Annotated in this window: 43 protein-coding genes and 1 pseudogene; 26 read left to right on the top strand and 18 right to left on the bottom strand. The window is 51.4% G+C overall.

Annotated features, from left to right (window positions below; translation table 11 throughout):
- The 4 genes from AB1L42_RS23000 to AB1L42_RS22985 all read right to left on the bottom strand — a co-directional run.
- Positions 1 to 297: hypothetical protein (locus tag AB1L42_RS23000; protein WP_367062266.1), on the bottom strand; the 297-nt coding region annotated here is incomplete at its 3' end.
- Positions 298 to 1,204: 907 nt separating this feature from the next.
- Complete coding sequence (locus tag AB1L42_RS22995) at positions 1,205 to 3,739, bottom strand: DUF3854 domain-containing protein (protein ID WP_367062263.1); 2,535 nt, start codon at positions 3,737 to 3,739, stop codon at positions 1,205 to 1,207.
- A gap of 101 nt (positions 3,740 to 3,840) precedes the next feature.
- Positions 3,841 to 4,047 carry a helix-turn-helix domain-containing protein gene (locus AB1L42_RS22990; RefSeq protein WP_367062258.1) on the bottom strand — a complete coding sequence of 69 codons (207 nt, stop codon included), beginning with the start codon at positions 4,045 to 4,047 and terminating at the stop codon, positions 3,841 to 3,843.
- A gap of 192 nt (positions 4,048 to 4,239) precedes the next feature.
- Positions 4,240 to 4,704: a hypothetical protein gene (locus tag AB1L42_RS22985; RefSeq protein ID WP_367062255.1), complete on the bottom strand. Its 465-nt coding sequence runs from the start codon at positions 4,702 to 4,704 to the stop codon at positions 4,240 to 4,242.
- A 531-nt stretch (positions 4,705 to 5,235) separates the two neighbouring features.
- Here AB1L42_RS22985 and AB1L42_RS22980 point away from each other — a divergent pair.
- Positions 5,236 to 5,625 (top strand): hypothetical protein, encoded by a 390-nt coding sequence (locus AB1L42_RS22980; protein ID WP_367062252.1) that lies wholly within the window; start codon positions 5,236 to 5,238, stop codon positions 5,623 to 5,625.
- Between the two features lie 53 nt (positions 5,626 to 5,678).
- Here AB1L42_RS22980 and AB1L42_RS22975 read toward each other — a convergent pair whose 3' ends face one another.
- Entirely contained in the window at positions 5,679 to 6,188 is a 510-nt protein-coding gene (locus tag AB1L42_RS22975) for a hypothetical protein (RefSeq protein ID WP_367062249.1), read from the bottom strand.
- A gap of 327 nt (positions 6,189 to 6,515) precedes the next feature.
- Here AB1L42_RS22975 and AB1L42_RS22970 point away from each other — a divergent pair, with 327 nt between their 5' ends.
- From AB1L42_RS22970 to AB1L42_RS22935, 8 genes are read left to right on the top strand one after another with little or no spacing between them, the layout of a single operon-like run.
- Positions 6,516 to 6,680 carry a hypothetical protein gene (locus AB1L42_RS22970; protein ID WP_367062246.1) on the top strand — a complete coding sequence of 55 codons (165 nt, stop codon included), beginning with the start codon at positions 6,516 to 6,518 and terminating at the stop codon, positions 6,678 to 6,680.
- A gap of 37 nt (positions 6,681 to 6,717) precedes the next feature.
- Positions 6,718 to 9,585: an SNF2-related protein gene (locus tag AB1L42_RS22965; protein WP_367062243.1), complete on the top strand. Its 2,868-nt coding sequence runs from the start codon at positions 6,718 to 6,720 to the stop codon at positions 9,583 to 9,585.
- The gene (locus AB1L42_RS22960) at positions 9,585 to 10,916 is read left to right on the top strand and encodes a sigma-70 family RNA polymerase sigma factor (protein ID WP_367062240.1); all 1,332 of its coding nucleotides are present in this window, start codon (positions 9,585 to 9,587) and stop codon (positions 10,914 to 10,916) included. The genes AB1L42_RS22965 and AB1L42_RS22960 overlap by 1 nt, the downstream gene beginning before the upstream one ends.
- Before the next feature lie 47 nt (positions 10,917 to 10,963).
- Positions 10,964 to 14,008: a site-specific DNA-methyltransferase gene (locus AB1L42_RS22955; RefSeq protein WP_367062237.1), complete on the top strand. Its 3,045-nt coding sequence runs from the start codon at positions 10,964 to 10,966 to the stop codon at positions 14,006 to 14,008.
- A 39-nt stretch (positions 14,009 to 14,047) separates the two neighbouring features.
- Positions 14,048 to 15,160, top strand: a complete 1,113-nt coding sequence (locus AB1L42_RS22950; protein ID WP_367062234.1) for an AAA family ATPase — start codon at positions 14,048 to 14,050, stop codon at positions 15,158 to 15,160.
- Positions 15,160 to 15,849 (top strand): DUF4276 family protein, encoded by a 690-nt coding sequence (locus tag AB1L42_RS22945; protein ID WP_367062231.1) that lies wholly within the window; start codon positions 15,160 to 15,162, stop codon positions 15,847 to 15,849. Before AB1L42_RS22950 ends, AB1L42_RS22945 begins: the two co-directional genes overlap by 1 nt.
- Positions 15,849 to 19,040: a DEAD/DEAH box helicase family protein gene (locus AB1L42_RS22940; RefSeq protein WP_367062228.1), complete on the top strand. Its 3,192-nt coding sequence runs from the start codon at positions 15,849 to 15,851 to the stop codon at positions 19,038 to 19,040. The genes AB1L42_RS22945 and AB1L42_RS22940 overlap by 1 nt, the downstream gene beginning before the upstream one ends.
- A gap of 30 nt (positions 19,041 to 19,070) precedes the next feature.
- Entirely contained in the window at positions 19,071 to 19,556 is a 486-nt protein-coding gene (locus tag AB1L42_RS22935; RefSeq protein WP_367062225.1) for a hypothetical protein, read from the top strand.
- A 48-nt stretch (positions 19,557 to 19,604) separates the two neighbouring features.
- Here AB1L42_RS22935 and AB1L42_RS22930 read toward each other — a convergent pair whose 3' ends face one another.
- On the bottom strand, positions 19,605 to 21,587 hold the full coding sequence (locus tag AB1L42_RS22930; RefSeq protein ID WP_367062222.1) for a DUF2779 domain-containing protein: 1,983 nt from the start codon (positions 21,585 to 21,587) through the stop codon (positions 19,605 to 19,607).
- Positions 21,588 to 22,306: 719 nt separating this feature from the next.
- Here AB1L42_RS22930 and AB1L42_RS22925 point away from each other — a divergent pair.
- Together AB1L42_RS22925 and AB1L42_RS22920 are read left to right on the top strand one after the other, a co-directional pair.
- Positions 22,307 to 22,888, top strand: coding sequence for a hypothetical protein (locus tag AB1L42_RS22925; RefSeq protein WP_367062219.1), 582 nt, complete (start codon positions 22,307 to 22,309; stop codon positions 22,886 to 22,888).
- 286 nt (positions 22,889 to 23,174) lie between these two features.
- Positions 23,175 to 23,852, top strand: a complete 678-nt coding sequence (locus AB1L42_RS22920) for a lectin-like protein (protein ID WP_367062216.1) — start codon at positions 23,175 to 23,177, stop codon at positions 23,850 to 23,852.
- Between the two features lie 131 nt (positions 23,853 to 23,983).
- Here AB1L42_RS22920 and AB1L42_RS22915 read toward each other — a convergent pair whose 3' ends face one another.
- Both AB1L42_RS22915 and AB1L42_RS22910 read right to left on the bottom strand, forming a co-directional pair.
- Positions 23,984 to 25,105: an EVE domain-containing protein gene (locus tag AB1L42_RS22915; RefSeq protein ID WP_367062213.1), complete on the bottom strand. Its 1,122-nt coding sequence runs from the start codon at positions 25,103 to 25,105 to the stop codon at positions 23,984 to 23,986.
- Between the two features lie 12 nt (positions 25,106 to 25,117).
- Positions 25,118 to 25,606 (bottom strand): hypothetical protein, encoded by a 489-nt coding sequence (locus tag AB1L42_RS22910; protein ID WP_367062210.1) that lies wholly within the window; start codon positions 25,604 to 25,606, stop codon positions 25,118 to 25,120.
- 2,596 nt (positions 25,607 to 28,202) lie between these two features.
- Between AB1L42_RS22910 and AB1L42_RS22905 the strand changes: the two genes are divergently transcribed.
- From AB1L42_RS22905 to AB1L42_RS22885, 5 genes are all read left to right on the top strand, one after another.
- Complete coding sequence (locus AB1L42_RS22905) at positions 28,203 to 28,787, top strand: TetR/AcrR family transcriptional regulator (RefSeq protein WP_367062207.1); 585 nt, start codon at positions 28,203 to 28,205, stop codon at positions 28,785 to 28,787.
- Positions 28,788 to 28,874: 87 nt separating this feature from the next.
- Positions 28,875 to 29,615 (top strand): cysteine hydrolase, encoded by a 741-nt coding sequence (locus AB1L42_RS22900; RefSeq protein WP_367062204.1) that lies wholly within the window; start codon positions 28,875 to 28,877, stop codon positions 29,613 to 29,615.
- Between the two features lie 55 nt (positions 29,616 to 29,670).
- Positions 29,671 to 30,633, top strand: coding sequence for an alpha/beta hydrolase (locus AB1L42_RS22895; RefSeq protein ID WP_367062201.1), 963 nt, complete (start codon positions 29,671 to 29,673; stop codon positions 30,631 to 30,633).
- A gap of 174 nt (positions 30,634 to 30,807) precedes the next feature.
- Entirely contained in the window at positions 30,808 to 31,269 is a 462-nt protein-coding gene (locus AB1L42_RS22890) for a nuclear transport factor 2 family protein (protein ID WP_367062198.1), read from the top strand.
- Positions 31,270 to 31,343: 74 nt separating this feature from the next.
- Positions 31,344 to 31,886, top strand: coding sequence for a carboxymuconolactone decarboxylase family protein (locus AB1L42_RS22885; protein WP_367062195.1), 543 nt, complete (start codon positions 31,344 to 31,346; stop codon positions 31,884 to 31,886).
- A gap of 176 nt (positions 31,887 to 32,062) precedes the next feature.
- On the opposite strand, the gene AB1L42_RS22880 is transcribed toward AB1L42_RS22885, so the two are convergent.
- Complete coding sequence (locus AB1L42_RS22880) at positions 32,063 to 33,625, bottom strand: sigma 54-interacting transcriptional regulator (protein WP_367062192.1); 1,563 nt, start codon at positions 33,623 to 33,625, stop codon at positions 32,063 to 32,065.
- Between the two features lie 235 nt (positions 33,626 to 33,860).
- Between AB1L42_RS22880 and AB1L42_RS22875 the strand changes: the two genes are divergently transcribed.
- The 5 genes from AB1L42_RS22875 to AB1L42_RS22855 all read left to right on the top strand — a co-directional run bounded on the left by AB1L42_RS22875 (position 33,861) and on the right by AB1L42_RS22855 (position 36,771).
- Complete coding sequence (locus AB1L42_RS22875) at positions 33,861 to 34,478, top strand: cytochrome P460 family protein (protein WP_367062189.1); 618 nt, start codon at positions 33,861 to 33,863, stop codon at positions 34,476 to 34,478.
- A 44-nt stretch (positions 34,479 to 34,522) separates the two neighbouring features.
- A complete protein-coding gene (locus AB1L42_RS22870) occupies positions 34,523 to 34,903 on the top strand; it encodes a YHS domain-containing (seleno)protein (protein ID WP_367062186.1) in 381 nt (126 codons plus the stop codon).
- Positions 34,904 to 34,956: 53 nt separating this feature from the next.
- Positions 34,957 to 35,331, top strand: coding sequence for a hypothetical protein (locus AB1L42_RS22865; RefSeq protein WP_367062183.1), 375 nt, complete (start codon positions 34,957 to 34,959; stop codon positions 35,329 to 35,331).
- 166 nt (positions 35,332 to 35,497) lie between these two features.
- A complete protein-coding gene (locus AB1L42_RS22860) occupies positions 35,498 to 35,710 on the top strand; it encodes an SEC-C metal-binding domain-containing protein (RefSeq protein ID WP_367062180.1) in 213 nt (70 codons plus the stop codon).
- A 167-nt stretch (positions 35,711 to 35,877) separates the two neighbouring features.
- On the top strand, positions 35,878 to 36,771 hold the full coding sequence (locus tag AB1L42_RS22855; RefSeq protein ID WP_367062175.1) for an ADP-ribosylglycohydrolase family protein: 894 nt from the start codon (positions 35,878 to 35,880) through the stop codon (positions 36,769 to 36,771).
- 919 nt (positions 36,772 to 37,690) lie between these two features.
- Here AB1L42_RS22855 and AB1L42_RS22850 read toward each other — a convergent pair.
- The 8 genes from AB1L42_RS22850 to AB1L42_RS22815 all read right to left on the bottom strand — a co-directional run bounded on the left by AB1L42_RS22850 (position 37,691) and on the right by AB1L42_RS22815 (position 44,196).
- Positions 37,691 to 39,811, bottom strand: coding sequence for an ABC transporter permease subunit/CPBP intramembrane protease (locus tag AB1L42_RS22850; protein WP_367062172.1), 2,121 nt, complete (start codon positions 39,809 to 39,811; stop codon positions 37,691 to 37,693).
- On the bottom strand, positions 39,804 to 40,580 hold the full coding sequence (locus AB1L42_RS22845; RefSeq protein WP_367062269.1) for an ATP-binding cassette domain-containing protein: 777 nt from the start codon (positions 40,578 to 40,580) through the stop codon (positions 39,804 to 39,806). Before AB1L42_RS22845 ends, AB1L42_RS22850 begins: the two co-directional genes overlap by 8 nt.
- A gap of 83 nt (positions 40,581 to 40,663) precedes the next feature.
- Entirely contained in the window at positions 40,664 to 40,864 is a 201-nt protein-coding gene (locus tag AB1L42_RS22840) for a hypothetical protein (RefSeq protein WP_367062169.1), read from the bottom strand.
- 308 nt (positions 40,865 to 41,172) lie between these two features.
- The gene (locus AB1L42_RS22835) at positions 41,173 to 41,304 is read right to left on the bottom strand and encodes a hypothetical protein (protein WP_367062164.1); all 132 of its coding nucleotides are present in this window, start codon (positions 41,302 to 41,304) and stop codon (positions 41,173 to 41,175) included.
- 109 nt (positions 41,305 to 41,413) lie between these two features.
- Positions 41,414 to 41,629: a DUF1653 domain-containing protein gene (locus tag AB1L42_RS22830; protein WP_367062160.1), complete on the bottom strand. Its 216-nt coding sequence runs from the start codon at positions 41,627 to 41,629 to the stop codon at positions 41,414 to 41,416.
- On the bottom strand, positions 41,626 to 42,525 hold the full coding sequence (locus AB1L42_RS22825) for a metallophosphoesterase (RefSeq protein WP_367062156.1): 900 nt from the start codon (positions 42,523 to 42,525) through the stop codon (positions 41,626 to 41,628). The genes AB1L42_RS22830 and AB1L42_RS22825 overlap by 4 nt, the downstream gene beginning before the upstream one ends.
- Positions 42,522 to 43,241 carry a hypothetical protein gene (locus tag AB1L42_RS22820; RefSeq protein ID WP_367062150.1) on the bottom strand — a complete coding sequence of 240 codons (720 nt, stop codon included), beginning with the start codon at positions 43,239 to 43,241 and terminating at the stop codon, positions 42,522 to 42,524. Before AB1L42_RS22820 ends, AB1L42_RS22825 begins: the two co-directional genes overlap by 4 nt.
- A 259-nt stretch (positions 43,242 to 43,500) precedes the next feature.
- On the bottom strand, positions 43,501 to 44,196 hold the full coding sequence (locus AB1L42_RS22815) for an MOSC domain-containing protein (RefSeq protein ID WP_367062146.1): 696 nt from the start codon (positions 44,194 to 44,196) through the stop codon (positions 43,501 to 43,503).
- Positions 44,197 to 44,667: 471 nt separating this feature from the next.
- Between AB1L42_RS22815 and AB1L42_RS22810 the strand changes: the two genes are divergently transcribed.
- The 5 genes from AB1L42_RS22810 (at position 44,668) to AB1L42_RS22790 (ending at position 48,454) form a co-directional block, all read left to right on the top strand.
- Positions 44,668 to 45,012, top strand: coding sequence for a hypothetical protein (locus tag AB1L42_RS22810; protein WP_367062141.1), 345 nt, complete (start codon positions 44,668 to 44,670; stop codon positions 45,010 to 45,012).
- Positions 45,013 to 45,632: 620 nt separating this feature from the next.
- Complete coding sequence (locus AB1L42_RS22805; RefSeq protein ID WP_367062137.1) at positions 45,633 to 45,944, top strand: hypothetical protein; 312 nt, start codon at positions 45,633 to 45,635, stop codon at positions 45,942 to 45,944.
- Positions 45,945 to 46,084: 140 nt separating this feature from the next.
- Positions 46,085 to 46,381 carry a hypothetical protein gene (locus AB1L42_RS22800; RefSeq protein ID WP_367062133.1) on the top strand — a complete coding sequence of 99 codons (297 nt, stop codon included), beginning with the start codon at positions 46,085 to 46,087 and terminating at the stop codon, positions 46,379 to 46,381.
- Between the two features lie 207 nt (positions 46,382 to 46,588).
- Positions 46,589 to 46,849, top strand: coding sequence for a hypothetical protein (locus AB1L42_RS22795; protein ID WP_367062111.1), 261 nt, complete (start codon positions 46,589 to 46,591; stop codon positions 46,847 to 46,849).
- Between the two features lie 201 nt (positions 46,850 to 47,050).
- Positions 47,051 to 48,454 (top strand): right-handed parallel beta-helix repeat-containing protein, encoded by a 1,404-nt coding sequence (locus AB1L42_RS22790; protein WP_367062108.1) that lies wholly within the window; start codon positions 47,051 to 47,053, stop codon positions 48,452 to 48,454.
- A 112-nt stretch (positions 48,455 to 48,566) separates the two neighbouring features.
- Here AB1L42_RS22790 and AB1L42_RS22785 read toward each other — a convergent pair.
- Positions 48,567 to 50,452: pseudogene (locus AB1L42_RS22785) on the bottom strand (hypothetical protein); the annotation flags it as partial.

Below are 50,452 nucleotides of genomic sequence, written 5' to 3'. Positions count from 1 at the left end.
CTTCACGTCGGATGGAATGTCGACCGTCTCTTCAGTTTTGGCTTGCTTAGGTTGTACAAGATCGACTTTCACGAGTTTTTCGTGAAAGACATCCCCCAGGTCTCGCACAAACTCTCCAGAAAAACGATCGACACCTCCGGTGATGCGTATTTCGTTCAGCTTTTCAATCGCTGTGTGAAACCTTTCAGCGAATCCTCTATTGACATTCGAAAGTTGGGTCGAGCGACGTCGCCGGTTTCGTTCATAAAATTGAATCCCTGCTTCGCGAGTATCTTTGTCATAGATGAAACTTGCCACAACATACCTCGAAGCCTAGTTGATGAAACAGATTGATCTCCTTGCCGAGCAGCGACACCACGACCTCTGTTAGCATTTTTGAAGGCGGATTGCAGTCAGTGCCATTGTCAATCCAGCGAAGCCCTGCTCGAGACATACAAGTGCGTTCTCTGCGACTCAATCCTCCTTCCGACCACACGCGCCGAAAGTGTTCAGGGAAAGTAGTCGGAGCCAACTTGCGACAGTGTTCGAGTGTTTAAGTGTGCGGAAGTCAGTGCGAAGTTGACCATGTTTTATCTCTTGGCATTGATTCTGTATACCATGTCTCTTAGTGCAAATGACAACGGTGATTCGGCGTGCAGCTTGGCCAGGTTGATGGATAGTCTCTCATAACTTATCTGTCGACTGGAGGTTTGCTCTGGTGGTTCTTGATTTTTGCAATAGCACTTAGTTTCAACTAGGCAGTAGTGTCTGGGTTCTACTCTTGTATGTTGGTCTCAACTTAGAATTTAGTTCCGATATTTCTGTTCGGTTACCAAGCCTGAATCGAGTGCTAAGACTCATTCAAAGAATAGATGAATTCGTCAATCAAGTTCACGACGAGCGAATGAGAAAATGAAAGTGCATTGGAGGTGCTTTTCATACATTCGAAATGGGTCAGACTTGGTGAACGATTCGAGCAACTGATATTCTCTGTCGAGATCCGAAGGGTCTGCGCGAAGTCGCGGAGAGACACGGATTACGTCATTTATCGGAGAACCGGAGTTTCGGAGGTGGATTTCTACCCTCTGGCAGTGCTGGACCCACTCTGTGTCCGCTATTGCCGTTCTATCGCGCTTGGTTGAAACAACTCCGGTATCTCCGTGACTCCGGAGTTTTTGGTGAGAACTGTCTACTTGGGTTCAACCGCTTTCGATCCGCCATGGTCTTACGAACCCAATATCTCGAGTTTCCAGACTGTGACATTCATTCTCGGGTCCACATAACTGATCAACCTGCATCCATCGATGACTCGACCCTTGAATCGTTTCAGTCGTTTACTGATCAGTGTCGCAGTCGCCGACCGCAGGTTATCAACGCAGCACAACTCACACAGAGCGTTTGCCATTCCAGTGTGTGAATCAGAGTCTGCGCAGTCGATCAGTTCTCGTGCGGAATAGACCAATCGTTCTGGTTCGATTTGTAACCAATTGGTAAACAAGTTCTTCAGCGCCACTGCGTCAGAGTCTGCTTCATCCCTGAGGTGGTCTCGACCGAGTATAGGGTCAGGGAGCTTTGTCCAGACGACGAGTTGGCGAATCGTTGCTGTCCAGCCTTCGAAGCTTCCCCAGGGTTTCAGCTCTTCAGTCGGTTGTCCTGCCCGAAACCAAGCCTGAATGATCGTGAGTGCATCTGTGAGCAAGTGCTGCTGGTTTTCGATCACATGCTGCCGCAGATTATTGACTTGGAAGTCTTTTCGGTCCTCTGGATGTTCTTCAAGGGACTCCAGGCGAATCGGACAGACTCGTCGGGAAGTATCCGCTTGAAGCGTGACGTTGTTGCCGGTCGCTAGCCACGTGGTTCGATTCGGGATCTCCGAAATCTGAGACTTTCCGAGAATGCGGTCCCTCCAGGTGTCGCTTGTCAACAGAGCATCGAGCGATGGGGTTCCGAGCGTCCCGCCGATATTGTCCAGCAGAACGATTTCATCGCCATGCATGAGATGGGCAGTGATCCGCTTGCGGAACTCGTTGTCATCACTTGGGGCCGTCGAAACACAGGCTGATTTCCCGATGGAGATAAGCCCGAGCAGGTCAGCGAGTAGTGTCTTTCCAGATCCGTGAGTATTCGCGTCAACCAAGAACAAAGGTGCTGGCCCTTCAAACGTATCGCGGCCGACAATCGTGAGGAGCGCAGCCAACCACGCAGAACGGTCGTGCGGTTCGCGGATTGGAAAATCTGCGACAAGATTCAGCAGTCTGTCTCGTGCCGCCAGAGCATCGACTTGAGTTGGATTCTCGAGAACCTGAAGTTGTCCGAAGCACTTGTCGAGGTAAAGTCGCGAATCTGCGTCATATCCGTGTTGGTTAACAATCCCACCATCGCGGCGCAAAATAGGGCGGGAAACGATTCCTTTCAGGATTGGTACCCCAGGCCATTCCCCCCGATCAAAGACTGCATCCACGCACCACTTCGGAGGGGAAATTTGAGTCACTGCACCGTCGGGTGAGGACGCGAAGAAGTAGATCATCCGACACATCAACTCTCTCAGTCGAGGACGCGAGATCGCTACAATTCGAGACCCGCCGTGATCGTCGTGGAGAATTTCAGATAACTGGCCGGATCGAGAGTAGAGGCCATTTGCCTGAGGCAACGTGCTGACCACTTGTTCGTTGACAGAAAATTCATCTTTGTTTACTTCAATGAGAGTACGAGCGGCGGGGTCCATCAGCAACGCTGTCGATGCACTGGGACTTGGCGCTTGTGGATCAATCAACGAGAGCGGAGGATGCAATTCTTTGAGCGTCGCCAGAAACCCGTCGATTTCGGGAAGTGTCGAGAGCAAAGTTGACTGATTCCCGGAGACGACCAGGTCGTCGATCCCCTTGGCAAGTTCGGAATTCCAAGTCTCAATGGCCAGATTCACCCCACGCGATTTTAGGGAATCGACAAACTGGAAAAGTTGCATAGCGACGTTCGAATTCGTCCGAAAGTCGGCATCAAACGCGATAGTCAATTGTTGGGCGTCAAGCTTATCGAGAGCGTTTAGTACTTGCTTCCAGCAACCGACTCCCGGGAGCCCGATCGCGTAGATGTCAGAGAAGTAGGTCGCGATATCAGCCTTCAATGCTCCTTCGGTCACACGGACGACATCGTGACGATTTGCTTCCCTTCGCAGTGGGAAGTGGGTCAGAGCACCAGATTTCACTCCGCCATCCTTTCTTGAGGTGAGATATCGGTATTTCCCATTGCCTTGGTCATCATCACACCGGACCTGCATCGCCGCAATTTCACCCTCGGAGTTTCGGATCGGGATCAACATTCCAGACGGCCCTGCGAGGGTCCAGTAATTTTGCCCGGTTGATGTGCTCTTTCGAATGACACATCCTGGGGTTGCCGCCATCTCTTCCTCAAGACTCACTCGGATCATTTCGGTCAACCTCTTAGCACGCCCACTCTTGGGCAGGCTGCCATATTTGACGTGGTCTAAGAAGCTGTTCAACTCTGAAAGAGGAATACCCCGACTTCCGATCGCCATTCGGTGGTCAGTAGTTGGACCGAAGAGGCGGAGGAGCACTTTGTAGACACGGCTTCGATCTTTAGTTGGACCCACTCTCTGCGCAAGCTTCAATTTCGGCTTCGGAAGCCTGTTGCTCGTTTCCTGTGGCTGCGTACGCCATAAGTAATATTTGCCACCGGACTTGTCGAACTGTTGCTTTCCCGCTCCAAGACTCGGGTGCATCGCTGATCGACGGCAAATCATCGCAGTCTCACTCCGCGCACACCAGTCCGGTTTTCCGCACACTTCACACGGTCTGTCAGGACTGACAGTCTGCCAGTCAGTTGAAGAAGTCCCGAAATTGATCATCCTTCACCTCCGACACGTTGGCGGGCAATCCAGTCCCGCAAGTCTTCGACGGAGTATCGGACAGAGCGCCAGATGCGAATGTGTGGAAGGTCGCAGCGCTTGGTCATTCCCCATAGCGTTCGTTCACTGATTGAGAGCAGGTTCGCTGCTTGCCTTGGGGTAACGAGCAGATCTTCAAGACAGGAGTTTTCACTTTGGTGCATTTGCTAACCGTATGGTTCGTTCTGGAACCGCGGAGTGCGATTCCCTCATCTAAGTCAGCATGTTCACAATTTTGTTTTTGAGCTTGAAAACTCTTGTTAGGAAAAACTCTGCAAGTGGTTGTCAGGTAATAGGATGTGGAAATGTCCGGTTGCTGTTCAGTGTTCAGTGAGTGCACTGAAAACACTGAACACTCAGTCTTCAGCACCCTCAATCTTTTGTTTCAACTCTTGTAAGTGGTCGAAGAATTCCTTGGTCGGAAGTGTGCCGTCAAGAACTTGCAGTTGCACACTTAGTTTCCTTGTCTCTCTGAGACAGAGGGCTTGGTATTCCTTGAATCCGCCAAATTCCTTCTTCAGAAAACTTGAGAGGCTTGCTGAGCTAAAGTGATGCTCTTTCGAGAATTCACGAACGCCTGGAATAGATTCGGTAATTTCGCATCCGAAATGAGTGGGTCGATGATGGTTAACGAGCGCGCTAATGATGAGCAACCTCATGCTCTGTTTCGACGTATGAGGATGATTTTCGGAAGGTTTTTTCTTCTGGACTGAAAGCATACCTCTTTCTAGTTCCGTCAGAAGGTCATTGATTGCCGCAGCCGAAGCACTCCCAACGTCATCGATCCAGTATCGATTTCCTCCAACTGGATTTTCTTTCAATTGCGATAGTCGAGGACCAGTAACCAGAAACCACGCCGAAACATCTTCCGGGTGCCCTGCGTTGACGATACTCGAATAACTCTTAGCTTGGAGCAGTTCAGGATGATTTGAGAGAAGAAGTCCTGCTCGATCGAACAGTCGGAAGAGCTCTAGGTATGCTTGGCGGACATCATTCCCACCGGAAACCATTGCTCCATTTGACAAGTCGGGGTCAATTCCTTTTCCGACAACGAAAGCAAGAAGTCGAGTCGCGTCATACTTCCCCGTGAAGGGCGCGTCGAAACAATAAGCGGCTCTCAGATCCATTTTTTCGAATCCCCGAAACTCTCCTCGTAAGTCGAGCAGTTTCTGGAGGACGGCTTCTTGCTTGCTTGGACTCATCTGATTCCGTTCTAAACGATGTGAGATGAGAGCAGTTACAGAGAGAACGTTACAGGGTACAATATATCTGATAATTCTGTTGAGAGTGACCAGGCCGACTTGAGGAATGATCTCTACAATCGAAGCGATTGCTGAATAATGGATGTACAAATGTCAAACATCGAAACTCTGTCCTGTTCGAACTGCCTGCAGCGAGTGTCTCCTCGCCACTTCTACAGCGGTTATTGTCGGGAATGTAACCGCGTCGCCTCACGTCATCGAATGCGGAAGATGCGTGCCAGACGGAAGAAGACTCACGTTGAGTCACTTTGGTGCACGCTCGATAGCGATAAAAAACTGCCTGCGAAAGAGATTGAGCGGGCGGCCCGTGGACTTCTGAGTGCTTTTGGAGGAATCTCCGGGCTTGCCAGCGCTGCGGCGGAGATGCTCAACAACAAGTCCCTTTCCCCAACTCTCAGATTCAAGCTGATTCGCACAACGCTGTCACTGATTCAATCGGCTGATCGCAGCCAACAGTCTCAAGGGGCGGACGGATTCTAAGTGCACAGGAATTGACTTCGATCCCCAAGTCTTCTGTAGTCAGGTGAAGAGGGTCAGAGCAGTTCTGAAACCTCATTCAAAATAGAGTCTGGCGGCGTCCAGGGATCGAGAGCTCCCCTGCATCGGACAGGTTGGGCAAGCTGTCTCGGTTTGGCGAAAATCCAATACGTTGGCATCCAGTGATCACAGAAAAAATAACCCTGATCGAGAAGTTCTTCATCAGTCAATTCTTCACCGTGTTCGAGTAACACTTTAGCGATACGGTCTGAGATTTCAGACGGACCTCTCACCCGTCCGTCTTCTCGAACCTTGGGGATGACGTCAACAATGTCGACTGCGCCGATGATGTAACTACGGGGCAGACGACTAATCTCGGCGGCAGACTCGCCTCGCTCACGAAGAAATTCGAGTGTTGTGTCAGAAAGCTCTTCGGAAGAAAACGATGAGTGAATCAGAAGCGGTCCCCGATAAGGAGGATTCTCTTCCAGTCCGATAATCCGTTTCGCACCAGTCACGATCCAGTGTGCGTCGGGCTGTTTCACGCTGAGACATTTTACTTTCATGTATTTGCGGACCTGCTGTTTTCTTGGACGCACCACCGGTTGGGATTCGAAGTGTGACAGAGTACAAGTGTGATTCCAGGCTTCCTCTGACATTGGATAATAAAGGGCCTCTGGAAGTCTTACGAGTACATGGGCAATCTATGGTTTGGCTATCGAAAAGTTGACGCATCCGTTCTCGTATTGTCATTCCTTGTCACGGATGAATCACTCCACTGGTTTCGCTGACTCGGATTGAATGGAATCGCGATCTGTGCAGAGCAGCCAAATTTCATTGTTTGTTCTGGTGAGCAACCCCTAACGAAGATGGTACTGCGTTGCGAGAGAAAGATGAATTCCGAAGACAAAGCGCGCAGCAGATTGGGACGTTCTCAAAACGTGGGCGTCATTGAGTTCTTTCCCGAGTTTCTGGAAAAATCGATACTGGTTTCAGACCGTCTGGAACGACGCGGTGAGTTTTCGCGAGGAATTGCATCTCCCGATGGACTGCAGTAGCCTAAAGTATGGCTTGCAAAGAACGACAACGGGCATCATGACAACTCCCTACCACGCCAAATATCTCGCCTACAACTTGACTCGGCAGGCGGACCCAGGATCAGTCGATCGCTTGTCCATGGCATTATTTGACGCCTGTGTCGATCTGAATCCCCATCAGATCGAAGCAGCGATGTTTGCCTTGCGAAGTCCGCTCTCGAAGGGCGTCTTACTGGCCGATGAGGTTGGTCTCGGGAAGACCATCGAAGCTGGACTTGTTCTCTGCCAGCACTGGGCGGAACGAAAACGAAAGCTGCTCATCATCTGCCCAGCCAGCCTTCGGAAGCAATGGGCGCTGGAACTTCAAGAGAAGTTCAATCTGCCATCGATGATCCTCGACTCGAAGACCTACCGGCAGGCTGTCCGAGAGGGGAACGATACGCCCTTCGCCGGCAACAAGGTAATCATCACGTCGTTCCACTATGCCAGCCGGTTTCGTGGAGACATCCGGGCCGTTCCCTATGACCTCGTGGTCATCGACGAAGCCCACAAGCTCCGCAACGCCTACCGTCCCAGCAACAAGATGGGCCAGAACATCAAGTGGGCCATCGAAGACCGGAAGAAGTGCCTGCTAACGGCCACGCCGCTCCAAAACTCGCTGCTCGAACTCTACGGACTCTCCACGATCCTCGACGACCTGATCTTCGGCGACGTGAACTCGTTCCGCACCCAGTACACGAACGCCGGTGCTGATCTCAAAGCCCTTCGCAATCGCATCCAGACCTTCTGCAAACGGACGCTCCGAAGACAAGTCACCGAGTACATTCAGTACACCGAACGCATCCCGTTCACCGTCCGGTTTCGACCGACCGACGGCGAACAGAAGCTCTATGAAGCCGTCTCGGACTTCCTGAACCGGGAAGAGACCTACTCTGTCCCCCATCGTCAGCGTCACCTCACTGCGCTCATACTGCGCAAGTTGCTGGCCTCGTCTTCGCACGCCATTGCCAACACGCTGGACACCATGAAGTCCCGGCTAGAAGAGATGCGAGATACTCCCGAGCGGGACGAAGACGATGAGTTTATGGAGAAACTGATTGAGAACGAGGAACTCGAAAACGACTATCTTGATGAGATCCTCGAAGGGACAGCGGATCGAGAAGAGGAAGAAGGCAACGAAATCGACCTGCCCAAGCTCAAGGGGGAGATCGACGAGTTGTCCCGGTACTCGACATGGGCACGCAGCATCGGTATCGACACCAAGAGCCGGTCGCTACTCAAGGCTCTCGATCTTGGATTCGCCGAGATGGAGAAGATGGGGGCGAACCGGAAAGCTCTCGTCTTTACCGAGTCCCGCCGCACGCAGGACTACCTCAAGAACTTCCTCGAATCGAATGGCTACGGTGGCCAGATCGTCTTGTTCAACGGTACGAACTCCGATCCGGATTCTCGCCGCATTATCGCTAAATGGATTGAGAAAAATGCTGATTCCGGACGAGTCACCGGCTCTCGCCCCATCGACTGTCGCACGGCACTGATCGAGCATTTTCAGAACGACGCCACCGTCATGATTGCCACGGAAGCGGCAGCGGAAGGCGTCAACATGCAATTCTGCTCGTTGGTCGTCAACTACGACCTGCCGTGGAATCCCCAGCGAATCGAGCAGCGAATCGGTCGTTGTCACCGTTACGGCCAGAAGCACGATGTGGTCGTCATCAACTTCCTGAATGAGAGGAACGAAGCCGACCGCCGTGTTCACGAACTGCTGGCCGAGAAGTTCAATCTGTTCAATGGTGTGTTCGGTGCTTCGGACGAAGTGCTGGGACAGATCGAGTCAGGCGTCGATTTCGAGAAACGCATCCTTGCCATCTACCAGCAGTGCCGCACGCCGGAAGAGATTGACACCGCCTTCCAGCAGCTTCAACAGGAGATGGACGAGACCATTCAGTCGAAAATGGACGAGACCCGTCAGATGCTCATGGAGCATTTCGACGAGGATGTTCACGCCCGACTGAAGATGCGGCTCGACGATGCTCGTGCCAACCTCGACCGGATCGGTCGTCAATTCTGGACCCTGACCAAAGTTGTCCTGGATAACCACGCAACCTTCTGTGATGACCAGTTGACCTTCGACCTTCGCCAATCGCCTGTCAGCGAGTGTCGGCTCGGAACGTACCATCTGATCTCCAAGCAGCATCACAATGTCACCGGCGATTTACTGTACCGCTTGTCTCATCCACTCGGCGAATGGAGTGTCGCGCAAGGTAAACAAGTCGAGACGCCGACTGCGAAGGTCGTATTCGACGTGACCAACTATCCGATGAGGGTCTCCGTGGTCGAAGCACTCAAAGGAAAGTCCGGCTGGCTCACGCTCCAGTACCTCACGATTGATTCCTTCGACCGTGAGGAGTACCTCCTCTTCTCAGCGATGGACGACACCGGTAAGTCGCTCGATCAGGAGACCTGCCAGAAACTCTTCAACTGTACGGCTCACGTCGACGACGCCTGCCTTCTCCCGCCGGAACTCAATGAGCGGCTCAAGCAAGAAGCAGGGCGACACGCCGAGGCGACTATCACTCAGTCCCTCGAAGGAAACAATGCCCTGTTCAATGAAGAGCGCGAACGGTTGGAAAAATGGGCCGAGGACATGGTCGTCGCCGCTGAAAAGGAACTCTCAGACACCAAGACGCAGATCAAAGCAGTCCGGCGCCAATCACGCCTGGCAACCACACTCGACGAGCAGAACGAACTCCAGCAGAAACTCCGTGACTTGGAGAAGAAGCAGAGAAAACAACGCCAACAGATTTTCGAGATTGAAGACGAGATCGCTGGGAAGCGTGACGATCTGATCGATACCCTCCAACAGCGAATGACGCAGAAGACACACAGCAACCATCTCTTCACAATCCAGTGGGAGGTCATCTGATGAAGATCGACGCTCAATGTGATCACGAGTCAGATAATGCGAACAGGCGCAACCTGAAAGAGCACGTAGAGATTGTACCGGCGCGACGTAGGCTGCGGAAGCGACGGAACTATTGGGCGAGGATCGACCCCAAAGAACTCGTCACGTTGCCCGATTTTGAGCCGCTGAGCTACCTTCAAGAAGTCCGGCTGATCCAACGCGCACAGCAAGGGGACTTGACCGCTCGCAATGAAATCTGGGTCCGGAACGTTCGGCTGGTCCTCTCTACTGTCAATTCATTCCACGTTCCGCAAATGATCCTTCCCGATGCCATTCAGGTTGGCATCGTCGGACTCGCCCGAGCGATCGAAAAATACGAAGTCGAGCGTTACAACGCCTTTTCGACTTACGCTTGGTATTGGGTCTTTCAGGGGATCGCCCGCTTCCTCCAGGAATCCAAATTCTTTGTACGTATTCCAACCTATAAATGGAAACAGGTGCACTCCTCTCTCCACGGGCCGGACCGTGAACGCATCGAGGAATCAGATCCTGCCCAAGCACGTTTGAATCGGATCGTGCGTCCTGAGCCGCTCCACGAGATTCCCGCTCACCAGGTTCCAACATACTCGGACTCTTCTATTGGCCGCTTCGGAGAAGAGGAAGAAAGGTCTCGTCTAATTACCAGGGTGAGAAAATTGCTCAGCAAACGGGAGTACTTTGTCCTGAAGCACCGCTTCGGACTCGAAGGAGTTCCCGCGAGGACTCTGGAGCAGATTGGCGATCGGTTGGAAGTCACTCGTGAACGGGTCCGACAGATTGAATCGGCAGCGATTCGTAGGCTTCAGAGTGCACTGGTCGATCCAGCTGGACTACCGCAAACCGAATCGACACCAACCCCGGAAAATCAATCGGAAGATCTCAAACAATCGAAAAACTTCGCCCTCGACCCACTGCCTCTCGAGTTTTCAACACTACACAATCTCGACAGGGCAGACGCGCAACTAGTTTCCTTCGATGTCGACAGTGGTTCGGCACATGCGGAATTGTTGTTAATCTTCAAGCCATTCACGTTTCGGCAGGCAAACGCTGTCATCCATTATTATGGTCTGATGGGGCACCAGCCGTTGCCGATTGAAGAAGTTGCTGAACTCTTGGAATTGACCTCCAGGAAAACAAAACTTGCTCTATTGCGAGGGCGCAAACGCCTGCTGTTTACTCTCAGGAATCCGGCATACGAAAAGTTTTGGAAACTTCGCAATCTGCTTGAAAGCGATGTTCCTTCCCGAGACATTCAAGCCAGTCAGGGGAACCGACACGAAGGTTCCTGTATTGTTTCTTTTCACCAGACATGAGTACCTCCGACTCAGCACGACTTACCCACGGAATTCCTTGAATCAGCATGAACAACTTTGAAAAACTTCAGAAGCTCCTTGAGGAACTGTTCCAGTTGGATCAGGCCGATCTGGACTTCGGCATCTACCGGATCATGAACCAGAAGCGAGACGAGGTGGTCCGCTTTCTGGAGAAGGACTTGCTGCCGCAGGTCAAAGAAGCGTTCAGCCACTACCAGTCGGCAGACAAAGCCACACTTCAGAAGGAACTCGACAAGTTGGTCACTCAGATCGAGGGTGCCGGGATGAATCCCGACGAGTCGCCCAAAGTCCAAGAGATCAAGCAACAGATGGCCGACTCCAGCGTCGATGTCACGGCGCTGGAGAACGAGGTCTTCAGCCACCTGTTCAACTTCTTCCGCCGCTACTATCACGAGGGCGACTTCATCTCCCTGCGGCGGTACAAGGAAGGCGTCTACGCAATTCCTTATGAGGGCGAAGAGGTCAAGCTGCACTGGGCCAACCACGACCAGTATTACGTCAAGAGCAGCGAATACTTTCGTGACTACATCTTCACCATGCCCTCGGGTAAGCGGGTGCGTGTGCATCTGGTCGCCGCCTCGTCGGAGCAGGACAACAAAAAAGAGCAGACAGGTAAGGAACGTCGTTTCGTCATCTGCGAAGAAGACCCGATCTACGAAGAGAACGGCGAACTCTACATCCGGTTCGAGTACAAGTCCGACAACGGCAAGAAGAAACAGGATGCTCTGAATCAGGAGGCCATCGAGCGAGTCCTCAAGTCCGAAGGCTTCGAGGAGTGGACTCAGGAGTTGTCCAAGCCTGCCCCCACGAAGGCGAACCCCAAGCGGACGGTGCTGGAGAAGCATCTCACGCAGTACACGGCTCGGAACACGTTCGACTACTTCATCCACAAGGACTTGGGCGGCTTCCTGCGCAGGGAACTCGACTTCTACATCAAGAACGAGGTGATGCACCTCGACGACATCGAACACGACACCGTGCCCCGAGTCGAGCAGTACCTCAGCAAGATCAAGGTGATCCGCAAGATCGCCCACAAGATCATCCAGTTCCTCGAACAACTGGAGAACTTCCAGAAGAAGCTGTGGCTCAAGAAGAAGTTCGTGGTCGAGACGAACTACTGCATTACGCTCGACCGGGTGCCCGAGGAGCTTTACCCGGAGATCGCCGCCAACGATGCCCAGAGGGAAGAATGGGTGCGGCTGTTCGCTATCGACAAGATCGAAAAAGACCTCAACCAGCCGGGGTTTTCTGAGCCACTACAAACGAGCTTTCTCAAAGCACATCCACACCTTTCGATAGACACGCAACATTTCTCAGCGAGCTTTTACCACGACTTGCTTCGTAACATTGACGACATGCAATGTATAAACGGGGCATTGATACACTCCGAGAATTTCCATGCTTTGATTCAGATGCGTCAGCGCTACCACTCGCAGGTACAGTTCATATATATCGACCCGCCATACAACACGGGCGATGACAGCTTTCTGTACAAAGATAATTACCAACACTCAAGCTGGATTTCGCTCCTGCGAGACCGGCTTGAACTCTCCCGCAAATTGCTCGCTGACAATGGCAGCATTGCTATCAGCATCGATCACGAAGAACTTGGCACACTGCGAACACTTTTGGATGAGGTATTCGGTCGAGATAACCTTATTTCCGTCATCACAATCAAGCGTGGAAGCGTCACAGGGCACAAGGCAATCAATCCGGGCGTCGTAAACATTTCGGAGTATGTGTTGTTTTTTGCAAAGAATCGCTCTGCGTGGATCGGAAACAACGTGTACTCGGAACGGGATCGAGACCCCCGGTATGGAATGTTCATTCAGAATGTTGACGAAGAACAAGCCAAATGGACCTTCTGTCCTCTCCTGGAAGAAGTGGCAAGATTCCACGGGGTGAAGAGAGACAAACTGAAAGACAAGTTTGGGGACGATCTTGAAAGTGTGGTTGTTCAGTTTGTTGGAGAGCATGGTGAGAGCGTCGTCAGGCTCGCCGATGTCAACATTTCTGGTGTGGGGCAGGATTTCCAAGAAGCAGTGAAAGCGTCACGGTCTCAGCCTGACGAAGTGGTTCTTCATTGCCGTGAAGAGTTTCCCGATGTTTACTTACTGAATGGTCAAAGAGTCTTGTTCTACAAGAACAAACTTAAGCAGATTGGAGACCGGAGAGTTACTGTCGAGAAGGCATCGGACATCTGGGTAGATGTGCTGCCCAATGATTTACACAACGAAGGGGGAGTGAGTCTAAAAAAAGGAAAGAAGCCAGAAGCGCTCGTTGGCCGTCTGATCGAAATGGCAACCGATGAGGATGATGTTGTATTAGATTTCTTCTGTGGTTCTGGCACGGCGGCGGCAGTCGCTCAGAAGATGCGGCGGAGGTGGTTGGCGGTTGATTGTGCGGACTACTTTTCGGACAAGACTGTTGGCCGATTGAAGCACGTCCTTTTCGGCGAGCAGCGTGGAGTCAGCAAAGCATTCGCATGGAAGGGAGGAGGGGCGATTTCTGTCCTTCGGATGGAATCATACGACGATGCGCTAAATAGCCTTGAAATGAGCCGAACCAATCAGCAGTCATCACTGCTTGAAGAGGACGATGATCTCCGTGAACAGTACATCCTCTCGTACATGCTCGACGTGGAGAGTCGTGGCAGCCAGTCACTCCTGAATGTCGAGTCCTTCCGCAACCCGGACGAGTACAAACTCCGAGTCGAACGCAACGGCGAGACCCAACTGGTCAACGTCGATCTGGTCGAAACCTTCAACTGGCTCTTGGGCCTGAGCGTCAAGCATATCGACGTGATCCGGGGCGTGCGTGTCGTCGAAGGCACGAACCCGGAAGGCGACCGGGCACTTGTTCTGTGGCGCAACCTCGACGAGATCGACAACGATGCCCTCGACGAGTGGTTCAAGAAACAGGATTACAACACCAAGGATCAGGAGTACGACCTGATTTACGCCAACGGCGATAATAACCTCGAAAACCTCCGACGTGGCGACCAGACATGGAAAGTCCGCCTCATCGAAGAAGAGTTCGGACGCCTCATGTTTGACGTCTCTGACATCTAGTTTTCGGTTTGCAGTGTTCAGTTTTCAGTGAGACCATTCATGCAAATGCTCAAACAAATACGCCTCAAGGGCTGGAAGTCAATTAAGGATCAAACCATTGATTTGACGCCGCTCACGGTTGTCATTGGAGCGAACGGGGCCGGGAAGTCAAACTTGCTGTCACTCTTCAGGATGCTGAACGCTATGTTCGCCAACACTCCGGGATTTCGGAACTATGTTGGCTTGAATGGGTTTTCCGACAGCCTGCTGCATTACGGGACAAAGCAGACACCGATTGCTGAAATGGAACTCACATTCCAAACCGATACAGGCGATACCGTCTATTTCGTTCGTTGGGCAGCAGCGTCAGGTGGCACACTGATCTTCACCGACGAACGTGTGACGTTTCACCGAACCGGCGGCACGACACCCGTGGTTGTTGAACTTGGCGCTGGTCACTCGGAATCGAACCTGATGAAAACGGCAGACGATGGCAACCAGACTGCCAGAGTGTGCCTGCATCTGCTTCGTTCGTGTCGCTTGTTTCACTTTCATGACACCTCTGAAAATAGTGGTGCCCGACAACCGTGTTACATCGAAGCGAATCGATTCCTGCAACCCGAAGCAGGTAATCTGGCGGCGATGCTGTATCTGTTCCGAGAGAAGCAACCAACGGCGTTTCGCAGGATCACCGGTACAGTGCGACAAATGGTGCCCGACTTTGATGGTTTTGTGCTTGAACCCAGCAAGCTGAATGAGAAGCAGATTCTGCTGAATTGGACTCACAAAGGAAGAGACTATGAGTTTGGCCCACATCAACTTTCCGATGGTTCACTGAGATTCATTGCGTTGGCAACTTTGCTCCTGCAACCAAGTGACAACCTTCCGCTGCTGATTGCACTGGATGAACCTGAACTCGGTTTGCATCCATCAGCGCTTGAGGTGCTGTCGGGGATGGCACAGGCGGCGAGCGTGAACTCGCAATTGTTGTTTGCAACACAATCGTCAATCTTGCTGGACCATTTTGAGCCGGAGAACGTCGTGGTCGTTAATTGTTCCGATGGGGTTTCTGAATTCAAGCGGTTGAACGCTGCTGATCTTGAAGCATGGCGTGCAGACTACACGCTTGGTGAAATCTGGGAGAAGAATGTCATTGGTGGAGGCCCGTACTAATGAAGCGACTCTACATGACAGTGGAAGGGCAGACAGAGGCAGCGTTCGCAACAAGCGTGCTGATTCCACACTTGGCAAATTTTAACGTGTTTCTCACTCATCCACGATTCACTGGACTGCATCGAAGGCGACGTGGCAGGATTCCCCAAGGTGGATTGCTGCACACCTTTGGGCACGCTTTTGCAGACATGCGAACGTGGCTCAAGGAAGATCAGTCACCTGAAGCACGATTCACCATGATGGTGGACTTATATTCGCTGCCGAACGATTTCCCCGGTTACGACGAAGCAATGGCAAAGTTCACTGGCGGCGAACAGGCAGAAGCACTTGAGCTATCCTTGGCGGACGAAATTGGTGACGATCGTTTTATTCCTTATCTTCAAGTCCATGAATACGAGGCGCTGGTACTTGTCGATCCTCCCCGTATTACGACTCTGTACGATGTTCCCAGTGCAGAGTTGCAGGCGTTGTGTCAGGAATGCGATGCCTTCAACACACCAGAAGACATCAATCACGGCCAGCACTCGCACCCGAAGTACCGTATCGGCCAGCATGTTCCGGGATACGACGAGAATGTTGCTGGCCCGCTGCTCGCCGAAGATATCGGATTGCCAACACTCAGAGAAAAGTGCCAGCACTTCGGGAATTGGCTCACTCGCTTGGAACAACTGGATGCAGGGGGCTTGTGATGGCCAAGAAACGAGCCAAGAAAAACGAAACACCACCGCTGCGATTCGACGAGAAACTCGTCCTGAATCAGTGGATGCTGTCTCTGTTCGATGTCAGCGACTTCGACACGCTCGCCGAGCGATTGAAGCCTCTCCATCTTGAGGGATTGGACGAGAATAACGTCCACACGTTCCACAAAGAGTTGAAGCTGCTTTGGGACTACGAAGAGTTTCCCGGCGACACGCTACTCGGCTACGACCAGAACATCGTCAAGCACACGCTGACGCTCAGCGAGAATCGAGCCGATCCGCTGAAGTGGAAGTATTTCCAATATCTGTCGCTGCTATTCACCGAAGTCTATCTCGATCGTTTCTTCCGTGACCCTGACAAGCTGCTGGCCGACCTGAATCAACATGTCGCCAAGTTCAATGAGGGCGGTGTTCATGGAAAAGTGGCCACAAAGGAACAGCTACCAGCTTACGAAGCAAATGACTTGCGAAAGTTGGCATTCTGGAATGCCACCGGCAGCGGCAAGACGCTGCTGATGCACGTCAACATCCTTCAGTACCAGCATTACCTGAAACTGCACGACAAAGAGAAGGGACTCAACCGGATCATCCTGCTGACGCCCAACGAGGGCTTGTCAAAACAACACCTCGAAGAGTTCCACGCCTCGGGCATGGACGCCGACCTGTTCTCGAAAGAGTCTCGGTCGTTGTTCTCGGGCCGGTCGGTCGAGATCATCGAAGTCACCAAGCTCAAAGAAGAGATGGGCCAGAAGACGGTCGCCATCGACGCCTTCGAGGGGAACAACCTTGTGCTGGTCGATGAAGGACATCGTGGTGCCAGTGCGAGCGTCGAAGGGGCATGGATGAGCGCCCGCAACCGGCTCTGCGAGAACGGTTTCTCCTTCGAGTATTCCGCCACGTTCGGGCAGGCGATGAAGGGGAAGAAGGGACTCGAACCGATCTACGCCAAGAACATCCTGTTCGACTACTCGTACAAGTATTTCTACCGGGACGGATTCGGGAAGGACTACCGCATCCTGAACCTCGCCGACGACTCCGACGAGGAACGCCGCAACCTGTACCTGACGGCCTGCCTCGTTGCCTTCTACCAGCAGCAAAAGCTCTACGCCGACAACCCGAACACGTTCCGCCCCTTCTTGCTGGAGAAACCGCTGTGGGTTTTCGTCGGCGGTAGCGTGAATGCCGTGCGATCAGAGAACAAGCGCAAGGTGTCTGATGTGGTGGATATCCTGCTGACGCTGGCCGAGTTCGTGAAGGAAAAGCGAGATTCGATCACCCTGCTGGAGCGATTGCTGAGCGGCAGGCCCGGTCTACTTGACCAGCGTGGCAACGAAATCTTCGCCACCGCTTTTCCACACCTGATCTCTTCTGGAATGTCCGCTGAGGAGATTTACAACGACATCCTGAAGGTGTTGTTCAACTCGTCCACGCAAGCTGCCCTGCATGTCGAGAATCTGAAAGGCACGGACGGTGAAATCGCCCTACGACTCGGTGAGAACGAACCCTTCGGCCTCATCAACGTCGGTGATGCCTCTAACTTGTGCAAACTCTGCGACGAGCATGACCTGTTGAACGTGGACGAGAAGGAGTTCTCAGGTTCGCTCTTCCGAGGTCTCAATGAAGACGACTCGACGGTCAACGTGCTGATCGGATCGAAGAAGTTCACTGAAGGGTGGAACAGTTGGCGAGTCAGCACGATGGGCCTCATGAACATTGGTCGCACCGAAGGCTCAGAGATCATCCAGTTGTTCGGTCGTGGTGTGCGTCTCAAAGGCCACGGCATGACCTTGAAACGCAGTAGCCAACTTGAAGGTGTCAGTCGGCCTGATCGTATTCATCTGCTGGAAACGCTGAACATCTTTGGTATCCGGGCCGACTACATGCGGCAGTTCAAGGAGTACCTCGAAGAAGAAGGTCTTCCCGGCAATGAAGAGCGGATCGAGTTCATCCTGCCGGTCGTCAAGAACCTCAATGGGAAGAAGCTCACCAGCGTCCGCATCGAGGAAGGCAAAGACTTCAAGCTGCACGGCCCGAAGCCGACACTCGCTGAACCACCAGACCGACTTCTGCGTCATCCGATTTCACTGAACTGGTATCCCAAGATTCAGGCTCAGCAGAGCAAAGGCGTAGCCAAGACCGAAGACTCGGCGGTGAAGCACGAAGGTAAGCTGGAGAAGCATCATCTCGCCTTCATGGACATCGACGCTATCTGGTTTGAGCTACAGCACTTCAAGAACGAGCGGTCGTGGTACAACCTGAACCTGAACCGGGATAGCATCATTCCACTTCTGCTTGACGCCCGGTGGTACAAGCTCTTCATCCCGCCCGAGGAATTGGAGTTCACGCAGTTCGACCGGGTACGACGCTGGCAGGAGATCGCCGTCGCCCTGCTCAAGAAATACGCCGACCGCTACTACAAAAACAAGAAACAGGAGTGGGAGTCGGACTTCTACGAATACCACACTCTGACCGAGGACGACCCTAACCTTCAGGTTGAATACCGGCTGCTGATTGACGAATCGCAGGATCAGATCGTCGATCAACTCAAGGGTATTCAGAGCGATCTCGATGCCGGGGTGCTAAAGGACTGGCCGTTCGGATCGTGCATGGCGTATTCGTTCGGCCAACATCTCTACCAGCCGCTCCTGCACGTCAAGAGCGACTTCGTGGATGTCAGTCCGGTCTCACTCAACGAGGGCGAAAAGGAGTTCGTCACCGATCTTCGCAATTTCTATGACGACAACAACTCGTTCTTCGATGACCGGGAACTCTACCTGCTCCGCAACATGAGCCGTGGCCGAGGCATCGGCTTCTTCGAGGCCGGGAACTTCTACCCGGACTTCCTTCTCTGGCTGCTCGTGGACGGTAAGCAATACGTCACGTTCGTTGATCCCAAGGGCATCCGAAATCTTGAAGGCCCGGACGATCCCAAGATTCGCTTCTATCGGACGATCAAGGAACTGGAGGATCGTCTCGGCGATCCCAACGTGATCCTGAACTCGTTCATCATCTCAAATACACCTTTTCAGCAAGTCCGCTGGTGGACGGATGACCTGACGAAAGAGCAGTTCACGAATTCCCACGTTCTATTCCAGAAGGAAGACAAGAAAACGTACATCGAGCGCCTGCTGACAAAAGCGGCAAGCGCACGGCAAGTGGACCTAAGCGCAAACTTGAGTTGAGGTCCATTTGCCGAGAATTGGGGCGACAAAATGGATGACCGGAAAATTATCAACTTTCAGAACAAACTCAGAACATCGAAGATTGGGTACTGGTACCAACCTGTCTATCACATCGTCTTCGCTCGAGCTGAATATCGTTGCGAGTATTGTCACTTCGATTTGTTGAGCAGTCTGAGTGCCTACCATGGTTTCTGGAATTTTGACCATATCCTACCCCGGAGTCGATACACGAAAATCGGCGGACCGCAGAAATACGGATATATGCAGACGGGGACCAACTATGCGAATTTCGCCTTGGCTTGTGTGTCTTGCAATGGCTTGAAATCGGACTTTGATCCTGGCGTTGGAATTGTCTCTAAAGATTCGCTGGATCTAGATCTAGAGACTCGAAAAATACTCATCGAGCGATCACGGAATTGGCTGAACGATCGAAGAAAAGTGTTGCTGCAGGACTTTCAGGGTGTACAGAGATTGGCTGCGGAAGTCTTCGGAAATGAACGCTTTTCAGACTCTTGATGGAATCACTACCAGTCAGATTGGACGCTCACTCATCTTTTCAAATGCTCACGCGAGCCAGTCTGCCCAAGCTTCATACAACATCACCATTGCCAGGGTATCAAGCTCACAATAACGGAGGAGTCCGCTTTGGAGGGCAGTTCGTTCCCTCGGGTCCATATCTTCAAATTGCATTCGTGCGTATGCAATCATGGCGGCACCACCATCATCCAGCTTTCCTGAAGGATTGAGTCGGTGAAACTCTTCGTTTGGAATGTCGTCAAACAAGTTTGGGAGCTGCTGGTAAGGGTCGATGACTTTTGAATCACTGAATTGGATCCAGACCATGTCCCGAAAGTTTTTACTGGGGATTCCGTTGGATGCGCCGTACACGGGCTGCGAGTATTTGGCTTTGAGGAATGGTGAAGCATTCAGAGTGGCAGGCAACACAGCCTTAAGCGAATTAGACCCATTGGTTTCGGGAGCGTAGTAGTACCGCTTAACCAGTTCCAGAAGATCGACCATCGACCGATGACCGTTCGGATTTTCGGAAGTTCCCTCGGGGCCACGAGAAATAGATTGAATGAAATCCAGCAACTCAACTTTGTCATCAGGCGGACGATTATCACGATTGAGTTGGCGGGCGATTTCAGCGAGACAGGTCGTTTCGTGATGGGAATAGCAGAAGATCGATCCATCATCGTTCTCGAGGTCGCTCTTGAGTGCCCGGACAAATTCGTAGTTCGGAAACTTGCCCGGCTCGACACTCAAGAACTCTCCAACGTGTTTGACGTTCCGATCCTGCGAAATGATGTGATGAGAGAATTGAAAAGCGAGCAGGGCGTAAGGGCGATGTCCCCGGTGAAACGGAATTGCGACCCGAGACGTTTCGAAATCAATCATGTGTAACGGAAAGGTCCAATGTTCCATTTCACGCCGCAGCCCATCATGGTCTATCCAGATTGAGGTGTCCCGAGCCTGTGCTTTCTTGACCTGAAGCCACTGACGTTCAGTCGTTGACAGACCTGGTGCTGTACTTGGAGTTGGATTGATATCATCTTCCGAAAGATCGGAGAGTGATAACTGTCCCGTCTCGATCAGACGATCTTTTCCACGAAAGTTCCACAGAGAGAGAACAGTCGGAGAATTATTAGCTTGATCCGATGCATCTTGGCTGAGTCGCCAGCACTCATGAAATCCACTGAGTAAGCCATTCGTGCGTTCGTCGGCTGTGGCTACGAATTCACAGTTGCTGCACCGACTTCCGATCGGCGTCTCGGTCCGAATATCGTTTCTGTATTGATAGGCGAGCCAGTCAATGCGCTCTTGAAACGTGTTCGGTCCGACGGATTCTCCCAGAGACTCTTGGTAGATCAGTTCGCACAATTCGTCGACGGAAATCTGAAACAACAGTCGGTGATTGCGTTCTCTCTCAGTGAGCGGTTTTCCGAGGACCACTCGCATTCGACCGCTACTGTCACGGGTGATCTGGAATTTTTGGTTCAAACCATCGGAGGGGCACGTTGCAGCTTTGTCGACGACCATGAGAGACGTACGTATTGTGAAATCTGGGAACGCTCTCGCTAAGACCTCTTTTTGAAAGGCGACGTCCCAAAGGTACGGTTTCCATTGTGCAAGTATCTGACCTCGACGACCTACGATACCGTCTTCGTTTCTAGAATCGTGCGACTTGGATTTGACCTCAATAACGTGAAGTTCGTCATCGGTCCGCACCAGGATATCGACTCGGGCAAACAGTGTCTCTGAGCGAACAGCTGCTTCGAAGATCGTGACGTCCCCAGACATCAGGAGTTGATTCGTTTCTAACAGTGCCCGTTCATGATCAAGAGTTTCGACAGTCACTCCTTCTGGAAAGTACTGCTTTGCCAGTTCACCGACTTGAAAACCCCCTTCAGCCAGCGCCTCGAGAAATGAGTCGTCCAGACTTGAGCAGGAGTAAATGCTGTCCTTGCCGTGAAAAAAGAGCTTCGTCGGACACTGCATCCCGAGTCGGAATTTCGATTTCGTGAGGTACCGCGGTTTGGTCTGCATCCGCCCAACACCCGAAAAGACTGCTGATTGTATTACACGATTTTGATGCATTCAGCCTAGAGAAACGGTCAGCTTTTCACCATTCAACGAGATCGATAGCGGAGTCGGTCCACGTCCGTGCACCACTTAGTTGAGAATCGCATCCGAAGTACGACTGGAAGACATCAAATGGGCAAGAATGAACAATCTGTAGAGCCGTTAGGAGGGGACTTCCAATGCTCGACTGAAGCCAAGCAAGACCATTTCGATCCCATTCGAATGTGCTGGAGTTGGATGCTTGCAAAATTTTTCTGAAATATTTTCGAGTCACGACTTCCGAGCACCCTCGACGGGAACCCTCAGCAGAGCTGGCCGACCAAAGATCAGAAGTCGATCGATGTCAATTCATTTGAGACCGTCGACAACAAGTCACTGAATTGCCACAACAGGTTGGTGTCTAGTGCTTTGTGACATGTCGATCGTCGAGTTGGGCTGGTCAGCTGGCGTGCCACATTTTCAAGAACGATAGCTCCCCTTCCCAGGGGGGTTAAGTTAGGTCAAGAATTAGGTCAAGTCAGGTTCATAAGTCCTTTGCTGTAAAGGGTTTATGTTTTGTTTTTGGGTTGACAATTCTTGAGCCTCGGGCATGATGAGAGGCGTCTCGAGTTTGATGTTTCGACATTGGTTTGAGGCACTCGTGAACGTCACTAACGCCAATTCGTTCTGAAAGGTAAGGTCAAATGGTTTCACTGAAATCTGCGAACTGTGACATCGCTCTCATTGACGGTCCAAATATCGATGGTGTCCTTGGCCAGATTCTCCAGCGGCAACCTATTTCGGAGGATCGCCCGCAATGGGACGTCGTCCGTGAGTGCCTCCAGCGGATCTTGGGAATTCAAGTCCCTCCGATGTTCGTGATTGATGGAACACACTCCAATGAGAGAGCGTACAAGTTCTATCGTTTTCTCCGCTCTGCACAATTCCGCCTGGAGAGGCGTTATCCGGATTTATTGTTGGGGCACAACTCCGATCCGGTTGATGATTTCATCCTGGGCGAACTCGATCGTGTCTGTGACTTGGCCCGAGAAGGATCGCGACCGAGAGTGGTCGTCGTCTCCCACGACCACGTCTACGCACCAATTCTGCAAACGATTTTGAAATTCGACGGAAAAGTGTCGATTGTCGGCTTCCACGAAGAACTGTCGCCAGCGCTACTCAATCTCAGATCGTATGGAGCCGAACTATACGACTTGGAGAAAGACTTTCGAGCTTTCCTTAAACCTCTTCCACGCTGGTATCGCGGAGGCTCCCGACGGTGGTAGACGATTGTGCCCCCCCTTCCTCCGACCTGCTTGTAGGTCGGAGGAAGCTTCAGCCGGTTGATTAGATGACTTCAACCGTTAAAAGCGAATCTCATACTTCTACCCAAAAGAGAGAGCCATGAGAGCAGTCATCATCTCGACCATGTCTTGTGACTCGGCCTTCGCAACTGTGGCATCAGGCGAAGTTGAGAAGTGTCGGTGACTTTGACGAAGCTTTCCGCTCCCCTACTAAGCATCAGAACGTGATGCATGTTAGAAAACCCAACTCTTTGCAAGGGCAAAAATCATGAAATATCGATCGCCATATTTGTTCTTCTTCACACTCACACTTCTCGGCAACACAGTACAGGCTGACTTCCTTGTGGACCCGATGAGATGGCAGGTGCGTGATGGTGGCAACGGTCATTACTACGGGCTCTACTTCAGCGAAGACATCACATGGACAGAAGCAGATGCTCTCGCTTCACAATTGCGCTACCGCGGATCTCACGGGCATTTAGTCTCAATCACCAGTGCTGCAGAAAATGCATTCGTCGAGACGACGTTTGGAAGTCTGATTGGAGATCCGAACGCTCCCGGAGGGCTATTTCCGTTTGTCGACGGCATTCGTGCTTGGATTGGTCTGACAGACGTGCTTTCCGAAGGAGATTTTCAGTGGACGACTGGTGAGCCGGCTCCTTTTAGTGATTGGGCAGGGCCGGAGCCAAATAATCTTGGTAACGAAGACTTTGTGCACGTTTGGCGGCGAGATTTTGGTTCGGGGCCGAATTGGAGTTGGAATGACTCCGGGGACGTTTCGGGGCCAGTCGACGGATTTATCGTCGAGTTTGACAAGCCCCCCGGGTTTCCTCGACCGAACTCAGATGTGCATCAGAGTCCGGAACCGTCATCAGGATTGCTGTGCCTACTCTCCGGGTTGGTCTTCACTTCTTATCGAAGAGTCGCCACACGCTCTAAGCGATAATGCCTTCCGACAGCACCGGCGACTGAAACTCATCGAGAAAAGCCAGCTGTTTCGTGTTTCCGACTTCTTGAGGACCTCCGGTCTCAAGGTAAGCAGTCTGAGATGTTGCTTTGGATGATTTGGAGGAGGGGTTAGGTTGATCTGGACTCAATCTCTTGTTTGTATTCTCGGCAGGTTTCAAAACTAAGCGTGCTTTTGAGCCTTTGAACAGCACCGCCGAGATCATGAGGGTCGAGTTTTATGTCGATAGTGGGCTTGCTTTGACCGGGAAACGAAAGGTTGTAGATCCAGATACCCTCCGGGGAGATAACTGCGTAACGTGGACATCGCAGATGTCCGGCATAGGATTCTGCCTGTTGTTGTGCAGAGTCGAGTTCCCTCTTGTTGCGAATCTTGCGTTTCGCTTCGATGACGAAGATTGCATCAGTTGTGAGATCACTCTTGTATCCCACGAAATCCGCTCGAACTTTCTGGGGCCGACCGGAACCGACTTTGATTTGCATCGGAACCTGCTGCACGAGCGTTTTCCCAGATGTCCAACCAAGCTGTGACATGATCGGAATGATCAACTTTTCTTCGACCTCTGCTTCCGACCAGACATCTTCTGACGTCTTGATCTGACGAATGCTGGTTGCTGCCGCACCAAGTCGCTCTAATCGTTCGCCTGCCGCTGGATCCTTTGCTGCGACCATCTGTTTGATCCTGTCCCAGTACTCCTGAGGTACTTCGTGATTGAGCAGACCTTGGAAGTTCGACCGAACCAATCGCCAGTCTTTCATGACCGAATCCGACTTCAATTCGCGAATTTTGATCCACGGCAGAGCGAGTTTCTCACCGATCTCCGCTCGAATCCCATTCCAGCCTCCAAATGGATCACGGTGTGCGTCTTCAAGAACTCTGTAAACTCCAACGAGCGCTGATCGCGGGCTCACGCAATACATCATCGCGAGGTCACCGACTTTGGCTTGTCGGTTGATTGCCCAGGTACCCACAGAATCCTCACCGTGCTGGTCGATCTCCTGAAATGAGTTGACTCTAGGGTCAGTTGCAATGATCCAGACACGTCGCGATTGTTCAAGAACCTGCTTAGTTTGTATGCCAGCAAGCCTGATTCCGAGGTCATAGACAATTGCCCAAATCTGCCAGGGTTCAAAGGAACGCTCATCGCTCCATTTGAGAATAGAGTGATTGAGGCAGTGGTACGCTTCGTGGCTCGTTGGGTCTCCAGGAATGTCGAGATTGATTTTGAGCAAGTCTAAAATTCTTCACAACTTGAGGTAGGAAATCTCAGGATCGACGGGGAAAAACCTCTCGGGGTAGAGTGCGTGCAGCATCCGAGATGCAACCGGTACGCCATAAAACTGGACAAGAATTTCCACACACTCATCGGATCGGAAGTTCGGTTGCAGCAGTGTCATGAAACACTCGTCCACGACAGCCTTGTTCTCAAGAGTGCTGTGATCCCACTTCTCAAGGAGCGGCTTCGAGACGTAGTCACTGAATCTCCAATCGTTGACTGTGTTTCGAAACTCGCGGTCCAGCCATACTTCGTCTGAAGACTTGCCGTTTTTCATTTTCGGATTGATTGAATCTTGGTCTTCAGACGCATTCACTTCGCTCACAATTTGCGGAGAGCGATCAGTGTCTGTGTCCACGTTGTCAGGATCGACTCGTCCAAATAGCTGAAGGTAGCGCCGGTGAACCGACTCTCGGTCTGCTTCAAAGTAAATGGCAGTGATTGCATCAATGTCCAATGTTTCTCCCTTGCATAAGATGAATGCGGAGGTCGCATCCTAAACTCTCGTGAACACAGTCTTCCACTCAGTTCTTTATTAGAGGACTCTGGAGATGATCGGAGTTACGAAGCAACTTGTGATCGCGATGAGTCCGGTTGGACATTCTGAGGACTATTTGGCGTTCCAGATAAACCCATGAAAGAATATTAGTTTATCAGGCGACGCATTGAGCATTCAAAATCTCGGCTCAGGATGTGATATCTTCAACCTCGGCAAATGCCAGAAGTAGCTTGGTTCAATCAATGGTGACTTCAAGCTGCGCTCTACCATCAGGAACCAGCAGCTCGAGGATCGACTTGAATGAAGCGTGACAAACCGCAAGTGGTATCTCGTAGAGCCAGTATCTCGAGCCAAGTTTTCGGCGCTCCATGGTCGAGTTGAGAAGTCCATCCGGCGTACTTGGTAAGCCAGCCAAAGCGGATCAGGCTTGTAACACATTGTACCGAGGAGTCTTGGATGTCGTCCTGCCAATCTTACAGTCAGTGCATGGACATCCACGTAATGGAGCTTCTTCCTATCGCGATGGATTCTGTGAAAGTCGCCCTAATAACCTGTCACGAGGAATGGAAGTCCTTCTGTCTCGGAGTTTCACTGTTTCCAAGAAGTCGGGAGATACAACATCAGGGTAGAATTCAATTCACTGGAACTTCGATGTCAGATGAAATTTGATCACACTTAGCACTGTGGGGGAGAGAGCAACTCTTTCGACGGAGAGAAAGTTTGAATTGACGAGTGAGACTTTCTTCGTCACTCGTGCAGACGTGCTCCGAAAGGTGTATCGAATGGTAGAACGTCCTGCAGGAACCTGTGCAGGTAGGTCCGTTTCAGAGAGAGGACGCCCATCTTCTGACTGACGAGTTTGAAGCTATTGGGCAACTTTGTGAGCCTCGAAATTTTCAGAAAAATTCCACGTAGGGTACCTACATTATTCAAACGAGATCGAGAAAGGGGGGCACTCCCCCTCCCCCGGGGGCGGCATCGAAGGTGTGCATTGCGAGTTTGCTTCGAAATCACAAGAAATGAGCATCGTGGAGTTTCCAGAGGGAGGAACGAACGTTCGATGATTTGGACTGACTGAAGGGCAGTAGGAACTCATCAACGATTGGTGGCTGGGGCGCGGCCGTCCAGGTGTGTCAACTTAAGCCGACGGGTTGTTTGCCGATGAGGTGCTGATCGACGTCAGTGCCAAAATTGATGAGCGAATCCTTTCGAGCACTATCGGTCAGGGATTTCTGTCCGCTGAAAGACTTTCGTTTGTCTACCATGAGAAGGACTGCCAGCGATTCTTTCACTCTCTGGTGGGAGTCCTTCTGCTAAAATTCTTCATCGAGAGGCAGACAATTCACATTCGGCATCTCCAAAGTGCCATGTAGTGAAAAAATGAAAATCCAGCCGAACTCGAAGCGGAATGACAACCAAGAGTCACTGTGTCGCGGTGCAATCCGAAAAATTTTCTGACAAGACGATGAGGCTGGTCAATGCTCCACAAACTGGGAGTTTGAGATCTGATGAACGCGTCGCAGGTGAGTTGGTCGAGATGCGATAGAAAACCACCCTATTCGGGTTCACATGCGGACAATGGAATACATCGCAAAAGCATCGAGCTGAACACCCGCAAAACAGGGCGGAGACGACAAATTAATGGCAGAGGTGCAGGATGTTATTTCCGTATCGAACGTCTCTTTGTCGGAAGCTATCTCTTCCACGGATTGGTAACGCGCACCGACCAGAGATCCATCAACTTCGAAGGGTTCGTCTGATTGGCTTCGAGAGTTGGTGTCTCATTTACATGTCGATGAGACCGATGCGGGCAGTTGATCCGACCGGAGAAGGCGGTTTTCAAGGGTTTCAGGAGATGGCAAGAACAATACGAACCACCGAATGTTGCGGATGAAGGTTTTGATCGAGGATACCTGGTGTCCGTCCACAGTCGATTCTGTTTCGGACACTTGGTGAATCGAGGATCCAGAAGAGGTATATGGGCGGTCTCTCAGCGGACAAATACTGAGGTCCAATTGGGTTTCGGACAATCGCAAGGACGACTGTCTTTGCCTTTGGTGAAGACCGAAATTAGCTTAGCCATGGTCAAACAGAGTCGACGGAGTTCACAATTTTCGAACGAGTTTCCGGTGAGAGTGCTTCCCAAGCATCGACAATCCTCCTGAGTTCAGGAAACTTGCACAACAAACTTTCAATAGCACCAATGGCAGCATCACTCTTTCTAGAAGGATCAGTAGCCGAGTCCGAAGTGCTTTCACGGCGGTCGTTCGCGCAAAGCAATTCGAGTCCCCTATCCTCTACTATCAAGGCACCTTGTGGTTTTCGCACGGTGCCTTTTTTCTCGGGGTTGCGGCAGATTCCGCGTTTTGCGATCGCTTGTTGATTACGGTTCGATCGTACGGGGATTTTGGGTGGTCTTGAGCTAATGAAGCGGGGGTTAATGGATTGCTTGCTCTGAGGGGCTTTGGGAGTGGCTGTGGATTGGTTGCGAAAAAAGATCAAAGAAGCTGTTTTTTGGGCTTGTCGAAAACAGACAGGTCTGTACATTGTTGTCATGAGCAATACGCGAGCGAAAAAATCTGACGCACGACAGCGGATCGTGGAGACCGCCGAGCGACTCTTCTATGCCGAGGGGGTTCGTGCGGTGGGCATTGATCGGATCATCGCTGAGGCGAGCGTTGCAAAAATGACGCTCTACAACCATTTTGCCTCCAAAGACGATTTGATCCTTGCCGTCCTGAAGTACCGAGAAACTCAATTCGACGCGACGTTCGAAAAGTCGATCGAGCGTCATCACCGGAAGGGGATGGATAAGCTGGAAGCGTTCTTCGCTGCCCTCAAGGACTGGTTCAAGAGTTCGGGGTTTCGAGGTTGTTCATTCATTAACGCACGCATTGAACTGGCAGATGCCAGTCATCCAGCTTCAGAGTTCTCGGCTGAGCACAAAGAGAGGTTTCATGAAATGTTGAAAGAAATTGTCATCGAGACCGCCGGAACGCAAGTGGCTGCAACGGTGACGCCGGCCATCTGTTTGATGGTGGAGGGAGCTATCGTTACAGCAGTGATGGAACAATCACCGAAGTCGGCTGACGTGGCGAAGACAGCTGCGTTCGCGTTAGTCGCTGATGTGACGAACTAGGCGTAAGGCCTAAGTCCTTTTATTTCGCCGGAACTGGACAGACCGTTCTGTTCACAATTCTTCTACTCTTACTCGAGGAGACTGTTTATGTCTGATACTCAACAAAGCGACATGTCGTCTACGATTGTCTATGGGAGCACTCGCAGACCTGACGCTGCTCTGCCGAGGCCGGGCGTCAAGCTTCGCAAGGGACATGTTGGAATCGTCGTCACCGATCCACAGAATGACTTTCTGAGCCCGGATGGGGTGACTTGGGGTGTTGTTGGGAAAAACGTGACCGAAAACCACACTGTTGAGAATATCGGTCAGTTGCTGGCAACAGCGAAGGAGTTTGAAATTCCGCTGTTCATCAGCCCGCACTATTACTTTCCGCACGATCATGAGTGGGAGTTCGAAGGGGCACTTGAGCAACTGATGCATGACATCAGGATGTTCGACCGTCCAGGGCCGCTCGACACGGATGGGTTGGAGGAATCGGGAGCCGATTGGCTTGAGCAGTACAAGCCATTCATTAATGACGGAACCACCATCGTCTGCAGCCCTCACAAAGTTTTCGGACCACAGTCGAATGATCTCCTGCTTCAATTGCGGAAGCGGAGAATTGAACAGGTGATTCTTGCGGGTATGTCGGCCAATCTATGTGTCGAATCGCATCTGCGGGAACTGCTCGAGCAGGGATTTGAAGTGGCTGTTGTGGGCGATGCAACAGCTGCAGCGCAGCTTCCCGAGTATGACGGCTACGAAGCTGCCATTACCAATTTCCGTTTTCTTGCCAGCGACTTGTGGAGCACCGGCGAGGCGGTTCAACGACTGTCCGAACTCAAGTAGTTGTTCGAACGAATCTTACTGCTATTTTATCCAGTTCTGTTTAGGAGACTAACCTATGAGCAAGTTAAGAAATTCCGATGCATTGCTAACTCTCGTGGTCCTTTTGTCGTTCGATTCGAGCAGCATTGCTTCGGATAAGCAGCCGTCGAGGTCACAGGTGCTGCATCGATCTGTAGCGATCGATGGACTCGACATCTTTTATCGCGAGGCGGGACGCAAAGAGGATCCAACGGTCTTATTGTTGCACGGATTCCCGACATCTTCTCACATGTTTCGCAACCTGATTCCGGAACTGGCCGACAAGTATCATGTTGTCGCTCCCGACTACCCCGGATTCGGAAACAGCTCAGCTCCCTCTGTGGACGACTTTAAGTACACGTTCGACAACTTAGCGAACGTTGTTGAGAAGTTCACGAACAAGGTTGGGCTCGATAGGTATTCCCTCTATCTGATGGACTATGGTGCTCCCGTCGGTTTTCGCTTGGCTGTCAAGAACCCTGGACGTGTTGAGACCTTGATTGTCCAGAACGGCAATGCCTATGACGAAGGCATTGACAACGAATTCTGGGAACCGATTAAGCAGTACTGGCGAGACGGTACACAGGCCCAGGGGGATCAGCTTCGATCTTTGCTCACGCTCGAGGCAACGAAATGGCAGTATTTGCATGGAGTGAGAAACCGTGAAACAATCAGTCCCGACACGTGGGGACACGTTCAACCACTTTTGGATCGACCAGGCAACCAGGAGATCCAGCTCGCACTCTTTCACAGCTACGGAAGCAATCCACCGCTTTATCCTCAGTGGCAGGCATACCTTCGTAAACACCAACCGCCGACTTTGATCGTGTGGGGTGAGAATGATGCGATTTTTCCCGCTTCGGGAGCATATCCTTACAAGCGTGATTTAAAGAATGTCGATTTTCACTTGCTCGATACGGGTCACTTCGCACTCGAAGAGGACGGAATCAGGATCGCCGAGTTGATTCGAAATTTCCTCAGCAAGAATCTTTTGCGATAGCTACGCCCGAATTATTTTTTTACCTGGATTAGACAGACCGGTACGTTCGGAGCGATGCGGTTCGAAATTGTGTCAGTAAACGCTGAATCGCCCGAAAGTATCAGTCCATGCCTCGGTCTGTTTCCAAGACCCTCTGTCAGTTTCAAAGCAATGAACAAACAAGAAGGAAGAAAGATGACCGCTACAACACCACCCTTCACTCTCGAAACCGCCACGAAGAAAGTTCGTGCTGCCGAGGATGCCTGGAACAGCCGCGACCCGGAACGAGTGTCGCTGGCTTACTCCCCGGACTCAGAATGGCGGAACCGGGGAACGTTCCTCCAAGGGAGGGAAGAAATTCGAAACTTCCTGAGTGAAAAATGGCGAAAGGAACTCGACTATCGACTCGTCAAATCACTGTGGAGTTTCAGCGATCATCACATCGCTGTTCGTTTTCAGTACGAGTATCACAATTCTGATGGACAGTGGTTCAGAGCTTACGGCAATGAACTCTGGGAGTTTGACGATGCTGGCTTAATGCGCCGGCGAGAAGCAAGCATCAACGACGTCCCAATTCAAGAAGGCGAGCGCAAGTTTCACTGGCCCGCGTCCGAACCGCGTCCTGCCGAGCACGATGGCATTCCAAGTGTTGCCTGACTGACAGATATCTATTTTTCGATCCAACAGACAGAACAGTCTGTTTGTCTACCACCTATCCAAGGAGAGCTGAAATGTCGCGTATCAATCCCGTTTCTACAGAAGCTGCAAACGAAAAGACCCAGGAACTGTTCGGTCAGGTCCAGAGCAAGTTGGGCCGAGTACCGAATCTCATGCAGACGCTCGGACACTCAGCTGCTGCATTGGGCGGCTACCTAAGCTTGAACGAAGCTTTGAGCCACGGAACTCTCTCCGCCAAAGACCGGGAGCGGATCGCTCTGATTGTGGCGGAGCAAAATGGTTGTGGTTATTGCCTCGCAGCTCATTCTGCCATCGGGAAAATGATCGGTCTGAGCCAAGAAGAGATCACCGAAGCCCGCGTTGGCAATGCCAGCGAATCGAAACCGGACGCGCTCTTGCGGTTCGTAAAGCGAGTACTCGACACAAACGGTCAAGTCTCTGACGATGACCTCGAGCAGTTTCGTGAAGAAGGTTATTCCGATGGAGACATTGCAGAAGTGGTCGCCCATATCAGTCTCAGTGTCTTGACCAACTTCTTCAACAACGTCGCTCAGACGAAAATCGACTTCCCCAAAGTCGAATCAGTGGCGGCGTAACCTCCGGGTGCTTCATGGGCTGGTGATCCGACGAGTTCGCCAGCCCGTGAATGCATTTTTAGAATCTCGATCGCAAAGACATCAACTCGGAAGTGAGTTCCAACGATCGTTGAATTGAATCCTGTACCGCGTCGCCTAGTTTTTACGGTGCTCGTTTCAGGAGAACGTTTTAGATTCTAACGTCTTGTTTTGATGCCGAGTTTGTCCATGCGGCTTCTTAAAGTATTTGGATTGATGTCAAGAATTTTCGCTGCTCCTTGAGGGCCAGCGATTACACCATTTGTGTGCTCTAATACCGAGCGAATGTGTTCTTCTTCGACTTCAGACATGGGGCGAAGAATGGAATTGCGAGGAGATCTAGACTTCCGGGTCGGCAGGACGCCTGTGGGGAGTAATAATGTGTCTCCGGACGTGAGGATCATCGCCCGCTCGATAACATTCTCAAGTTCCCGAACGTTTCCTGTCCACGTGTAAGCTTGCAAGTCTTGAAGGACCGATTTCGGGACTTTCTCGATTCGTTTCCCGAGACGTTCGGCGTGCTTTTTGAGGAAGAAACGAACCAGAGTTGGAATGTCTTCCGTTCGTTCTCTGAGTGGCGGGACTTGAATCGGAAAGACGTTGAGCCGGTAGTAAAGGTCCTCTCGAAACGTTCCTTCATCGACCATGTCGAGCAAGTTGCGATTGGTGGCAGCGAGCACTCGGGTGTCGATACGAATGGTCTGGCTGCTACCAACTCGTTCGAGCTCGTGTTCTTGCAAGACTCTGAGCAGTCGCGACTGTGCAGGCAGTGGCATCTCGCCGATTTCGTCCAGGAAAATTGTTCCTCCATCTGCCAGTTCGAACCGTCCGGCTCTTTGCTGAGTCGCTCCGGTGAAGGCTCCGTGTTCGTGGCCGAATAGCTCACTCTCCAGAAGTGATTCCGGAAGGGCTGCGCAATTGACCCGCACGAATGAGCCGTTGCTTCGTTTACTGTTCTTGTGAATCGCTCGGGCAACGAGTTCCTTACCAGTTCCTGTTTCTCCCAGGATTAAGACCGTGCTGTCGGTTGGGGCTACCATGTCGATGTTGCGCAGCACTTTCCAAATACCATCGCTCTCACCAACGATTTCTGAGAAGTCGGAACGTGACCGCAACTCTTCGCGAAGGTAAGCGACCTCTGCTTCAATCCGTTGGCGCTCGGCACGCAATCGTTGCTCTCGCTGACGGCTGTCACCGAGTTCGCGTTCAGCTTGACGTCGGACCAATTCGGCAGTCGCTCTCGCGGCGAAGATATGAAAGATCGAGAGCTCTCGTTCATCGGCATCGAGCGGTTTGTTGTCGATAACCGCCAGGTGTCCGACGACTTCACCTGAGTCATCTGTCAGTGGAATTGCAAGGTAGCTGTGTGCGTTCAGTTCTCTAAGGTGGTCGTTCGTCGGGAACAGCTTCTGGACGTCATCGGCGAAGTGCTGGATGCCTCCGGAGAGGACATGTTTGCAGGGCGTTCCTTCGATGTCGAAATCGAAATTGGAGACATGTTTGTCACCCACCCAAACGGCGAGAGTTTGGACGTGGGATCGATCCGCGCTGAACTCGGCGACGAAAGAAGATTTGACCTTCAGTGAAATGGCGAGGTATTGAACCAGCGACCGGAAGAAGTGGTCTCCTCTGGCCCCGGCTGTGCCTTCCATGATCGACCGCAGCGTTGCATCCGTATCAATGGACGCATCCGAAAGTTCAGTGGTCGTGAGCTTGTTCATTGCAGGTTCTCCTCTGTCTGATCTTACGATATTTCGTGGCGTTGTGTGAAATGTCGTATTGCGTGTGAAGTCTCGAGTTCCTGGCTGCGTTTCGTATCCATCTTTGGAGTAATGACTTGCGTGAATTTATTGTGTCGCCAGAGTTCTCTGGCACTTTCGTTGCATGAGCGACCTTCATGCCAACTGTTCCGTGGCGGAGCAGTTCAAAAAACGTTGTTCTATGGAGGTCTCGGAGATGAAGAAAATCTATTTCGCAGCACGTGTTGTAATTTGCACGCTGCCCTTGTTCTCGCTCGGTTGCGGCTCAGCAACGACAGTCGCCACCCAAGCGGAGGCAGCCGATCCACAATCTGCAGCAACACGATACGCTGCCGCATACAACGCCGAGGGGGAATTGATCCGTCCAAGTGATCATCGCGAATGGATTTTTATGGGAGCCCCTGTCACTCCGAACGATATGAACGATGGAATGGCTGCGTTTCCAGAGTTCCACAATGTCTACATCGATCCCGTCAGCTATGCCTCGTATAAGAAGTCTGGCATGTTTTCAGATGGGACGGTGATCCTGAAAGAACTTGTCTCAGTCGGGGGCAAATCGATGGATAGTGGCAATGGATATTTTCAGGGGGAGTTCATCAGTCTCGAAGCGATGGTGAAAGACCGAAAACGATTTGAGGATGAGCCGGGAGGTTGGGCGTTCTTCCGATTTGGTGAAGCACCAAACTACGAGCCGACCGGTGCCCGCATGAAAACCGAATCATGCAACTCTTGCCACTCTGGTGCCAACGAGGACTACGTATTCACAGACACATATCCCGTGCTCCGAGCCGCTAAAGCCGATCTCGCCAAGTAAGTCTTTAACGAAATGTACAACATATTAGCTTGTAAGGATCAACTATGAATACGTCTGAAGTTCCTGAACTGAGCGGGCACTGTCCGGTTGCCTACTTCGCCCTAAACGAACCGATGCCCGGCAATCCTGAATACTCCTCGACTTACCTGGAAAAGGTCTACTACTTAGTCAATGAAGAAGCGAAGCAGGAGTTTGACAAGGATCCAGAGAAGTACATCCCGGCCTTTGACGGGTTGTGTGCTTTTGGGATGTCCATCGAGAAGGAATTCGAAGCTGATCCGACGCACTTCAAAATCATCGATGGCAAACTCCATCTGTTCCTGAAGAACGACGACACGGACGCTCTTGAGCTCTGGAACAAGGAAGACGAAGCCACATGCCTCGCCAATGCCAAACAATATTGGGAATCTCGTTCAATCGTCTAGCACACACTCAATCTCCAACGGAACTCATCAATCAATTACACAGGTGAATCAAAATGGATCCACGATTTATTACTAAGACAATGCATGCTTACCTAGACTATCCTGTTGCTGCGGCGCTGATCGGAATGCCTTTTCTACTGGGACTGGGAGAATCGAATCCACTGGCTGTGTGGCTCTCGGTCGGGACTGGAGTCGCTGCTCTACTCCTCACGATTCTGACCGATCACAAGACCAGTCTGTTTCGTATCCTGCCGTACTCGTTTCATCTGGTCGTCGACGCTCTCGTCGGAGTTACATTCTTGTTCGCTCCGCTTCTTCTCGGATTTACTGGGGTGGACGCAGCGTTCTACTGGCTCAACGCCGCCGCAGTGCTTACTGTCGTCAGTTTGCATAAACCGGAAGATGTACCAACACCAGCATTGGCGTGAGAAGTGGCTGCTGTAGGTTGAGGGATGGTTTCAATGCCCAAGGCCCAGGAATTTCCAGATCTCTTCTTAATCTGCAACTCGGCGTTCGGCGTGCGAACCATTTCGCGTGACGAGTGTCTGCTGAATGAACGTCAAGATCAACAGATGAGGAGGTGCATCATGTCACATGCAAACTATGAACAATTCGACGATCATCCATTTTTTCGAGACGATGAGTAAGCGTCGTCGAGGATTTCCGTCTGAAACACAAGTCAAGCGTGGAGTCCGGGTTGTCCACGGCGGCAAATTGCTGGAAGAAAAACTCGGAAGGAATGATCTCTGCCCGTGTGGTTCTGGAAAACGCTTCCGAAAGTGCTGTCTCAAGAAAGGTTGCTTTTGATGGTGTGAACCGAAATCATTACTCTTAGGGACTGAAGAGTTCTCGATTCAGATTGCTCCGCTCGAAGGCAACAAATTAGAATCTGTTAAGGCCCGTTCATGTCGAAAACACTGAACGGGCCTCTTTTACATTGAGTTTCCGAGCATTTCTACCAACGAGGAAGTTCCATGTCCTCTGATCGTCTGCAGCGAGCGTGTTTATCTTTGGAGGGGCTTTCTATTGGTGATGCTTACGGTCAGCAGTTTTCTCTTCCTCATGTCGCTGCAGAAGCAAAGCGAAATAGTCCGCCTTCGCCACCATGGAATTATACTGATGATACCGAAATGGCGATTGCTTTGACTGAGACTCTTCGGGCGGAGAATTCGGTGGATCAAGACTACTTCGTAGAACAGCTTGTTTCACGTTTTCGAGCGCAGCCCTCTCGCGGTTATGGAGCGGGAGCACGTCAGCTTTTCGAGGACATCGATGAGGGGGGCCACTGGCGGAGCTTAAGCCAAGAAATGTTTGGAGGGAGTGGATCGTTCGGAAATGGGGCGGCAATGCGAGTCGCTCCTCTTGGTGCCTGGTACGCTGATGATCCCGAAAGAACGATTCAAGAAGCGGCACTTTCGGCGGAGGTGACTCATGCTCATCCAGAAGGACAAGTTGGAGCAATCGCGGTCGCACTCGCTGCGGGATGGGCGAGTCAGAACAAGAGTGAACGCTCATCCGAAATGATTCCTTGGGTGATATCCCATCTCGACGAAAGTGAAGTCCGTCGAAGATTGGAGTGGGTGGCGACTTACCCGCTCGATACATGGGCTTATACGATCGCCTCACAAGTGGGATGCGGATATGACATCAGCGCACAGGATACTGTGCCGTTCTGTCTTTGGATGGCGGCAGCCAATATGAATGACTTTCAGGAAGCGTTGTGGACGACGGCAAGAGTTGGAGGCGATATTGACACCACCTGTGCCATCGTTGGAGGAATTATCGCATTAAGTGTAGGTCTAGAGGGCATTCCAGTTGAATGGAAGCGATTTCGCGAACCAATCAATTGGGAGTATCATCAAAGTTGAGCGACTTAGAAGACTTCGCATTGTTTAAAACCAATTTGAAGACGATGAGTTTCGGAATGTACCGACGAGCGATCTCGGAACTTTCTTTGGTCAGGGGCGCTCTTGGCGTTTAGCGTTATGATTGCGATGCAGTGAAATTGTGGTCTAAAGCTTGAGCCGACTGTTAAAGATTTCGTTCAATACGGACTTCGTGCGAAGGGAGCCGATGTTAGGAAACAAGTGGTCGATCGGCAGGAGCAGCACGCAACAAACTGCACGGAGTTGGTCTTTGATTTGTTGGAACTCGTTCGAGTTTTCAAAAGCTGTCCGATGCGTCGTTTCTGGTCACGCTTGAGTATTCAGTCAGAAAGCGGTCTCAGAAGGACGCCTCTCGAACTCATTTCGAGATGTGTCATGAAATGGCATCGGATGTCCGGATTGGATGCGATCGGACCTCAAGTTGAGTTTCGGGTGGTGTGCGGCCGATGACTAATTTTGGTTGTTGCGGTTGTCATCCGTCGAAGTGTTTAACCGCCAATTTGTCTGTCGGAGAATCACATAGCCAACTGAAGCGAAAATGCTCAGAAGCAAGAAGGACAGCATGAAAAGCATCGCCGATTTCAATTTGTTGTGTGGGTGATCGGAGACAACGAGAAGAAATGAACAGATGATCGTGATGGCTGTAGAGATTCCAGCTGTGAGCGCAAGAGAGAGTGGGACATGACCAGCGTTCAAGTCCAGTGAAATCGACGATGATAAGGCACCTAAAGCGGAACCCGAGAATAACAATGTGAGTGTGGTCAAGACGAACTGTGTTTGTGTTGCCTGAATCGCAGTTGTTCGGGCTTCGGCGGTTCTATCGTTGTTGTGAAGCATTGCTCGCTGGCCACGTTTGTCTGTCGTGCGAATTCAGTTCTCCTGCATTATTTTGATCCGACCCTCAACCCTCTTCAACCAGAGGTTGTTTTCTTTGTGAGAATTGAACCAGTGCTGTGCCGATCAGGAAGCAGATGATGGACAGAATCAACCAGGTCTTTGGCAGGCTCTGAGTTGTGCTCTGTCCGATGTTCCATTGAGAGAGAGAGTCACGCGCTTGCACGACGATCATCAGCGTGCTGTTGTGAACAACGTGCAGCAGGATCGACGGAATCAGACTTCCGCTTCGCCATCTCATCCAGCCAAGTAAGATTCCCATCAGTGTGCTGGGCAGCAATCGTTCAGGTGCGGCGCCCCCTGCTAATACAACATGAAACAAGCCGAATGCGACAGCGGTGATCAGAATCGTCCCGAATGCTTGAAAGTGATGACGTAGCCCGCTGAACAGATATCCCCGAAAGAAGCACTCCTCGCAGATGCCGGGGACGACACCCATCGTTAATATGATGAGCCATGTCGGCACCGTTTCCCAGCCAGCGAGCAGTTGTTCGACGTTCTCGATCTGCGACGGATCGATGCCACGAATCCCCAGACGTTGAGTCAGCAATACGAGTTCGAAAACCAGGGGCCAAGTTGAAAGTCCCAGCAGCATGGCTGCAGCCAGGAAAATCCAACTTGGTTTTTTCAATTGTAACCCGCTTCGAAACGAGATCTTCTGGTGCCAAAGAATCAGGCTGGGAAGTCCGACAAACAAGAGCGCCGTTAACGCTGCTGAATAGATCAGGCGAACGGACGGTGCGACCTCCGATACGCGTGAGAGGATGCCTGAAATAACGAAGTAGGCTGGGAATAGACCAGCAAGTGTGATCAATGCTGCAGCAACTGACGGAGTAGCCTTCGCTGACTTCGGACGTTGAACTAGGTCTTGCCAGTTGCCTCGACTTCCAATAGCGACTGCATCATTCCCGAAGACCTGGGCTGCCAGTGCCAGGGCTGCGATCGCGTAGAGCACAGTTGAAATGATCGAGACTAAAGCAGGCAGCAGGGGCGCAGTCCCTTCGAGAACTTCTTTGGCCAGGAGCAACATGTTCACGAGCGGAATCGCTGCTGTGGCATTTGAGACCCTCCATCCCGGCATCGCAATCACAAGTCCCGGAGCGATGGATAACAATAGCAATGGGATCAAATAGGCTTGTGCCTCTTTAAAGCTCTTAGCAGAACTGGTCAGCAGCAATAAGACTGCGGAATAGAAGAGTGCAAAGGCAGAGAGAACGAGAAACAGTGTCCCGAGCAGTACGAGTGTCAGGCCACTATCTCCGAGCAGAGTTTTATCAAGTTGCAGCGCATAGAGGGTGACACTCATTGCGGTCAGGTTCATGAGTCCCGTTAAGAGCGTTACAGTGACAACAGCAACGTACTTTGCGAGTAACAACCGGAACCGCGGAACCGGCAATGCCATGAGTGTTTCGAGTGTGTTCCGTTCCCGTTCACCTGCGGTCAAGTCGATCGCTGGGTAAACGCCACCTGTTACGGTCATCAGCAAGAGGGCCAGAGGCAGTAGTCCAAGAATCCCGGAACTTGTCTCATGAGGTTCGAGCTTGACGAGAGATTGAGTGATTGGAGTCGTGAACTGCTGCAGATTCTGCTTTGCCCAGTTCTTAATCATCTCAATATTGGCTGCAGCGAGTTTCTTCTCCAGATAATCTGCGGCATCACGGCTTAAAGGTGACCCTCGATTTTGATAGACGGTCACACTGGCTTGAGTTGGTATCGCTGAGTTCGACTCGCTAGATTCGAGAAAGTCGACGCTGACTCCCAGGTCAACAACCGAATGAATGACGGCCGACTTGAGATCAAAAGTTTCGTCATCACTGGGTAAAAGGACTTCGATTTCTGGTTCAGAAGCATCCCCTTCTGAGTCATCGAGATCCTTCACTGACTTCAAGGCTTTCATCAGCCAGCGCGCTTCAGTGTCTGTCGATAGGCCGAAGCGATACACCTGCTCCGCACGAGTTGATTGCTGGATGGCGAGAAAGCGAAATCCGAGCCCCAACAGAGGATACAGCAGCAGTGGCATTGCCAGGAGCGTGATGATCGTCCGACGGTCACGCAGGGTCTCTCTCAGTTCCTTCTGTATGAACTCTAGCTGCTGACGAACAGCAAACCAGAATGGAGATTCATGCATGCTCCAGCTCCGAACGGTCATCCGGCAACTTAGGGGGATTTCCGTTGCTATCGTTGTTCAGTAGATCAAGAAAAATGTCGACGAGATTCTGCTGACCGGTTGCGGCTTGAAGTTCTGACAACGTCCCTTCATACCGAAGCTTCCCTCGGTGCAAGAGGCCAAATCGATCGCAGAACCTTTCTGCTTCCTCCAGTTTGTGAGTGCAGAGAATGATCGCCTTTCGGGTCGATCGCAAGAGTTGAACGTAGTCGAAGACCACCTTGGCGCCGACCACATCCAGTCCTCTCGTCGGTTCATCGAGCAAGACAACCGGCGGATCATGAATCAGGGCGCGTGCGAGATTGACTCGCTGAGTCTGACCGGTACTCAATGTTTGGCAGCGGCGATCGAGGAACCCAGTCAGATCCATTGTTTCGGCGAGTTCGGTGACTCGTGCGGTGGACGATTCCGCATCCAAACCATATGCGGTTGCGAAATAATGCAGGGTTTCGCGCGGTGTCAGCCACTGATACAGACCAGCGCTGGCCGACACGAGTCCGATTTGACGCTTCATTCGGAGAGGTTCGCTAGAGACGCGACAACCTTGAATTGAGGCTTCGCCGCTACTCGGAGCAAGGAGGCCGAGTATCATTCGCAACGTCGTCGTCTTTCCCGCGCCATTCGGCCCTAGCAATCCATAGACTTCACCCGCAGCGACAGACAACGAGAGCTGGTCGACAGCAACGACATTGCCGTCGTAAATCTTCGTCAGTCCAGCCAACTCGATCATACCGTCACTCTCTTGAAAGCTTTCGACTTGGCTCATTTGGCAATTGAGATACTCATCTCAGTATTGGGTAAGGGAATCGGTCTTCAATCAAGAAGACTCATGATCACCGATACCGCAGCGGCAATCAACAAAGCGATGCTGATTATGGTACCCCACATTGCGATGTCCTGCGTACCTCCGAGGCCATCTTTACTTTTGCGTCTGGCGTGGATGATCGATCGCAGCACTTCGGTCATCATCATGGCACCGACTGCAGTGAAGACGAGAATTGCTGCGAGCTTCATTGAGGTGCTCACTCCGCTTCGTTGTTTTTGCGAAGTGCCCTGTCGCGGAAAGCCCGGTAGTCTTCCATGCTCTGCTCCGGTTCTTCAAGAAAGTCGGCGACTTCGCCGTTTTGATGATCGACCATTCTGAGACCAAGTTCTTCACAAACAGTGCGGATCACGGAAATGGATTCGGGTTCACCATTTGAGGTGACACCAATCGATTCGACGACGTCGAGACCTTTTCGATTTCCAAACGTGAATCGAACGTAAGCCGTTCCGATTTCGATGATGGATTCATTTTTCGCGTGCTTGCCATCAGGAAACAGTTACTGCAAGGATTCACTGACATCAGAAATGGAGCCGACGATCGGGACTTGCCAATGATCTCCGAATTCCTGTGCCATCTCTGAGATGGTCATCCCTTCGGGCAGTCGCATCAAGCTTGCACCCCAAGTCATAGTCGGAGTTTCCTCTGCTGATTTCGAAGGAAAGCAATTTTTTGAACTTCAGGAATGCCACTCCGTCATCGCGGCAGCGAGATAGTTAGCCTCGGCGACCATGTGTGATTTACTCTTCACCAACGAATTCAAACCGAGGGACGTGTTTCCCGTCCACTTCGACGGTCTCAACAAACATTCCGAGCGGTCGCACCCAGAGGCTGCGATCGCCATAGTCGGTGCGGTAAACGACAAGTTCTTCCTCGGTCTCGCTGTGGCGGGCGACGCCGACGACAAGGTACTCTTTTCCTTTGTAGTGACGATAACGTCCGGGATTTACGCTCATCTCTGACGTTTCCAGTCGTAAGATTTCTGCTTGCGGAATCCAGTGAGTCTGATGGTTCCGCTAGGCTCGATGTCGATGAGTGAGTACCCGTTGTTCTCAGGCCCCTCCCCCTCGACCATCGCAACGAGAGTGCAGTAGTGGATGCCATCGATCTCTTTTAGATCGTTCTGATGGCTGTGACCTTGAAAGACGGCCAGCACTTTGTCAGATCCAGCGAAGATTCTTCGCACCTCGGCATTGTTTTTCACGCCGTGATTATTGCTGACATCGAGTCGCTGATGAGCGAAGACGACGACAGGTTTGTCGGTCGACTTGAGATCACTCTCAAGCCATTCGAGTTCTGCGATTGGAACGTTCGCGTCCGTCCACTGAAAATTCTTCCGACCATATGGCTGGCCGTCGCTGCGAAAACAGGAGTCCAGCACAACAAAGTGGATGTCGCCTCGCTCGAACGAGTAGTACGACTTCTCCTGCTCGACACCGGACAGAAACTCTTCTTTCATCAGAGTATCCACACAGTGGTTCCCCAAGACGTAATGCCGATCATTACAGATCGCAGAGAACTCTTTGTTGACCGTCTTGAGGTAACGTTGTTCAACGTCCACTGAGTCGGCAGCGTCGATTAAATCGCCAAGTTCCACCAGAAACGCGGGTTGATCCTGTTCGAACTTTCGTCCAGCCTCTTCCAGCTTGCCGAGTGTTTCTCGGTAATGACGCGTTCCAGCCGGTGCTTTGTCTGCGTAGTGAAGATCAGTGACAAGACCTACACGCAATGCGGAAACTTTCTCGTCGGCGATTAGCTCTGGCGAGCGCAGCGAAGCAGCTGTCAGCACGAGTGTTCCGTGCTTCAGGAATGCGCGCCGACCCAGTCGAACTTCGTGGAGTACACCGTTCATTTCAAAGCGTCTCCTTCAGTAATCAATGAACGAAGACCATCTTCCTCGTCGGGGACCACAATTCGGACGGAACCGTTGCACCCGGTGGCTTTGTCGCAATGTCCGCTCGCAGACAACAATCGACCATCAGGCAATCCTTCAATTCCCAACGAACAATTGAATTCATAGCGACCGATCATTTGAAATTCAGTGTCGGTGACCAGCAGAATTGCCGGACTACCGTAACATCCAAACCACCAGCGATCATTCGCGAATGTCGCTGTTTGAATTCCCAGGTGGGTATGACCACTCTTGACGATGTGTTTCTTCTGAAACTCAAACTGATCGTTGTACTCGTAGACGTAATTCTCCTCGATCGAGTCCGGCAGACCACCAACCACAAAGAAGTTGCCGTTGCGAACGCCCATTCCGCCAGCTCCGTGAAAAACTTCTTGAACCTCGTGTCGAGAAGTCTCTTCGAGAGTGTTAGCGTTGTAGATGTAAACCCAGGAATTTGCATTGCCGCTGGGGTTGTTAAACTCGCCCAGATTGACAGCAACGTAGAGTTTGCCATCGTGAAAGCAAAGATCGCCATGGTGGTTGACAACCGGAATCTTCTTCAGCAACTTGCCGTCGAGGTCTGTCTTAACGAGTGTTGTCGTAAAGGACCAGTAGATAAACTCGCCATCTGTGCAGATCCCTTGTAAGTGATGAGGATAAACTCCTTCGCAGGACACGTTTTTAAACTGCGGCTCCCTTCCTATCACGGAATTCGACGAGAGGCTGCAAAAGGCGATAATTAATACAAGTGTCAATCTCATGGACAATCCTGACTCAAACTGAAATTCGCATCGTAGTGGGATCGAGAACAGGGCAAAGACGCGCAGAACGAATTCTTCGTTTTGCTGATCGGCGATTGACAGTAGCAGGCGCGTAGCCAAATGCCAAACCGATGGTCGTCAGCTTCCGCGTGAGAATGGAAATCGGCAACGAAAGCTATGTCCCGTTGAGACGTGCTGACGCATCCTTTTCGACGCCATTCGTTGCCCGCTGCAAGAAAGTCTCTTTCCATGACGCTGACAACGCAGCACACTCCGCCAGTCGAAGATCGTTTTCCGTGGACCGGGGCTTGGCATACATGACTTCACTGGCCCAGGCGATGGTGACGTCCGGAAATGGTCGGTCGACCAGTTCAATGGGCAAGCCAGCTTCGATGATCCCCTCTTGGAGAACGCGGTAGTACCATCCTGTGCGTCCGGTCTTCTGGACCCGGACAGCCAATTTCGGCAGTTTGCGAAATCGGTCCAGCTTCCAACACGGTTGTCGCGGCTGTGAAATTTGCAACTTGCAATGACCGATTCGCACGATGTCTCCAATGCAGCAGTCCGCTTCGCTGCATCCGGTAACAGTCAAGTTCTCTCCGAATCCGCCAGCTTGAAAGGATTGATCGGGGAATTCACGAGCCCAGTCTTTGTAGTGGTTTGTAAAGTAAGCAAGCACAGCTTTGTCAGGGCCACCGTGATGCTTCAAATCGGCTTGCTCATCTCCATCGATGTTCGTCGCCCCCACATGCACACGACCGAGCACGGTTTGCTTTTGGATCGCGGACGTCCAAGGTCTTCCAGATTTGCCCTCAACGTCGTATTGACGAGGACGACCAACCTGAATCGATTCAACTTGTCCGAGAATCATAGCTCTACTTCAATGCCGACAATTTGGCTCAATGTCTACTGCAATATAAACTGCAAACAACTCTGGGAACTGTAACTGCTTGAACTCAACGGCACACGCATCCGCCTTGAAGTTGTGGAACAGATTTTTCTTTCAGAAACTTTGAACCAGAAGGATACAGTCCACGTAAAGGGTTCAGTCAGATCAAACCTGCGATACATTTACCGAACATTCAGTATTGGAAAATCTTGACCTTTGTGTCAACGACTGGTAGCTTCGGAAACGTCGGCAGAGAATGACATTCGCAACAGGGATGATTTGTTGCATTAGGAAGTTGGGCGATGATTGCTTCTATTCCAATGGCCACTCAATCAGATGAGACACGGGTCATGCAAATTGATCCACATCTTTGATTCTCTCTCGCGCAGCTTCGCGAGTTTGCCGCCACATTCCTCGGACGGCGCCGCCTCAAGTAAATTCTCTTCGCTAGCTATGTCACCAATAATTCCACTTTGGTATGGTCGCAAATTTGCTTTCTATGCTATGGCGACTGGAAGGGAAGATCTCGTTGAAAATCTGAATGAAGAGAATCTGAGCAGGCGACGTGCAGAATGGCTTCGCTGGGTTTCGTTTGCAGGGCAGCGGCTTCGTGCGAGTACGTTGGCGTGGTATTGGTCTGCAAACCCGAACGTTCCAATTGTGAACACAGATGACCCGTGGTCCGGTGGTTGGATTCCTGAGTTCCCGGAGTTAACTGCCCGCCCGGCAACTCCACTTCCGAACTGGGAGGGACATCTATTACCGTTGAATGGCGACCAATACCTCGATCACAGCTAATTGCGGCAGCGATTTCACAAGGTTGCATGTGAAAGTGTGGATGAGTTCAAAGTCATTCAAAGGACCTGCTATGAGTTGGAAGAGGTTTTGGATTGCCTGGATATCATGCTGGATGCTTGTTGGCCTCATTGTCTCGTTGTCAATCGCTTTCCCATCTAGGCAAGTCTCCCGTTCTCCAACCTCGCCATCACTCAACTCTCTCGCTGAGCAGATCGCGCTCGCTAGCTATGTTGAAAAGATCACTGTGGAATGGTGTGCAGGATTTCTCGTGACGACAGGAATTCTGGTCGGGATATTGCAATTCAGATCAAGGAACAGGAAATAGGAGAGCAGGACGAGCAGTCGGATGATTAGAATGAGAGCACGATGCAATTATTGCTCCGACATGATCGTCGACTTTTTGACGCATTGGCACTGCTGATTCATCCGGAAGAAGGCTAGCAGAAATGGATACTGGCTATTTTCAGAATCCACGTCGTTTTCCCAAAAACGCTGAGGGGCCGTTCTATACAACAGGCCATCGGTCCTGTGGTGATGTCCAGATGGATGCTAAAACTGGATGGTTTGGAGATTGATTAACATGCGAGGCACCTGAACTCGAGGCGCCCGAGCTACTCGCTGTGCTCGATAATGAGAACAGTGATACATACTTCGTTCGACAGCCGTCGACACCAGAAGAAATTGATAAAGCCTGCAGTGCAGCAAGCGTTTGCTGTGTTGCTGCACTGCGGTACGGAGGACGTGACCACACCATCATTTCTAAGCTTGGTAATGATCCTGGACTTTGTGATTACATCATCGATGACAGTGGCAATCTAGTCGTAACACTTGATGAACAAGGCAATCTGCTTCCATTCGCACAACGACTCATCGAAATTCGAGACCTGGAATGGCGAAAACGGAACAAGAAATGGTACCAATTCTGGTTGTAGCTGAATTCTGTGAATTCACTGTTCGAACCTAATCGAATGCGACGATTGAACATACGGGGCACTCACTATTTTGAGGAAGCGGCACGGCAAGTCAGAAAACATTCAGGCTGAGTGGCAGTTGCATGAACTTCGACCCCACGATGATTCAGTCTGTAAAACGGATGCAGGAATGGCTCGACCAAATTGCCATTGAAGTCTTCGTTGATACCATCTCTTCAATTCCGCTTGATCGCTTGCTTCGAGTCGTCGACAACATGGCTTGGTCAGAGCGGATCGGAAATGTTGATGTTCAATTTGAGGTTGTGGTTCACCAGGTGGAGGATCATCGGCTACCTGTTCAAGTTTGTGTTGACGGGGTTTTCCAACCTGATCAGGGAACTCAATTGATCTCAGCATCAGGCGGATATTTCGACTACCTAAAATTGCCTGAAACGTAATTGCGAGTTGGAAGAGTCAGAAGTGAGAGTGACGTTGATGGCTGATCTGTCGTCAAATTCTATGATCTGACGATGTTCGCGAGGTGGTCGTTAGAATCCGGTCAACGACTTCGTTTCTACAGTCAACTATCAAGTCGTGGCGTATAATCCATTCCCGGCCGACTGCCTTTGCACTGACGTGATGGATGTTCCAGGAGCGAATGAACGATGAACCCAGTTGTGTTTTTCTATGCTGATGGAAACGAAGTGCGGGAGGGGGACATCATCCGCACTGGAAACGTCAGGAGAGCGGTCGTTCTAAAGGTGATTCAGCCGAATTCGCAAGACGCCAAAAGCTATTCATGTGAAGAAGGGGGCGTATTGATTGAAGAGTATTGGGAGAACGGGCCTGGTCTCGTCGTTGAAACCAAGCCAGACGGCATTTACTGGGAAGACTACGAACTCATCAGTCGCCAACAGAGCTCGTGAGTTCACGAATGCAGATTGATGAGGGCGACTTCCCGCAGCCCGTCGGTTGGCAGAAGTTCGATATTCGTTTCTAAATAGGCGGCTAAGTCATCGCGAGGAGCATAGCTCGGGAAGATGAACACAATTCAACCCGGATCGAGTGGCGTGACGATTGAAGCTGATCGCTTATACTTAAGCTTTCACTCTCGCTGGAGAAGTTGCATGTTTCGTTGGGGCGTATGTTGTTTTGTGGTTTGTCTGCTGGCCGGTTCGAGTTCCGTCTTCGCAGAAGAAATTCGGGTTGAAGCGGGTGATTCGCTGGTCAAAGTTGTGTCCAGTGCGTCCTCTGGAGCGGTCCTCCGAATTGCACCCGGCGTCAAGATCGAAGACTTCGTGATCCGCAAGCCGATTCGTTTGATCGGTGACGACCCAGAACGAGTGTCGATTGGTTCGGTTCTTGTTTCCTCCGAAGATGTCACCCTTGAAAACTTAGAGTTTGGCGGGCATGCGGAGGCAGTCCTTCGAATTCGAAATGCTCAGCGTGTAAAAGTGGACAACTGTCGGATCTCGAACATCAATCAGGAGCATCTCGGATACGGTTTGCAGGTTCGAAACGTTTCCACGCTCGAAGTGAGTGACTGTGACATCATTGGAAACTCGGTCGGAATGGTGGCTCTCGGTCTTACGGATGGCACGATTCGTGGCTGTGAAGTGACCAATCGTCTGGATGGCATGATTCTTTCGGATTCGTCCAGCGATATACTGATTGAAGATTGCTTCATCCATCATCACCTCGGAGAAGGTAGACCGGGCCACCATGCGGATGGGATTCAGTGTTTCCGAGGAGTCAAGAACCTGACAGTTCGTGGCTGTCGATTGATGGCCAACATGCAGCATATGATGTTCGAGTCGACCGACGGAATCACGATTGAGGAGACGACCAGCTGCGGATCAACGGGCACGACCATCACGTTCGGCTGGGAGAACGCGAAGAATGCGACATTGACCGGAAACACGTTCGCTTTTGCTGGTCTATCGCTCTTCAACATGACCGCCAGCGGTTACAAGGTAGATTATAACATCCTGGTCAGTGGGCATTCGAAGCCCGCTCTGTCGGTTAAGGGAGTCGAGGGGATTCAGTCCAACCACAATATCTTCTGGAATTCACCCCGAGCGGAGAAGCCGCAGATCGCGGTCAGCGACACTGCCTTCCATCGCAATTTTAAAGAGTATCAGCAGGCAAGCGGGATGGATGCCGATTCGGAAAATCGTGATCCGGGGTTCGTAAACGCTCCTCTCGCGATCGCGCCCATCGACCCGCGTCGCTACACCTCTGCCCGGACCAACTGGTTGCCACTATGGGCTCACGACGAACTCTTTCGTGTCGGAGACGTGATCGAGGTTAACTTCGACGGTATTGCGCGAGAGTGTCTTGCAATCGAAGACAAAGGCCTACGATTCAAACCAGCGCTCGCAAAAATGCCAAGCAATGCGCCCTTCGTGGTTACTTGGGGTGATAACGAAGACATTCACCCAAATCTCTCAGTGCGAACCGATTCCAGCGATCCGACTTCAAACGCTCCTGCAAATACTTTCGAAAACGCAAGTGATGAAATAGCAGAATAATTTTACCGCACCGTAGACATCGAAAGTCACGGTGATCATCGCCGTTGCCCTCAATCCAATTCGATTCTGTTGTGTGGTTTGTCAGGATGTTTCATCAGGAAATGGTATTTACCTAATCCATGAGAACTTCTGCAGGTGAGAACTTCTTCTTGATTCTACTGAAGGCTTCGCTTTTAAGAGCCGGACCGATAATGTCATCATAGTATAAATCGTAAGTTTCGTAGTAATGTTTGTTAATTAGTATCGAGAGCCATTTTTCGGTCTCATTCACATCACCTCGACCGGCAGCCACAATTGCCAGTTCGAATGGATCCTCATCACGCTGATAGATTCGTTGCGCTATCACTTGAGCCTCGTCGAATTGCCTGTTTTGAGTTAAGGCCCTCACGAGTAGGTTATCAAACTCCCATCGATAATTTTCGTTGCTCCTGGCTGCTTCCGCATTCTTTTCGAGGACATCGATCGCCGCAGCATAGTCCGCATTGTCATATGCCAGTCGCGCTTGCCAAATCGCTCCCACGGTTCCTGTTGGATCCCGTTCTTTGTACTCGCGAAAAAGATGTTCCACTAAGTCGTGACGCGGTGATTCATCGTAGCAGGCCAGGCTCATTAACTGATCGAAAATATCCTCGACTGGTTCAAGAGTTCTGAGAGCTTCAAGAGACTGGTCGGAGTAATACATCGCACGAACCAGTGAATAATCCCAGCCGTCATCAGGTTGCAGCATGATTGCCTCACGAAACGCTCGAATTGCGCGGGGCCAATCTTCTTCCAGCATCGCCAGTTGACCCTCATACCCGGGGAGTTCTGGATCGTCAGGCAACAACTCGCGGTGTCGAGCGATAAGTTTCTCAAGCGACTCCCTCTTGTCTTTGTAAAGGAAATCGTCTGCAATCCATTGAAACGCTTGAGGCTTATCTTCAGCTTCCGAATAGACCTCATTCCACCGTCCACACGCCAGAAGTGCGGAGCGGTAAAACTCCTCGAAATAAGCACTGTCTTCTCGATCATGAATAAGCCCCATGATCGGTTCAAGAACGACGACCGCTTGTTCTGGCTCTTCTCGCAGCAGGTGAACTTGAGCTTGATAGTACGCCACACTTGGGTCATCCGGAGCGATCTCGCGAAACGCATTCACCATCAGCTCCAACATGTCGTCTTCATACCAGGCATCACCGCAGATAGCGTCAATCTCCATGATGGCGTCGGGAAGCTGTTTGAGTCGATCTGCGAATTCGTGCTTCTCGTCTTCCGGCAACGAATCTAAGAGCATGAGCAAGAGTGTGATCGAACTGGGATCATCATCCAGGCCAGCACGAATTGCTTGTAGAGCTTCCTCATTTCGTTCGAGACCAAGCAGCGATGTCGCCAGCTCAGCGCTCGCATCCGCATCTCCACCCAACTCTTCGAGGAAAAGTTGTGACTGGACGATTGCATCTTCATAGCGTTCAGCTTGATTTAAGGCTCTCGCGCGTAAGTATTTAAGAACGGGAAAATCTGGATGTAGCCACTCTGCCTTGGCGCATTCGACGATGCAACGCTCCGGTTCAAGATCGCCGAGTGCAACGAGTCCTTGCATCATATGCACGAAGGCTTTTACGGGTTTGGGAAGAGTTGACGAAGACTCAATTTCAATCAGTGAGGCTCTTGCCGTTTCTATATCTTCTGTAAAAAGGGCAAGCTTCGCCTGGTTGAGATGTTGTATGTCTTCACGAAGTGCCGGAATCAGCTGTGGAGCATTTTGGGCAAGATGCAGTGCTGCGGCGACCAAGCTGGAGGATCGCATCGGTACCATCAGATCTTCGAAATCGAAAAACTGCCATTCTCCGGAATCCCGCGTCGTCCACCATCTGGTTTTTGCCGCTGATCCATCGGAGGTCCATTGCCTGACGTATAAGATAGCTTCTCTCTCGCCGAGGCGTTCGATCCTCTTCAGTTCGAATCTCTTGAATTGGAAGAATTCGGCGTTGGACGCTAGTGTTTGGATGGTTTGCTTAG

This window comes from Thalassoglobus sp. JC818 (assembly GCF_040717535.1).
GTDB lineage: Bacteria > Planctomycetota > Planctomycetia > Planctomycetales > Planctomycetaceae > Thalassoglobus.
Note: the sequence above shows the minus strand (reverse complement) of the source record. Positions and strands in the feature narration are given on the sequence as shown.

Coding starts and splice junctions, on each gene's coding strand:
- AB1L42_RS22995 (WP_367062263.1), bottom strand. CDS start 3,739: ATGATTTGCCGTCGATCAGCGATGCACCCGAGTCTTGGAGCGGGAAAG.
- AB1L42_RS22990 (WP_367062258.1), bottom strand. CDS start 4,047: ATGCACCAAAGTGAAAACTCCTGTCTTGAAGATCTGCTCGTTACCCCA.
- AB1L42_RS22980 (WP_367062252.1), top strand. CDS start 5,236: ATGTCAAACATCGAAACTCTGTCCTGTTCGAACTGCCTGCAGCGAGTG.
- AB1L42_RS22975 (WP_367062249.1), bottom strand. CDS start 6,188: ATGAAAGTAAAATGTCTCAGCGTGAAACAGCCCGACGCACACTGGATC.
- AB1L42_RS22970 (WP_367062246.1), top strand. CDS start 6,516: ATGAATTCCGAAGACAAAGCGCGCAGCAGATTGGGACGTTCTCAAAAC.
- AB1L42_RS22965 (WP_367062243.1), top strand. CDS start 6,718: ATGACAACTCCCTACCACGCCAAATATCTCGCCTACAACTTGACTCGG.
- AB1L42_RS22960 (WP_367062240.1), top strand. CDS start 9,585: ATGAAGATCGACGCTCAATGTGATCACGAGTCAGATAATGCGAACAGG.
- AB1L42_RS22955 (WP_367062237.1), top strand. CDS start 10,964: ATGAACAACTTTGAAAAACTTCAGAAGCTCCTTGAGGAACTGTTCCAG.
- AB1L42_RS22950 (WP_367062234.1), top strand. CDS start 14,048: ATGCAAATGCTCAAACAAATACGCCTCAAGGGCTGGAAGTCAATTAAG.
- AB1L42_RS22945 (WP_367062231.1), top strand. CDS start 15,160: ATGAAGCGACTCTACATGACAGTGGAAGGGCAGACAGAGGCAGCGTTC.
- AB1L42_RS22940 (WP_367062228.1), top strand. CDS start 15,849: ATGGCCAAGAAACGAGCCAAGAAAAACGAAACACCACCGCTGCGATTC.
- AB1L42_RS22935 (WP_367062225.1), top strand. CDS start 19,071: ATGGATGACCGGAAAATTATCAACTTTCAGAACAAACTCAGAACATCG.
- AB1L42_RS22930 (WP_367062222.1), bottom strand. CDS start 21,587: ATGCAGACCAAACCGCGGTACCTCACGAAATCGAAATTCCGACTCGGG.
- AB1L42_RS22925 (WP_367062219.1), top strand. CDS start 22,307: ATGGTTTCACTGAAATCTGCGAACTGTGACATCGCTCTCATTGACGGT.
- AB1L42_RS22920 (WP_367062216.1), top strand. CDS start 23,175: ATGAAATATCGATCGCCATATTTGTTCTTCTTCACACTCACACTTCTC.
- AB1L42_RS22905 (WP_367062207.1), top strand. CDS start 28,203: ATGAGCAATACGCGAGCGAAAAAATCTGACGCACGACAGCGGATCGTG.
- AB1L42_RS22900 (WP_367062204.1), top strand. CDS start 28,875: ATGTCTGATACTCAACAAAGCGACATGTCGTCTACGATTGTCTATGGG.
- AB1L42_RS22895 (WP_367062201.1), top strand. CDS start 29,671: ATGAGCAAGTTAAGAAATTCCGATGCATTGCTAACTCTCGTGGTCCTT.
- AB1L42_RS22890 (WP_367062198.1), top strand. CDS start 30,808: ATGACCGCTACAACACCACCCTTCACTCTCGAAACCGCCACGAAGAAA.
- AB1L42_RS22885 (WP_367062195.1), top strand. CDS start 31,344: ATGTCGCGTATCAATCCCGTTTCTACAGAAGCTGCAAACGAAAAGACC.
- AB1L42_RS22880 (WP_367062192.1), bottom strand. CDS start 33,625: ATGAACAAGCTCACGACCACTGAACTTTCGGATGCGTCCATTGATACG.
- AB1L42_RS22875 (WP_367062189.1), top strand. CDS start 33,861: ATGAAGAAAATCTATTTCGCAGCACGTGTTGTAATTTGCACGCTGCCC.
- AB1L42_RS22870 (WP_367062186.1), top strand. CDS start 34,523: ATGAATACGTCTGAAGTTCCTGAACTGAGCGGGCACTGTCCGGTTGCC.
- AB1L42_RS22865 (WP_367062183.1), top strand. CDS start 34,957: ATGGATCCACGATTTATTACTAAGACAATGCATGCTTACCTAGACTAT.
- AB1L42_RS22860 (WP_367062180.1), top strand. CDS start 35,498: ATGCAAACTATGAACAATTCGACGATCATCCATTTTTTCGAGACGATG.
- AB1L42_RS22855 (WP_367062175.1), top strand. CDS start 35,878: ATGTCCTCTGATCGTCTGCAGCGAGCGTGTTTATCTTTGGAGGGGCTT.
- AB1L42_RS22850 (WP_367062172.1), bottom strand. CDS start 39,811: ATGCATGAATCTCCATTCTGGTTTGCTGTTCGTCAGCAGCTAGAGTTC.
- AB1L42_RS22845 (WP_367062269.1), bottom strand. CDS start 40,580: ATGATCGAGTTGGCTGGACTGACGAAGATTTACGACGGCAATGTCGTT.
- AB1L42_RS22840 (WP_367062169.1), bottom strand. CDS start 40,864: ATGAAGCTCGCAGCAATTCTCGTCTTCACTGCAGTCGGTGCCATGATG.
- AB1L42_RS22835 (WP_367062164.1), bottom strand. CDS start 41,304: ATGACTTGGGGTGCAAGCTTGATGCGACTGCCCGAAGGGATGACCATC.
- AB1L42_RS22830 (WP_367062160.1), bottom strand. CDS start 41,629: ATGAGCGTAAATCCCGGACGTTATCGTCACTACAAAGGAAAAGAGTAC.
- AB1L42_RS22825 (WP_367062156.1), bottom strand. CDS start 42,525: ATGAACGGTGTACTCCACGAAGTTCGACTGGGTCGGCGCGCATTCCTG.
- AB1L42_RS22815 (WP_367062146.1), bottom strand. CDS start 44,196: ATGATTCTCGGACAAGTTGAATCGATTCAGGTTGGTCGTCCTCGTCAA.
- AB1L42_RS22810 (WP_367062141.1), top strand. CDS start 44,668: ATGTCACCAATAATTCCACTTTGGTATGGTCGCAAATTTGCTTTCTAT.
- AB1L42_RS22800 (WP_367062133.1), top strand. CDS start 46,085: ATGATTCAGTCTGTAAAACGGATGCAGGAATGGCTCGACCAAATTGCC.
- AB1L42_RS22795 (WP_367062111.1), top strand. CDS start 46,589: ATGAACCCAGTTGTGTTTTTCTATGCTGATGGAAACGAAGTGCGGGAG.
- AB1L42_RS22790 (WP_367062108.1), top strand. CDS start 47,051: ATGTTTCGTTGGGGCGTATGTTGTTTTGTGGTTTGTCTGCTGGCCGGT.